At 68.1% G+C, this 52,520-nt stretch carries 60 protein-coding genes and 1 pseudogene; 20 read left to right on the top strand and 41 right to left on the bottom strand.

Going from position 1 to position 52,520, the window contains the following annotated elements; genetic code table 11:
- Positions 1-213: 213 nt before the first annotated feature.
- Positions 214-1,140, bottom strand: a complete 927-nt coding sequence (gene argF / locus ABNX41_RS15935) for an ornithine carbamoyltransferase (RefSeq protein ID WP_438670710.1) — start codon at positions 1,138-1,140, stop codon at positions 214-216.
- Between the two features lie 57 nt (positions 1,141-1,197).
- A complete protein-coding gene (locus tag ABNX41_RS15940) occupies positions 1,198-2,415 on the bottom strand; it encodes an aspartate aminotransferase family protein (protein WP_438670711.1) in 1,218 nt (405 codons plus the stop codon).
- 483 nt (positions 2,416-2,898) lie between these two features.
- Here ABNX41_RS15940 and ABNX41_RS15945 point away from each other — a divergent pair, with 483 nt between their 5' ends.
- Positions 2,899-3,549: a GcrA family cell cycle regulator gene (locus tag ABNX41_RS15945; RefSeq protein ID WP_438670712.1), complete on the top strand. Its 651-nt coding sequence runs from the start codon at positions 2,899-2,901 to the stop codon at positions 3,547-3,549.
- A 167-nt stretch (positions 3,550-3,716) separates the two neighbouring features.
- Here ABNX41_RS15945 and ABNX41_RS15950 read toward each other — a convergent pair whose 3' ends face one another.
- Positions 3,717-3,923: a cold-shock protein gene (locus ABNX41_RS15950; protein WP_438670713.1), complete on the bottom strand. Its 207-nt coding sequence runs from the start codon at positions 3,921-3,923 to the stop codon at positions 3,717-3,719.
- A gap of 417 nt (positions 3,924-4,340) precedes the next feature.
- Between ABNX41_RS15950 and ABNX41_RS15955 the strand changes: the two genes are divergently transcribed.
- Entirely contained in the window at positions 4,341-5,384 is a 1,044-nt protein-coding gene (locus ABNX41_RS15955) for a cytochrome-c peroxidase (RefSeq protein ID WP_438670714.1), read from the top strand.
- 392 nt (positions 5,385-5,776) lie between these two features.
- Here ABNX41_RS15955 and ABNX41_RS15960 read toward each other — a convergent pair whose 3' ends face one another.
- The 9 genes from ABNX41_RS15960 to ABNX41_RS16000 all read right to left on the bottom strand — a co-directional run bounded on the left by ABNX41_RS15960 (position 5,777) and on the right by ABNX41_RS16000 (position 15,334).
- Positions 5,777-7,768 carry an AsmA family protein gene (locus ABNX41_RS15960; RefSeq protein ID WP_438670715.1) on the bottom strand — a complete coding sequence of 664 codons (1,992 nt, stop codon included), beginning with the start codon at positions 7,766-7,768 and terminating at the stop codon, positions 5,777-5,779.
- A gap of 135 nt (positions 7,769-7,903) precedes the next feature.
- On the bottom strand, positions 7,904-8,251 hold the full coding sequence (locus ABNX41_RS15965) for an H-type lectin domain-containing protein (protein ID WP_438670716.1): 348 nt from the start codon (positions 8,249-8,251) through the stop codon (positions 7,904-7,906).
- Positions 8,252-8,391: 140 nt separating this feature from the next.
- Entirely contained in the window at positions 8,392-8,796 is a 405-nt protein-coding gene (locus ABNX41_RS15970) for a F0F1 ATP synthase subunit epsilon (RefSeq protein WP_438670717.1), read from the bottom strand.
- 10 nt (positions 8,797-8,806) lie between these two features.
- Entirely contained in the window at positions 8,807-10,231 is a 1,425-nt protein-coding gene (gene atpD / locus ABNX41_RS15975) for a F0F1 ATP synthase subunit beta (RefSeq protein ID WP_438670718.1), read from the bottom strand.
- Positions 10,232-10,293: 62 nt separating this feature from the next.
- Complete coding sequence (locus ABNX41_RS15980) at positions 10,294-11,124, bottom strand: hypothetical protein (RefSeq protein WP_438670719.1); 831 nt, start codon at positions 11,122-11,124, stop codon at positions 10,294-10,296.
- A gap of 13 nt (positions 11,125-11,137) precedes the next feature.
- Positions 11,138-12,007 (bottom strand): F0F1 ATP synthase subunit gamma, encoded by an 870-nt coding sequence (locus ABNX41_RS15985; protein WP_438670720.1) that lies wholly within the window; start codon positions 12,005-12,007, stop codon positions 11,138-11,140.
- Between the two features lie 22 nt (positions 12,008-12,029).
- Positions 12,030-13,568, bottom strand: a complete 1,539-nt coding sequence (gene atpA, locus ABNX41_RS15990) for a F0F1 ATP synthase subunit alpha (protein ID WP_438670721.1) — start codon at positions 13,566-13,568, stop codon at positions 12,030-12,032.
- Positions 13,568-14,128, bottom strand: coding sequence for a F0F1 ATP synthase subunit delta (locus tag ABNX41_RS15995; protein WP_438670722.1), 561 nt, complete (start codon positions 14,126-14,128; stop codon positions 13,568-13,570). The genes atpA and ABNX41_RS15995 overlap by 1 nt, the downstream gene beginning before the upstream one ends.
- A 441-nt stretch (positions 14,129-14,569) precedes the next feature.
- Positions 14,570-15,334, bottom strand: coding sequence for a methyltransferase domain-containing protein (locus ABNX41_RS16000; protein WP_438670723.1), 765 nt, complete (start codon positions 15,332-15,334; stop codon positions 14,570-14,572).
- Between the two features lie 84 nt (positions 15,335-15,418).
- Here ABNX41_RS16000 and gloB point away from each other — a divergent pair, with 84 nt between their 5' ends.
- Together gloB and clpA are read left to right on the top strand one after the other, a co-directional pair.
- Entirely contained in the window at positions 15,419-16,186 is a 768-nt protein-coding gene (gene gloB / locus ABNX41_RS16005; protein ID WP_438670724.1) for a hydroxyacylglutathione hydrolase, read from the top strand.
- 162 nt (positions 16,187-16,348) lie between these two features.
- Positions 16,349-18,667: an ATP-dependent Clp protease ATP-binding subunit ClpA gene (gene clpA, locus ABNX41_RS16010; RefSeq protein WP_438670725.1), complete on the top strand. Its 2,319-nt coding sequence runs from the start codon at positions 16,349-16,351 to the stop codon at positions 18,665-18,667.
- 803 nt (positions 18,668-19,470) lie between these two features.
- Here the strand turns inward: clpA and ABNX41_RS16015 are convergent.
- Positions 19,471-19,839, bottom strand: coding sequence for a MurR/RpiR family transcriptional regulator (locus tag ABNX41_RS16015; protein ID WP_438670726.1), 369 nt, complete (start codon positions 19,837-19,839; stop codon positions 19,471-19,473).
- A gap of 12 nt (positions 19,840-19,851) precedes the next feature.
- On the opposite strand from ABNX41_RS16015, the gene ABNX41_RS16020 reads away from it, so the two are divergent.
- The 7 genes from ABNX41_RS16020 (at position 19,852) to ABNX41_RS16050 (ending at position 23,793) form a co-directional block, all read left to right on the top strand.
- The gene (locus tag ABNX41_RS16020) at positions 19,852-19,989 is read left to right on the top strand and encodes a hypothetical protein (RefSeq protein ID WP_438670727.1); all 138 of its coding nucleotides are present in this window, start codon (positions 19,852-19,854) and stop codon (positions 19,987-19,989) included.
- A gap of 4 nt (positions 19,990-19,993) precedes the next feature.
- Positions 19,994-20,362, top strand: a complete 369-nt coding sequence (locus tag ABNX41_RS16025) for an ATP-binding cassette domain-containing protein (RefSeq protein WP_438670728.1) — start codon at positions 19,994-19,996, stop codon at positions 20,360-20,362.
- On the top strand, positions 20,245-21,243 hold the full coding sequence (locus ABNX41_RS16030; RefSeq protein ID WP_438670729.1) for an ABC transporter permease: 999 nt from the start codon (positions 20,245-20,247) through the stop codon (positions 21,241-21,243). Before ABNX41_RS16025 ends, ABNX41_RS16030 begins: the two co-directional genes overlap by 118 nt.
- Before the next feature lie 94 nt (positions 21,244-21,337).
- A complete protein-coding gene (locus ABNX41_RS16035) occupies positions 21,338-21,739 on the top strand; it encodes a hypothetical protein (protein ID WP_438670730.1) in 402 nt (133 codons plus the stop codon).
- 175 nt (positions 21,740-21,914) lie between these two features.
- Entirely contained in the window at positions 21,915-22,481 is a 567-nt protein-coding gene (locus ABNX41_RS16040; protein ID WP_438670731.1) for a copper chaperone PCu(A)C, read from the top strand.
- Positions 22,482-22,483: 2 nt separating this feature from the next.
- On the top strand, positions 22,484-23,206 hold the full coding sequence (locus ABNX41_RS16045; protein ID WP_438670732.1) for an SCO family protein: 723 nt from the start codon (positions 22,484-22,486) through the stop codon (positions 23,204-23,206).
- The gene (locus ABNX41_RS16050) at positions 23,203-23,793 is read left to right on the top strand and encodes an SCO family protein (RefSeq protein WP_438670733.1); all 591 of its coding nucleotides are present in this window, start codon (positions 23,203-23,205) and stop codon (positions 23,791-23,793) included. Before ABNX41_RS16045 ends, ABNX41_RS16050 begins: the two co-directional genes overlap by 4 nt.
- Positions 23,794-23,997: 204 nt before the next feature.
- Here ABNX41_RS16050 and ychF read toward each other — a convergent pair whose 3' ends face one another.
- Complete coding sequence (ychF, locus tag ABNX41_RS16055) at positions 23,998-25,095, bottom strand: redox-regulated ATPase YchF (protein WP_438670734.1); 1,098 nt, start codon at positions 25,093-25,095, stop codon at positions 23,998-24,000.
- A gap of 205 nt (positions 25,096-25,300) precedes the next feature.
- Between ychF and ABNX41_RS16060 the strand changes: the two genes are divergently transcribed.
- The 3 genes from ABNX41_RS16060 (at position 25,301) to trpA (ending at position 27,332) form a co-directional block, all read left to right on the top strand.
- On the top strand, positions 25,301-25,807 hold the full coding sequence (locus ABNX41_RS16060; RefSeq protein WP_438670735.1) for an acyloxyacyl hydrolase: 507 nt from the start codon (positions 25,301-25,303) through the stop codon (positions 25,805-25,807).
- 85 nt (positions 25,808-25,892) lie between these two features.
- Positions 25,893-26,453, top strand: coding sequence for a GNAT family N-acetyltransferase (locus ABNX41_RS16065; RefSeq protein WP_438670736.1), 561 nt, complete (start codon positions 25,893-25,895; stop codon positions 26,451-26,453).
- A gap of 75 nt (positions 26,454-26,528) precedes the next feature.
- A complete protein-coding gene (gene trpA / locus ABNX41_RS16070; RefSeq protein ID WP_438670737.1) occupies positions 26,529-27,332 on the top strand; it encodes a tryptophan synthase subunit alpha in 804 nt (267 codons plus the stop codon).
- 222 nt (positions 27,333-27,554) lie between these two features.
- On the opposite strand, the gene ABNX41_RS16075 is transcribed toward trpA, so the two are convergent.
- From ABNX41_RS16075 to ABNX41_RS16125, 11 genes are all read right to left on the bottom strand, one after another.
- Positions 27,555-28,955 (bottom strand): glutamine synthetase family protein, encoded by a 1,401-nt coding sequence (locus tag ABNX41_RS16075; RefSeq protein ID WP_438670738.1) that lies wholly within the window; start codon positions 28,953-28,955, stop codon positions 27,555-27,557.
- Positions 28,952-30,331, bottom strand: a complete 1,380-nt coding sequence (locus ABNX41_RS16080; protein WP_438670739.1) for an aspartate aminotransferase family protein — start codon at positions 30,329-30,331, stop codon at positions 28,952-28,954. The genes ABNX41_RS16075 and ABNX41_RS16080 overlap by 4 nt, the downstream gene beginning before the upstream one ends.
- A gap of 57 nt (positions 30,332-30,388) precedes the next feature.
- Positions 30,389-31,594: an alpha-hydroxy acid oxidase gene (locus ABNX41_RS16085; RefSeq protein WP_438670740.1), complete on the bottom strand. Its 1,206-nt coding sequence runs from the start codon at positions 31,592-31,594 to the stop codon at positions 30,389-30,391.
- 51 nt (positions 31,595-31,645) lie between these two features.
- Positions 31,646-32,365: a sirohydrochlorin chelatase gene (locus ABNX41_RS16090; RefSeq protein ID WP_438670741.1), complete on the bottom strand. Its 720-nt coding sequence runs from the start codon at positions 32,363-32,365 to the stop codon at positions 31,646-31,648.
- Entirely contained in the window at positions 32,362-33,273 is a 912-nt protein-coding gene (locus ABNX41_RS16095; protein ID WP_438670742.1) for a LysR family transcriptional regulator, read from the bottom strand. Before ABNX41_RS16095 ends, ABNX41_RS16090 begins: the two co-directional genes overlap by 4 nt.
- Positions 33,274-33,311: 38 nt before the next feature.
- Positions 33,312-33,989, bottom strand: a complete 678-nt coding sequence (locus ABNX41_RS16100; RefSeq protein WP_438670743.1) for a DUF1028 domain-containing protein — start codon at positions 33,987-33,989, stop codon at positions 33,312-33,314.
- 85 nt (positions 33,990-34,074) lie between these two features.
- Positions 34,075-34,488, bottom strand: a complete 414-nt coding sequence (locus ABNX41_RS16105; protein WP_438670744.1) for a RidA family protein — start codon at positions 34,486-34,488, stop codon at positions 34,075-34,077.
- Between the two features lie 27 nt (positions 34,489-34,515).
- Positions 34,516-35,673, bottom strand: a complete 1,158-nt coding sequence (locus ABNX41_RS16110; protein ID WP_438670745.1) for an aromatic ring-hydroxylating oxygenase subunit alpha — start codon at positions 35,671-35,673, stop codon at positions 34,516-34,518.
- A gap of 203 nt (positions 35,674-35,876) precedes the next feature.
- On the bottom strand, positions 35,877-36,497 hold the full coding sequence (gene rpsD, locus ABNX41_RS16115; protein ID WP_438670746.1) for a 30S ribosomal protein S4: 621 nt from the start codon (positions 36,495-36,497) through the stop codon (positions 35,877-35,879).
- A 215-nt stretch (positions 36,498-36,712) separates the two neighbouring features.
- Positions 36,713-37,828 (bottom strand): Hint domain-containing protein, encoded by a 1,116-nt coding sequence (locus tag ABNX41_RS16120; RefSeq protein ID WP_438670747.1) that lies wholly within the window; start codon positions 37,826-37,828, stop codon positions 36,713-36,715.
- A gap of 189 nt (positions 37,829-38,017) precedes the next feature.
- Complete coding sequence (locus ABNX41_RS16125) at positions 38,018-38,635, bottom strand: YqgE/AlgH family protein (protein WP_438670748.1); 618 nt, start codon at positions 38,633-38,635, stop codon at positions 38,018-38,020.
- 347 nt (positions 38,636-38,982) lie between these two features.
- Between ABNX41_RS16125 and ABNX41_RS16130 the strand changes: the two genes are divergently transcribed.
- Positions 38,983-39,819: a protein-disulfide reductase DsbD domain-containing protein gene (locus tag ABNX41_RS16130; protein ID WP_438670749.1), complete on the top strand. Its 837-nt coding sequence runs from the start codon at positions 38,983-38,985 to the stop codon at positions 39,817-39,819.
- A 77-nt stretch (positions 39,820-39,896) separates the two neighbouring features.
- On the opposite strand, the gene ABNX41_RS16135 is transcribed toward ABNX41_RS16130, so the two are convergent.
- Both ABNX41_RS16135 and ABNX41_RS16140 read right to left on the bottom strand, forming a co-directional pair.
- Complete coding sequence (locus ABNX41_RS16135) at positions 39,897-40,031, bottom strand: entericidin A/B family lipoprotein (protein WP_438670750.1); 135 nt, start codon at positions 40,029-40,031, stop codon at positions 39,897-39,899.
- Positions 40,032-40,429: 398 nt separating this feature from the next.
- Positions 40,430-40,600 (bottom strand): hypothetical protein, encoded by a 171-nt coding sequence (locus tag ABNX41_RS16140; RefSeq protein ID WP_438670751.1) that lies wholly within the window; start codon positions 40,598-40,600, stop codon positions 40,430-40,432.
- 137 nt (positions 40,601-40,737) lie between these two features.
- Between ABNX41_RS16140 and ABNX41_RS16145 the strand changes: the two genes are divergently transcribed.
- The 3 genes from ABNX41_RS16145 to ABNX41_RS16155 all read left to right on the top strand — a co-directional run bounded on the left by ABNX41_RS16145 (position 40,738) and on the right by ABNX41_RS16155 (position 42,220).
- Positions 40,738-41,007 (top strand): hypothetical protein, encoded by a 270-nt coding sequence (locus tag ABNX41_RS16145; protein ID WP_438670752.1) that lies wholly within the window; start codon positions 40,738-40,740, stop codon positions 41,005-41,007.
- A gap of 408 nt (positions 41,008-41,415) precedes the next feature.
- Entirely contained in the window at positions 41,416-41,805 is a 390-nt protein-coding gene (locus ABNX41_RS16150) for a hypothetical protein (protein ID WP_438670753.1), read from the top strand.
- Positions 41,806-41,839: 34 nt separating this feature from the next.
- Positions 41,840-42,220, top strand: a complete 381-nt coding sequence (locus ABNX41_RS16155) for a MucR family transcriptional regulator (protein WP_438670765.1) — start codon at positions 41,840-41,842, stop codon at positions 42,218-42,220.
- 5 nt (positions 42,221-42,225) lie between these two features.
- Here ABNX41_RS16155 and ABNX41_RS16160 read toward each other — a convergent pair whose 3' ends face one another.
- Genes ABNX41_RS16160 through ABNX41_RS16180 form a run of 5 tightly spaced genes read right to left on the bottom strand, consistent with a single transcriptional unit; the run spans position 42,226 to position 43,666 of the window.
- Positions 42,226-42,450, bottom strand: a complete 225-nt coding sequence (locus tag ABNX41_RS16160; protein WP_438670754.1) for a hypothetical protein — start codon at positions 42,448-42,450, stop codon at positions 42,226-42,228.
- Entirely contained in the window at positions 42,440-42,682 is a 243-nt protein-coding gene (locus ABNX41_RS16165) for a glutaredoxin domain-containing protein (RefSeq protein ID WP_438670755.1), read from the bottom strand. Before ABNX41_RS16165 ends, ABNX41_RS16160 begins: the two co-directional genes overlap by 11 nt.
- Positions 42,679-42,885, bottom strand: coding sequence for a DUF7940 domain-containing protein (locus ABNX41_RS16170; RefSeq protein ID WP_438670756.1), 207 nt, complete (start codon positions 42,883-42,885; stop codon positions 42,679-42,681). The genes ABNX41_RS16165 and ABNX41_RS16170 overlap by 4 nt, the downstream gene beginning before the upstream one ends.
- Positions 42,882-43,403: an N-acetylmuramoyl-L-alanine amidase gene (locus ABNX41_RS16175; RefSeq protein ID WP_438670757.1), complete on the bottom strand. Its 522-nt coding sequence runs from the start codon at positions 43,401-43,403 to the stop codon at positions 42,882-42,884. Before ABNX41_RS16175 ends, ABNX41_RS16170 begins: the two co-directional genes overlap by 4 nt.
- Positions 43,403-43,666, bottom strand: a complete 264-nt coding sequence (locus tag ABNX41_RS16180; RefSeq protein WP_438668257.1) for a spike base protein, RCAP_Rcc01079 family — start codon at positions 43,664-43,666, stop codon at positions 43,403-43,405. The genes ABNX41_RS16175 and ABNX41_RS16180 overlap by 1 nt, the downstream gene beginning before the upstream one ends.
- A gap of 145 nt (positions 43,667-43,811) precedes the next feature.
- On the opposite strand from ABNX41_RS16180, the gene ABNX41_RS16185 reads away from it, so the two are divergent.
- Both ABNX41_RS16185 and ABNX41_RS16190 read left to right on the top strand, forming a co-directional pair.
- A complete protein-coding gene (locus tag ABNX41_RS16185; RefSeq protein ID WP_438668256.1) occupies positions 43,812-43,979 on the top strand; it encodes a hypothetical protein in 168 nt (55 codons plus the stop codon).
- Positions 43,976-44,185, top strand: coding sequence for a helix-turn-helix domain-containing protein (locus tag ABNX41_RS16190; RefSeq protein ID WP_438668255.1), 210 nt, complete (start codon positions 43,976-43,978; stop codon positions 44,183-44,185). The genes ABNX41_RS16185 and ABNX41_RS16190 overlap by 4 nt, the downstream gene beginning before the upstream one ends.
- Here the strand turns inward: ABNX41_RS16190 and ABNX41_RS16195 are convergent, their stop codons facing one another.
- The 9 genes and pseudogenes from ABNX41_RS16195 to ABNX41_RS16235 all read right to left on the bottom strand — a co-directional run.
- On the bottom strand, positions 44,186-44,437 hold the full coding sequence (locus tag ABNX41_RS16195) for a hypothetical protein (RefSeq protein WP_438668254.1): 252 nt from the start codon (positions 44,435-44,437) through the stop codon (positions 44,186-44,188). It abuts the gene before it with no gap.
- Between the two features lie 33 nt (positions 44,438-44,470).
- Complete coding sequence (locus ABNX41_RS16200; protein WP_438670758.1) at positions 44,471-44,878, bottom strand: hypothetical protein; 408 nt, start codon at positions 44,876-44,878, stop codon at positions 44,471-44,473.
- Between the two features lie 94 nt (positions 44,879-44,972).
- Positions 44,973-45,539: a hypothetical protein gene (locus tag ABNX41_RS16205; RefSeq protein ID WP_438670759.1), complete on the bottom strand. Its 567-nt coding sequence runs from the start codon at positions 45,537-45,539 to the stop codon at positions 44,973-44,975.
- A gap of 25 nt (positions 45,540-45,564) precedes the next feature.
- Positions 45,565-46,041, bottom strand: coding sequence for a hypothetical protein (locus ABNX41_RS16210; RefSeq protein WP_438670760.1), 477 nt, complete (start codon positions 46,039-46,041; stop codon positions 45,565-45,567).
- Positions 46,038-46,358, bottom strand: a complete 321-nt coding sequence (locus ABNX41_RS16215; RefSeq protein ID WP_438670761.1) for a hypothetical protein — start codon at positions 46,356-46,358, stop codon at positions 46,038-46,040. Before ABNX41_RS16215 ends, ABNX41_RS16210 begins: the two co-directional genes overlap by 4 nt.
- A 12-nt stretch (positions 46,359-46,370) precedes the next feature.
- On the bottom strand, positions 46,371-47,228 hold the full coding sequence (locus ABNX41_RS16220) for a hypothetical protein (protein ID WP_438670762.1): 858 nt from the start codon (positions 47,226-47,228) through the stop codon (positions 46,371-46,373).
- A 199-nt stretch (positions 47,229-47,427) separates the two neighbouring features.
- Positions 47,428-51,723, bottom strand: coding sequence for a hypothetical protein (locus tag ABNX41_RS16225; protein ID WP_438670763.1), 4,296 nt, complete (start codon positions 51,721-51,723; stop codon positions 47,428-47,430).
- 3 nt (positions 51,724-51,726) lie between these two features.
- A complete protein-coding gene (locus tag ABNX41_RS16230) occupies positions 51,727-52,131 on the bottom strand; it encodes a DUF6950 family protein (RefSeq protein ID WP_438670764.1) in 405 nt (134 codons plus the stop codon).
- Positions 52,128-52,520: pseudogene (locus tag ABNX41_RS16235) on the bottom strand (hypothetical protein); the annotation flags it as partial. The pseudogene ABNX41_RS16235 and the gene ABNX41_RS16230, both read right to left, overlap by 4 nt.

A 52,520-nucleotide genomic window follows, 5' to 3' on the forward strand; every position in this document is an offset into this window, starting at 1 on the left:
CGCTATCGATCCGCACGCCTGGCTGACAACCACGCTCAGCCCCATCTCAACGGCCACAAACAAAGCCAGATCCAAGAACTGCTCCCCTGGAAATAAGCCGCAAACGTGTGATCGGCACACCGCTTACGGAAACCCGGCGGGGCGGTCTTCAAGATCGCGGGGCGATCCGCCGCCTGCCGGGCGCAGGGGACGGGCCTCAGACGCCCGGGCGGGTCAGACGCCCAGACACCAGCGCATCACCGCCTTTTGCGCGTGAAGACGGTTCTCGGCCTCGTCGAAGATCACCGAATGCGGACCGTCCATCACCGCCGAGGTCACCTCGTCGTTGCGATGCGCGGGCAGGCAATGCATGAACAGCGCGTCGGGCTTGGCCCGGCTCATCAACTGCTCGTTGACCTGATAGGGGCGCAACTGGTTGTGACGGCGCTCCTTGGCGGATTCCGGGTCGTGCATCGAGACCCAGGTGTCGGTCACCACCAGATCGGCGCCCTCGACGGCGGTGAACGGATCGCGCTGGATCGTGACCTTCGCGCCGCGCGCGCGGGCGAAATCCACGAATCCCGGCTCGGGGTCGAGCGTCTCGGGCCCGGTGAAGGTCAGATCGAAGCCCAACTGCCCCGCCGCATGCAGGAACGAGGCGCAGACATTGTTGCCATCCCCGGCCCAGACCACCTTCTTGCCCCGGATCGGCCCGCGATGCTCCTCATAGGTCAGGATATCGGCCATGATCTGGCAGGGATGGGTGCGGTTGGTCAGCCCGTTGATCACCGGGACGGTGGCATGTTCGGCCATCTCCAGCAGCGTGATCTCCTCGAAGGTGCGGATCATGATCAGATCGACATAGCGCGACAGCACCCGCGCGGTATCGGCGATGGTCTCGCCGTGGCCCAGTTGCATTTCCTTGCCCGACAGAACCATGGTCTCGCCGCCCATCTGGCGGACGCCGACGTCGAAGGAGACGCGGGTCCGGGTCGAGGGCTTCTCGAAGATCAGCGCCACCATCCGGCCCGCAAGCGGGCGGTCGTCGTCGGGCGTGCCACGCGGACGGCCCGCGCGGGCCTCCTTCATCTTGCGGGCCTGGTCGATCATGCCGCGCAGATCGGCGGGATCGGTGGTGTGGATGTCGAGGAAATGTTTCATATGATTTCGCTTTTTCAGGTCGTCCCGCAGCCGCCGGGGCCAGGGGGGAAGGAAGGATCAGGCCGGAACGGCGACCGCCACCGCCATCCGGTCGAGACGCGCCAGCGCCTCGGCGATATCGGCGTCGGGGATGTTCAGCGCGGGCAGCAGCCGCAGCACATTGTCGGCCGCCGCAACGGTCAGGACGCCCGCCGCATAGCCCTCGCGGGCAAGGTCGGTGTTGGGGAGCCGGCATTTCAGGCCCAGCATCAGCCCCTCGCCACGGACCTCCTCGAAAACGGCGGGGTGCGAGGCGACAAGCGCCTCCAGCCCCTGGCGCAGCAGCGCCGCCTTGCGCGAGACCTCGGCCAGGAAGGCCGGGTCCGAGACGATCTCCACCAGCCGCGCGCCGATGGCGCAACCCAAGGGATTGCCGCCATAGGTCGAACCATGGCTGCCCGCCGTCATGCCGCTTGCGGCGCGCGCCGTCGCCAGAACCGCGCCCAGGGGAAAGCCGCCGCCGATACCCTTGGCGACCATCATGATATCGGGGGTCACCCCCTTCCATTCATGGGCGAAAAGGCGGCCGGTGCGCCCCATGCCGCATTGCACCTCGTCCAGGATCAGAAGCGTGCCGGTCTTGTCGCAAAGGGCGCGGATCTCTTGCAAAAGGGCATCGGGGACCGGGCGGATGCCGCCCTCGCCCTGGATCGGCTCGACGATCACGGCGCAGGTGTCCGGGGTGATCGCGGCGCGCACCGCCCCGGCATCGTTCCAGGGCAGGGTGGTGAAGCCCGGCATCAAGGGCCCGAAGCCCTTGACCATCTTCTCGGACCCCGCCGCCGCGATCGCCCCGGTCGAGCGACCATGGAAGGCGCCCTCGAAGGACAGGATCGCGGTGCGTTCGGGCTGGCCATTCTCGTAATGGAACTTGCGCGCCATCTTGATCGCAAGCTCGGCCGTCTCGGTGCCGGAATTGGTGAAGAAGACGGTATCGGCGAAGGTCCTTTCGACCAGAAGCGCCGCCAGCCTTTCCTGTTCGGGGATGCGGTAGACATTCGAGACATGCCAGAGCCGCCGGGCCTGTTCGGTCAGCACCTCGACCAGTTCGGGCGCGCAATGGCCAAGCGCATTGACCGCGATGCCCGAGCCGAGATCGAGGAAACGGCGCCCGTCCTCGGCCTCAAGCCAGCAGCCCTCGCCGCGGACGAAGGCAAGGGGGGCGCGGTTGTAGGTCGGCAGCACGGGCGGAATCGGGGATGCGGTCTCGGGCGAGGTCATGGAGTTACCCTTCATTGGGGATCCCCGGCAGGAAAGGCCGGGGTGGTCTGGGTGTCAACTGCGGGAATGCCCGTTTGACGGCCGGGCAGCCGAACCGGATCGCCTTATCGGCGTCGTGAGGCGAAAATATGGATCGAACCCTCGGTCATGGCGGAAGCAGCTAGCGCAAAGCGGGGCGCGTGTAAAGGATCTCATGCCATGCGGCCGGTGGCGGGTTCGCCCGGGGTGAAGGGCGCGCGCCCGGCGGAGACGGGATCCATCGCCCGCGCCCGCCGTTTTTCTGTCGCCCTGTCGCCCTGTCGCCCTGTCGCCCTGTCGCCCTGTCGCCCTGCGAATGGGGTAGGCATCACCACCTATACGCAACGCCCACGCGCGCCTTCCCGCCTGCGGCAGCACCCACCTCTTCCCCAACCGACCGCCATTGCGAGAGCGCCCTTGCAGCCCCCCCGGCCAAACCGTTAGTATGCGCAGGTTCATCGCAAACAGGCGGAGCGGGATATGTCCTGGACGGACGAGCGGGTCGAACTGCTCAAGCGCATGTGGTCGGAGGGCCAGTCGGCCAGCCAGATCGCAAAGGAACTGGGCGGCGTGACCCGGAATGCCGTGATCGGCAAGGTCCACCGGCTGGGTCTTTCGAACCGCGTCGGCGGCAAGGAAGAGGAAGAGGCCGCTCCGCCCGCGTCGGCGGCGGCGCCCTCGCAGCCCGCCACTCCGCCACGCGCCGAAGCCGCCCCCGCAAGCCCGCCGCCGACCCGACCCGAGCCCGCACCGGCAGCGGCAGCGGCGCCCCAGGCGCAGCCCCGCGCGGCCGAGCGGCCCACCGCCGCGCCGCCCTCGGCCCCGTCGAACGTCACCCCCCTGCCCCTGCGCAAGGCCATCGTCCCCGCGGGCCAGCCGCTGCCGCCGCAGCCCTCGCTGAACGAGATCAGCCCCGAGGCGCTGGCCTCGGTGCGCGAGGTGGAAAAGCGCGCGCGCAAGCTCACGCTGATGGAACTGACCGAGCGCACCTGCAAATGGCCGATCGGCGATCCCGCGACCGAGGATTTCTGGTTCTGCGGCCTGCCCTCGCTGCCCGGCAAGCCCTATTGCGAGGCCCATGTCGGCGTGGCCTTCCAACCGATGAGCGCGCGGCGCGACCGCCGCCGCTGATCCCCGCAGGCCCGAAGCCATTTGCCCGAAGGGCGCCGAAAGAAACTGGCGCCCCCTTCGGGAAACAGTCCTGAAAAAAGGGCCGGTTCGAAAACCGGCCCTTCTTCTTTGTCGCGGTCCGGCAGCGGGCTTTCGAATGCCCCCTGCCAGCCTGCGCAATGCGCGGGTCAGGCCAGCGCGAGGTTGGTCGCCGATTCGCGGCCGTTGCGATCGCGCTCGACGTCGAATGTCACGCTCTGACCATCGTCGAGCCCACGGATACCCGCGCGCTCAAGCGCCGAGACGTGGACGAACACGTCCTTCGATCCGCCTTCCGGGGCGATGAAGCCGAAACCCTTGGTGGCGTTGAACCATTTCACGGTGCCATTGGCCATTGTGCCGTTCCTTCCAAACATGTGCCGCCCACATTGCGCAGCGGCCCGGCAAAGCTGAAAATCGAAAGCTGAGCCGAAAGGGACAGGTCCGAAAACAAGAGATGCCGCTTTCATATGGGGCAGGTCCGGCCGGTTTGCGAGCCACACTCGCCCCGGATCGCGGCGATAATCCGTAATATATTGATATAAAACAAAATAAAAATCATATGGCTTTCAGCTATCTGGTCCGCCGCCAGCCGGGCGGATGGATTTACCACGGCGCGTGGCTCACGCCGACGATGACAAGCCGCCCCATGCGGGCACAGCGCAAAACTGGCATCCAGGACATTAGAATTAGAATTGATCTAAATCATGGAGAGAAACGCTCCGAAATGCTTCGATCCTCCCGCGCGAACGCCAGCAGAACGGAGACAAGCCATGCGCAGATTACTTACCCTGACGCTCGCTGCCACAACCACGCTTGCCGGGGCTGCGGTGGCGGACGAGCTTCGGGACACCGCCCTCGACATCTTCAAGGCGCTGCCCTCGACCATTCCGGCCATGCCGGACAACCCCGCCACCCCCGAGAAGGTCGACCTCGGCAAGGCGCTGTTCTTTGACCCGCGCCTGTCGGCCTCGGGCGTGTTCAGTTGCTATAGCTGCCACAACCTGACCACCGGCGGCGACGACAATATGGAAACCTCGGTCGGCCATGGCTGGCAGAAAGGGCCGCGCAACTCGCCCACCGTTCTGAACGCGGTCCTGAACGAGGCGCAGTTCTGGGACGGTCGCGCCGATGACCTTGCCGCCCAGGCCAAGGGCCCGATCCAGGCCGGGGTCGAGATGGCCAACACCCCCGAGAATGTGGTGACCACGCTCAAGTCGATGCCCGCCTATGTGGACTGGTTCAGCGCCTCGTTCCCCGGTGAAACCGATCCGGTCAATTTCGACAACATGGCCAAGGCGATCGAGGTCTTCGAGGCCACGCTGCTGACGCCCGCGCCCTTCGACGCCTGGCTGAACGGCGACGACGCCGCCCTCACCGCCGAAGCCAAGGCCGGGCTGCAGTTGTTCATGGACAAGGGCTGCATCGCCTGCCATTCGGGCGTGAACGTCGGCGGCCACGGCTATTATCCCTTCGGCCTGATCGAAAAGCCCGGCGCCGAGATCCTGCCGCCCGACGACAAGGGCCGGTTCGCCGTGACCGATACGGTCGACGACGAATATGTGTTCCGGGCCGCGCCCCTGCGCAATATCGCGGTGACCGCGCCCTATTTCCACTCGGGGAAGGTCTGGGATCTGAAGGTCGCGGTCGAGATCATGGCGGAAAGCCAGCTCGGCGAATCGCTGGAGCCGGAGGAAACCGACCTGATCGTGGCCTTCCTGCACAGCCTGACCGGCACGGTTCCGACCGTCACCCTGCCGGTGCTGCCGCCCGAGACCGCGGGCACGCCGCATCCGACCATCTCCATCATGCCATAAGGCGTGGCGACACGAGTATCCCGGCCGGAGCGATCCGGCCGGAACAGTGGCTGATCTCTGAATATGTCCCCGATTTCTACCCTGGCGGCCTTCGGGCCGCCTTTTTTCCTGTTGGCCGACGGGCCTGACAGGCTGCCGCGAGCGGATTGAGAGAGGGGGCCGAACCCTCCCGGCTTTCGGCCTGAGATCCGAGGGGTTGCGTCGGATCCGGGACAGGTTTCCTGCTCCGCGCCGCCCCTGCCGCGAGGCCTTTCCCAGCGGTTTTCGAAAGTCGAAGGGCCGCCGCCCCACCAGCGGCGAAGCGCCCGCCGCCTTGCGCGGGCCCGCATTCGGTCCCGCCGATCGCCCGAAGCGAGGGCTGAACATTGCGCCCCGGCCCTGATCGGAGCCCGCTAGTTCCCGCCCAGAAGCCCCTCAAGCAGGCGGCCCGCCTCTTGGGTCAGCGCCTCCTGGGCACGGCGTTTCGCGGCTTCCTCAAGGCTTTCGCCCTCGGCCCGTTCGATGCCAAGCTCCTCTTGCAGCCGCGCCTCCAGCTCGGCCTTGGCCCGCGCCTCGGCGGCGGCGGCCTCGGCCCGCAGCCGCTCCTCCGCCGCGCGGGCCTCGGCCTCCATCCGCTCGCGCGCGACGCTTTCCATATCCAGCCGATAGGTCGGATCCGACCAGGCCCCGGTGATCCGCAACGGCACCATGACGCCGCCGGTGCCATCCTCGCCCGGGAAGGCGGTCGGCCGGATGCGGTAATCCAGGTCGCGCGTGCCGATCCCGATCCGGCCTTGGCCCGAGGCGGTCAGATAGGGCGCCAGCAGCCGCAGGTCGCTGTTGGTCAGGTTGCCGCCCTCGATGGTGAAACTGCCCGCGACGCCGTCGAAGATGGTCCGCTGGCCCTCGCCGACGTAAGAGGTATCCAGCCGCGTCAACATCCCCGCGATATCGAGGCCCAGAAGCTCGCCCCGCCCCAGCGAGAGCGTGCCCTCGCCCGACAGGCTGCGCATGATCGCATCCATCGAATTGCCGACGCCAAGAAAGGAAAACGTCAGATTGCCCTGCGCGATCAGCCGGTTCCACCCGGCCAGATCCTGCAGCAGCGCCTGCATGCCGATATTGGCGAGCGACAGCTTGCCGCCCACCGACAGCCCGCCGCGCCCGTTCACCACGAATTCGCCCGTCACCTGCCCGCCATAGGCCGCCATCTGGCGGATGTCGAACACCGCCCGCGCGCGGTCGATGGTCAGCATCAGCCGGGTCTCGCCCGACTTCAGGATGCCCAGGTCGATCCCCCCGGTCACCAGCGAGATTTCGGCATCCAGCGTGCCAAGGGCCGAGACGTCGATCGGGGCCGTGGACCAGCCCGCGCTGGAGGCCGCCGCGCCCCCGCCACCGGCGGAACCACCGGCCAGGGACAGTCGTTCCGCCCGCAGATTGGCCGCAAGCCTGGGCCGCGCCTCGCCCGGACGCAGGTCGAGATCGCCTGTCACCAGATTGCCGTCGGCCTCGATCCGCGCGCCGCGCAGATAGCTGCCGCCCGCGCCGTCCAGCGTCAGCCGACCCGAGACCGCCAGCCGCTCCGCGCCGAAGCCCTGCGGCAGGTCCGGCCGCGCCGCCCCGGCCAGCGCCGCCAGCGCGCCCAGATCGGACAGGTCCGCCGTCAGCGCGCCCTCCGCCGCCATGGGCTGCCAGCCGCCGCGCCCCTCGAACCGGGCGGTGGCGCCCCCCGCGCGGGCGTCCAGCGTCAGCGGCACCGCGCGCCCCTCGACAAAGGTCGAGAACGCCCCGCCCTCCAGCGCCAGCGAGACCGGCTGGCCCGAGAGCAGCGCCGATCCGGTCAGGCTGAACGGCCCGGAATAATCCGGCACCTTCACCGCCAGGTCCAGCTTGTCGAGCGTGATATCCGTGCCGGTGCCATGGTCGACGAAGCGAAGCGTGCCGTTCGAGATCAGGCCGTCCTCCAGCGTCAGGCTCTGGCCGGTTCCCGTTCCCGTCGCGGCGCCCGGCGCGTCCGAGCCCTCGAAGACCCAGTTGTCGCGCCCGTCGCGCCCGCGCTCCAGCAGGATGCGGGGCCGCTCGGCCCTCAGGCCCAGGACGCGCAGATCGCCCCCCAGAAGCGCCGAGGTGTTGATCTCGATCACCAGCCCCTCGGCGGCGAAAAGCGGCGCCGCATCGCCCCATTCCGCGTTCGAGACGCTGACCGGCCCGGTCGCCACCCCCAGAACCGGCCAGAACCGGGGCGTCACGCCGCCCTCGATCACCAGCTCGCGCCCGGTCATGGCCTGGAGGCGGTCCGCCGCAAGCCGCGCGATCCGCTCGGCCGGAATCATCGCGACCAGCCCGAAGGCGATCAGCGCGAAAACCGCAAGCGCCCCCAGGATTCGGAAAATCCACCGCATCGACGCCTCCTGCCCATGTTTCCGGCTGCCCATGTTTCTGATTTGGAAACGATTCTACGGCCAAAGCCGTTCCCCGGGCAAGAACCCGCCGGGGCGCGGCTCAGCCTCCGGCATCAATTGGCCGAGAGCGGGCGGCTATTCCACGTCCCAGTCATCCTCGTCCCGGACCGGGCCGATGGCGGTCCAGTCGGCACGCACCCGGGCGACGCGGGTATCGCCCCAGGTCTTGAAGACGATGTGAAAGCCCTTGCGCGTGACATGATCGGCCGAAAGATCGGCGCGCGAATTGGTGGCACTGTCCATGTCCCACATCGCCATGGCGACCATGACCACTGGCGCCTCGGCGAAAGGGTCAGTGAAATGCACCGCGAAGCGGCATTCGCGCGGGCCGTTTCCGGTCCACATCTGGCCGCCATCGGCGAAATCCGAAAACAGAACCCTGGACCCCTGAACCACACCGATCGTCGATCTGAAACGCCGCATCGCTGGAACTTCTCCGTCTTCGGGCACCTGTTCCGGCGCCCGTCCTCCGGCTGCCCCGCTAATACAGAAACCGGGCGAAAATGTTGCAGAAAAGTGAAAGGCCCCGCCGAAGCGGGGCCCCTGCATCGCAAAGCGACGGGTCAGTGGCGTGCCAGAACCGCCTCGCGCAGGGCGGCAACATCCGAGACGTTCTTCTCGGCACCGGCCTTTTCCGCCGCGGGGGCGGAACCGGCCAGCGCCCTGGCCTCGGCCAGCAGCTCATCGAAAAGCGCGCCATCGGCCTCTTCCGCCGGGACCGCGCGCTCGGCCAGAACCGTCACGCCCGAGGCGGTGATCTCGGCCAAGCCGCCGGTGACGACATAGGCCTTGACGCCCTGCCCGGTCACCGCGCGGACAAGGCCCGCGCGCAGGGTGGTGATGGTGGGCAGGTGGCCCGCCATCGCCGTCATATCGCCCGCCGCCGCCGGAAGCTGCACTTCGGTCGCGGGGACCGAGGCGAGCCGCCGTTCGGGGCTGACGAGGTCGAATTGCACTTCTCCAGCCATCTGAGCCCCCTCAGGCCGCAGCCGCGGCGAGTTTTGCGGCCTTGGCTTTCACTTCTTCAATATCGCCGACCATATAGAAGGCGGCTTCCGGCAGGTGGTCGTATTCGCCGGCCACAACCGCCTTGAACGAGGCGATGGTCTTTTCCAGCGGCACCTGAACGCCGTCCGAGCCGGTGAAGACCTTCGCCACGTCGAAGGGCTGCGACAGGAAGCGCTGGATCTTGCGGGCCCGGGCCACGGTCAGCTTGTCCTCTTCGGAAAGCTCGTCCATGCCAAGGATGGCGATGATGTCCTGAAGCGACTTGTAGCGTTGCAGGATGCCCTGGACGTCGCGCGCCACCTGGTAATGCTCTTCGCCCAGGATCGCCGGATCCATCAGGCGCGAGTTGGAATCGAGCGGGTCCACCGCCGGATAGATCCCCAGCTCCGAGATCGCCCGCGACAGCACCGTGGTGGCGTCGAGGTGGGCGAAGGTGGTGGCGGGCGCCGGGTCGGTCAAGTCGTCGGCAGGCACATAGACGGCCTGGATCGAGGTGATCGAGCCGTTCTTGGTCGAGGTGATGCGCTCCTGCATCGCGCCCATGTCGGTCGCCAGTGTCGGCTGGTAGCCCACGGCGGAGGGGATACGGCCCAGAAGCGCCGAGACTTCCGAACCGGCCTGGGTGAAGCGGAAGATGTTGTCGACGAAGAACAGAACGTCGGTGCCGGACTGGTCGCGGAACTGCTCGGCCAGGGTCAGGCCGGTCAGCGCGATGCGGGCGCGGGCGCCCGGAGGCTCGTTCATCTGGCCATAGACCAGCGCCACTTTCGATTCCGCCAGCGCCTCGGGCTTGATGACGCCGGATTCGATCATCTCGTGGTAAAGGTCGTTGCCTTCACGGGTCCGCTCGCCCACGCCGGCGAAGACGGAATAGCCCGAGTGCACCTTGGCGATGTTGTTGATCAGTTCCATGATCAGAACCGTCTTGCCCACGCCCGCGCCGCCGAAGAGGCCGATCTTGCCGCCCTTGGAATAGGGCGCCAGCAGGTCGATGACCTTGATCCCGGTGACCAGGATCGCGCTTTCGGTCGATTGCGACACGAATTCCGGGGCGGGCTGGTGGATGGCGCGGGTTTCGGCCGCACCGACCGGGCCCTTTTCGTCGACCGGCTCGCCGATCACGTTCAGGATGCGGCCCAGGGTGGCATCGCCCACCGGCACCGAGATCGGCGCGCCGGTGTCGGTCACGGGGGCGCCCCGCACCAGACCTTCGGTCGCGTCCATGGCGATGGTGCGCAGGGTGTTCTCGCCCAGATGCTGGGCCACTTCCAGAACCAGCTTCTTGCCGTTGTTCACGGTTTCCAGCGCGTTCAGGATCGCGGGAAGAGCGCCTTCGAACTGCACGTCAACGACGGCGCCGATGACCTGGGTGACTTTCCCCTTTGAGACTGCCATGTAATCAACTCCTTGGCTTTTCCTTGCAGTCGGGTCGCCCGGCAGCGCCCCCCGCTTTGTTGTCATTCCGTCCCGGCAAGTCCCGGAACGGCCAGATTCTGTTGCTGATAGCTGTGGCGGCTGGCGGCGGTCTCGCCCCAGCCCTCACGCAGGCCCGAAAGCCCGAAGCGGAATTCGGTGACCGTGGTCTGCAAATCGCGGCCGATGAAGTAGCGGCGGTATTTGCGGCGGAACCGTTCCCGCGCGGGGGCGAAACTGGCGTCGATCTTGCCGCCGCTGTGATGGCGCAGCAGAAAGGGGATGACATAGGCCCGCCCCCCCATGACCTCGGAGATCCGGCACAGGTCGCCCGCGTAGAAATGGAAACCCGACAGATCGTAGGAGTTCAGCACCGGCCGGTCGCGGCGCATGACGAAGAAGTTCTCGTCAAGCGATTCCACCAGCACCGGCGCGGCCTGCCGCTCGCCCTTGTCATGCGGGTCGGCGATATGCAGCGCCAGCAGCGGATTGCCGCGCCGGTAGCGGATGCCGCCGGCATTCCCGGCCAGGGTCCAGCCCGGATCCAGCGCGGTCAGCTCCTCCAGGCGCGCGCGCAGGGCATCGACACCATCGGCGTCGAATTCCACATCGTCATGGGTGAAGACGATCCAGCGCCCCTTGGCCTCGGGCAGGGTCCGGCGCATCGCGTCGAACCCGTCGAACCGGTTGGCGCCGCGATTGTCCAAGGCAATAAACTCGCTGTTCGACGTGTCGAACCCCTTGGCGGCGGCGCTTTCCAGCATGCGGTCGTAGCGGTCCTGGTCGGCGACCAGGGTGACGATGGTGAAAAGCACGTCATGGCCCAGGGGCCCGGAAAGATACCGGACCCCGAGCCTGTCGGCGATGCTTGCCACCCCCGATGCCATGTCAGAGCGCCTCGGCCCCGGAGATGATCTCGATCAGTTCCTTGGTGATCGCGGCCTGACGGCTCCGGTTGTACTGGATGGTCAGACGGTTGATCATGTCGCCGGCGTTGCGGGTCGCGTTGTCCATGGCGGACATCCGCGCGCCCTGCTCGGAGGCGCCATTCTCCAGAAGCGCGGTGAAGATCTGGGTGGCCACGGACCGGGGCAGAAGATCGGCGAGGATCGCCTCTTCCGACGGCTCGTAGTCATATTGGGCCGAAGCCCCTTCCGCCGCCTCGAACTGCGCCGGAATGATCTGCCGCGCGGTCGGGATCTGGCTGATGACCGACTGGAAGCGGTTGTAGAAGATCGTCACCACATCCGCCTCGCCGCCCTCGAAGGCGGCCGAGACCTTGCGCGCGATGTCCAGCGCATTGGCATAGCCAAGGCGCTTCACCTCGCTCAGGTCGACATGGCCGGTGAAGGCCTGCGCCCAGTCCCGCTTGAGCTGCTCGCGCCCCTTCTTGCCGACGGTGAGGATCTTCACCACCTTGCCCTGGGCCACCAGTTCGGCGGCCTTCTGGCGCGCAAGCTTGACGATCGACGAGTTGAACCCGCCGCAAAGCCCGCGCTCCGAGGTCATCACCACCAGAAGGTGGATCTGGTCGCGGCCGTTCCCGGCCAGCAGCTTCGGCGCGTCAGACGAGGCCCCCACCCCGGCCGCCAGCGAGGCGACCACGGTGTTGAGCTGCTCGGCATAGGGGCGCGCGGCCTCCGCCGCCTCTTGCGCGCGGCGCAGTTTGGCGGCGGCGACCATCTGCATCGCCTTGGTGATCTTCCGCGTGTTCTTGACGCTTCCGATCCGGTTCTTGAGGTCCTTAAGGCTGGGCATCTGCCTTCTCCTTCAGGGCCGGTTACGCGAAGTCTTTGGCGAATTCGGCGATGGCTTCTTTCAGCTTCGCCTCATCGGCGCCCTTGATCTTCGGATCGGCGGTGGTCAGCCAGTCCAGCACGTCCTTCTTCGGGCCGCGCAGGAAGGCCAGGAGCCCGGCTTCGAACCGGCCGACATCCTTCACCGCCACCTTGTCGAGGAAGCCCGCAGTGCCCGCATAGATCACGGCGACGATCTCGGCATTGGTCAGCGGCGAATATTGCGGCTGCTTCATCAGCTCGGTCAGCCGCGCGCCGCGGTTCAGAAGCTGCTGGGTCGAGGCGTCGAGGTCCGAGCCGAACTGCGCGAAGGCCGCCATCTCGCGGTATTGCGCCAGGCTCAGCTTCACCGGGCCCGCGACCGTCTTCATCGAATTGGTCTGGGCCGAGGAGCCGACGCGCGACACCGAAAGGCCGGTGTTCACGGCCGGGCGGATGCCCTGGTAGAACAGCTCGGTCTCAAGGAAGATCTGGCCGTCGGTGATCGAGATCACGTTGGTCGGGATATAGGCCGAGACGTCGCCCGCCTGGGTCTCGATGATCGGCAGCGCCGTCAGCGAGCCCGCGCCGAAATCCTCGTTCAGCTTGGCCGAACGCTCCAGCAGGCGCGAGTGCAGATAGAACACGTCGCCCGGATAGGCTTCGCGGCCCGGCGGGCGGCGCAGCAGCAAGGACATCTGGCGATAGGCCACGGCCTGTTTCGACAGATCATCGTAGATGATCAGCGCGTGACGGCCGTTGTCGCGGAAATATTCCGCGATGGCGGTCGCCGAATAGGGGGCGAGATATTGCAGCGGCGCCGGGTCGGAGGCGGTCGCGGCCACGACGATCGTATAGGCCAGCGCGCCGGATTCCTCGAGCTTCTTCACAAGCTGCGCCACGGTCGAGCGCTTTTGCCCGATGGCGACGTAGATGCAGTAAAGCTTCTTCGATTCGTCGTCGCCCGCGGCGTCGTTGTAGGACTTCTGGTTCAGGATCGTGTCCAGCGCCACGGCGGTCTTGCCCGTCTGGCGGTCGCCGATGATCAGCTCGCGCTGGCCGCGGCCGACCGGGATCATGGCGTCGATGGCCTTGAGGCCGGTCGCCATCGGCTCATGCACCGATTTGCGCGGGATGATGCCGGGGGCCTTCACGTCGGCGATGCGGCGCTCGGCGAAGACGACCGGGCCCTTGCCGTCGATCGGATTGCCAAGGCCGTCCACGACGCGGCCCAGAAGCCCGTCACCGGCGGGCACGTCCACGATGGACTTGGTGCGCTTGACGATGTCGCCTTCCTTGATGTCCTGGTCCGAGCCGAAGATCACGATGCCCACGTTGTCGACTTCCAGGTTCAGCGCCATGCCCCGGATGCCGCCGGGGAATTCGACCATCTCGCCGGCCTGGATATTGTCCAGCCCGTGCACACGGGCGATGCCGTCGCCGACCGACAGGACGCGGCCGACCTCGGCCACTTCGGCGTCCGTGCCGAAATTCTTGATCTGCTCCTTAAGGATCGCAGAAATCTCAGCGGCCTGAATTCCCATCACCCAACCTCTTTCATGGCATTCTGCAAGGAAGCGAGCTTCGCGCGGACCGAAGTGTCGATCATGGTCGAGCCCAGCTTGACGACAAGACCGCCGATGAGGCTTTCATCGACGGTGGTGTTCAGTTTCACGGTCTTTCCGACGCGCGCGGCCAGCGTCTCGGCCAGCTTCTGCGATTGTTCGGCGGAAAGCGCGGTGGCGGCGGTCACCTCGGCGGTCACCTCGCCCTTTTCCTCGGCGACAAGCGCCGAAAGCTTGGCCAGAACCTGCGGCAGCGCGAAAAGGCGGCGCCTTTCGGCCATCAGCCTCAGCGTGTTCGCGGTCAGCCCGGCAAGGCCCGCCTTGTCGGCGATCGCCGCGACCACCGCGCCCTGTTCGGCGCGGGCGACGACCGGAGAGGCCAGCACCTCGCGCAGTTCGGGCGAGACGTCGAGCGCGGCCTCCAGCGTGGCGATATCTGCTTCGAGCGCGGGCAAGGCACCCGCCTCTTTCGCCAGGTCGAAAAGTGCGGTCGCATAGCGTGCGGCGATGCCCTGAGAGATCGAAGCTGGTTCGGCCACGGCCTTCCTTCCCCTTCATTCGGGTCTTACCTCTCCTGGCCGTCGGCCCTCTCGCGCGGCGAGGACCAGCGGGCACGAGGCGCCCCTTCTATTCGATATCGGGGCGTCCTTAGCAGAGGCGCAGCGCTGCGACAACCGCATAGCTGACCAATTCGTGAGCCTGCGCCCCGCCTTTTCGGGCTGTTAGCGCCGCCATGGTGCAACTGCGGCACGATTGACCCGGAATCGCGGGAAAATCCCCGTGCGGCGGGCTCCGATCATGGGGTTTCGGGTGAGAAGAACAGGGCGCGCGGACGGCGCTGCGAATGCAGCATGCGGCGGCGCGCGACAGGTTCGACGGGATGAGGGGATACCGCGGCGCCCCAGGCCGGGGGATTCGCCGCTTGCCGACGGCCCGCGCCCCGTCCTGGCCCTCAGCCCCGGCCCTCAGACCCGGCGCCCTCAGACCCGGCCCTCGCGCGGCAGGGCGGGCCCCGGCGCGGGAACGCCCACGCCCTCCAGCACCCTCAGGGGCCGCCGCACCGCCGCGCGCAGCCCGCCGCGCGTCGGCGCATAGACCTGTTTCGAGGCCTCGACCATCAGCACCCCGCCCGAAAGCCAAGGCAGCCGCCGCCCCAACCTTTCCCAGAAATCGGCGGTGCGCAGCCAGAAGGGCGCGTGGCTCGGCGGGGCGTGCAGCACGGTCAGGCTGCGCTCGGGCGTGAAGCCGTGGCGGCGCAATTGCGCCTCGAGCTGACCCGAGGAATAGGGCCGCCCGTGCCCGAAGGGCGTGGCATCGCGCCGCGCCCAGAGGCCCGCGCGATTGGGCACCACGAAGACCGCCCGCCCGCCGGGGCCAAGGGTGCGATGCGCCTCCTCCAGCACGGCGGCAGGATTGTCCGAGGTCTCAAGCCCGTGCAGCAGCATCAGTCGGTCAAGGATCCCGGTCGGAAGCGGCCAGGCGGTGTCCTCGCACAGGACCGAGACATTCTCCATCCCCTGCGGCCAGGGCATCACCCCCTGCGGCCCCGGCATCAGCGCGATCACGCGGCGCGCCTCGGCCAGCCAGGGCCTGAGCAGCGGCGATGCAAAGCCGAAGCCCGCCACGCTTTGGCCCGGCGCGGGCGGCGACAGCCGCAGGATCTGGTCGCGGATGGCGCGCTGCGCCACCCGGCCAAGCGCGGTGCGGTAATAGAAATCACGCAGATCCTGGACGTCGAGATGCATTGCGGTTGCTGGCTTGCTCTGCTGAACTGGCCGGGAAACCTGCCCGGAAGAGGGGCCATCTTAACGGCATGAAAAGGAAAAGCTATGGCTCTTGAACTGGTCACCGTGCCCTGCCTGACCGACAATTTCGCCTTCCTGCTGCATGAAAAGAGGAACAACCGAACCCTTCTCATAGATGCGCCGGAAGCCGCGCCGGTGCTCGAGGCACTGGAAAGACGGGGCTGGCCACTCGATCTGATCGTATTGACCCATCATCACGACGACCACGTCCAGGCAGTCCCCGAGCTGTGCCGTGCGACGGGGGCCGACGTCTGGGGAGCGAAAGCGGATGCCCACCGCCTGCCACCGCTGACCAGGCAACTGCACCCGGGCAGCGCGGGTTCCTTCATGACAGAGGCGGGCTTAGTAATCGACGTCCCCGGCCATACCGTGGGACATATCGCCATCCATTTCCCGGATTCGGGATTTGTCTTCACAGGCGACAGCCTGATGGCGGCGGGCTGTGGACGCCTTTTCGAAGGCAGCCCCGAGCAGATGTGGCAAAGCCTCTCGAAACTTGCCGCGCTGCCGCCGGAAACGCTGGTCTGTTCGGGCCACGACTACCTGAACGGCAACCTTGCCTTCGCCGCGCATCTTGAACCCGGGAATGCAGCCATTACATCCCGTGCCGGAAAAGTGGCGCGGCTGCATCGCGAAGGTCTGCCCGCCATGCCTTGGACCCTTGCCGAGGAACTGGCCACCAATCCCTTCCTGCGCGCCGGACTGCCCGAAATGAAGGCAGCCCTTGGCATGGAGGACGCATCGGATCTGGCCGTTTTCACCGAGATCCGGGCCCGCAAGGACAAGTTCTAGGCCATGCTGCCCGATTTCGGGCAACGCCCGTTCACAAAAACGGCGGCCCGGAAGATTGCCCTTGAAGTGCGGTGAATAAAACCGATCTTTAACCTTATGAGGCCACGGTCGAGACCGGGCGTCCGCGCCCGGATCCGGCCCCGAGGAACAGGAGCAGGCCAAGTGCCGTCATTCTCGTCCACGCTTGAACAAGCCATCCACGGCGCCCTGGCCCTGGCCAATGCCCGCCGCCACGAACTCGCCACGCTGGAGCATCTTCTGCTGGCCCTGATCGACGAACCGGATGCCGCGCGGGTGATGAAGGCCTGCTCGGTCGATCTGGACGAATTGCGCAAGACCCTGAACGATTTCATCGACGACGACCTCTCGACGCTGGTGACCTCGGTCGAAGGGTCCGAGGCGGTGCCGACCGCCGCCTTCCAGCGCGTGATCCAGCGCGCGGCGATCCATGTCCAGTCCTCGGGCCGGACCGAGGTCACCGGCGCGAATGTGCTGGTCGCGATCTTCGCCGAACGCGAATCGAATGCCGCATATTTCCTGCAAGAGCAGGACATGACCCGCTATGACGCGGTGAATTTCATCGCCCATGGCGTGGCCAAGAACCCCGCCTTCGGCGAGGCGCGCCCGGTCCAGGGCTCGGAAGAGCCGCAGGAGACCCCCAAGGCCGAGGCCGGAGAGGCCAAGGAATCGGCGCTGTCGAAATATTGCGTCGATCTCAACACCAAGGCCCGCAAGGGCGAGGTCGATCCCCTGATCGGGCGCGAGGCCGAGGTGGAGCGCGCGATCCAGGTCCTGTGCCGTCGGCGCAAGAACAACCCGCTTCTGGTGGGCGATCCCGGCGTGGGCAAGACCGCCATCGCCGAGGGCCTGGCGTGGAAGATCGTCAAGGGCGAGGTGCCCGAGGTGCTTTCCGGCGCCACGATCTATTCGCTCGACATGGGCGCGCTGCTGGCGGGCACCCGCTATCGCGGCGATTTCGAGGAACGGCTGAAGGCCGTGGTCAAGGAGATGGAGGATCACCCCGACGCCATCCTCTTCATCGACGAGATCCATACCGTGATCGGCGCCGGCGCCACCTCGGGCGGCGCGATGGATGCCTCGAACCTGCTCAAGCCCGCGCTGCAAGGCGGCAAGCTGCGCACCATGGGCTCCACCACCTACAAGGAGTTCCGCCAGCATTTCGAAAAGGACCGGGCGCTCTCGCGCCGGTTCCAGAAGATCGACGTGAACGAGCCCGCCGTGCCGGATGCGATCAAGATCCTGATGGGCCTGAAGCCGCATTTCGAGGAACACCACGACCTGCGCTACACCAATGACGCGATCAAGACCGCCGTCGAACTGGCCAGCCGCTACATCAACGACCGCAAGCTGCCCGACAGCGCCATCGACGTCATCGACGAGGCCGGGGCGGCGCAGCATCTGGTGCCAGAATCCAAGCGCCGCAAGCAGATCGGCACCAAGGAGATCGAGGCCGTCGTGGCCAAGATCGCCCGCATCCCGCCGAAGAACGTCTCGAAGGACGATGCCGAGGTGCTGCGCGACCTGGAAAAGACCCTCAAGCGGCTGGTCTTCGGGCAGGACAAGGCGATCGAGGCGCTTTCCGCGTCGATCAAACTGGCGCGCGCCGGGCTGCGCGAGCCCGAGAAGCCCATCGGCAACTATCTCTTCACCGGCCCGACCGGGGTGGGCAAGACCGAGGTGGCGAAACAGCTCGCCAATACCCTCGGCGTGGAACTACTGCGCTTCGACATGTCGGAATATATGGAGAAACACGCGGTCTCACGCCTGATCGGGGCGCCCCCGGGCTATGTCGGCTTCGACCAGGGCGGCATGCTGACCGATGGCGTCGACCAGCATCCGCATTGCGTGCTGCTGCTCGACGAGATCGAAAAGGCGCATCCGGACGTGTTCAACATCCTGCTTCAGGTGATGGACCACGGCAAGCTGACCGACCACAACGGTCGCGCGGTGGATTTCCGCAACGTGATCCTGATCATGACCTCGAACGCGGGCGCGGCCGACATGCAGCGCGCCGCCATCGGCTTCGGGCGCGAGAAGCGCACCGGCGAGGATACGGCGGCGGTCGAGCGCACCTTCACGCCCGAGTTCCGCAACCGGCTGGATGCGGTCGTCGCCTTCGCGCCGCTGCCCAAGGAGGTGATCTTCCAGGTGGTCGAGAAATTCGTCCTCCAGCTTGAAGCGCAACTGATCGACCGGAACGTCCATATCGACCTGACGCCCGAGGCGACGGCCTGGCTCGGCGAGAAGGGCTATGACGACCGGATGGGCGCCCGTCCGCTGGCCCGGGTGATCCAGGAGAGCATCAAGAAGCCGCTGGCCGAGGAGCTTCTGTTCGGCAAGCTGCAAAAAGGCGGCGTGGTGAAAGTCCTGGTCAAGGACGACGCCATCGAGCTTGAGGTGCAGGAGCCCGCCAAGCCCCGCATCACCGGCCAGAAGCCGCCGCTCCTGACCGCCGAGTAAGCCCTGTCGGCCTGACCTGGCCCGGACAGAGTGAAACCGGATGCGAAGACCCGCGACACCGCGGGTCTTCGTCGCTTTATCCCCCCCCCCCCGCGCCCCGCCCCCTGCCGCGGTGGAGTGCGCGAGATGGTCTGCCGCAACGAACCACCCGAGGTCTGCCATCAACGGCGCCCCGCCAACCCGAAACAAGGGCGGCCCGAAGCAAGGGCGGCTGGACGCGGGAACGGCGGGGATCCTCCCCGCGAGCGGGGAAAGCTCCGCCATCTCATGCGCCGCCGTCTCGCCCAGGCGGGATCTCCCGGCGAGCGGGTAAAGCTCGCCGAGGCCGTTTGGAAACCCGGATTTCGGGCTTCACCCTGGATCCGAAGCCTTGCCGAAACACCCGTTTGGCGGAGCGGGCAGCGCCCATCTCGGCGCGGACGATCTCCCGCGCGCGGCTTGCCGAAACACCCGATTGGCAAGCCGCGCAGCATCGGGCCGCAACGGTCTGCACGGCCAAACTGCCCCGGTCCACCCCGGCAGGGCCCGCGGCCCGGCAGCACGCCGGGCGCTCCGGCAGGCCTCCGGAACTTGCGAGGGCGCCACGGCCGAAGGCAAGAACCGGCGCTTGCACACCGATGGCGCGACCCGGTTTCGCCCGCCCGGCCGCCGCCCCTGCCCCGATCCCGGTCCCGTGCCCGTGGATTGCGCGCCATCGCCCCGGGGACCCAACCTTCACCTCCCGGGCCATCCCCTCGCGGAGGCGCCAAAACGCCCCCCAGGCAGAAAAGCGGCAGCGCCCGGCCCCTCCGTGCAGCCCGGGCTCAGTCGAACAGGTCGATTTCCTCGTTGATCTCGTCGATCAGCGCCATGCGCTGGCGCGCGGGCTCGCCTGCCCGCCCGATATAGGCGATGGCCAGCAGCCGCACGAGGCTGGTCAGCGTGGCATGGCTCGTCACCCCGCCATAGGCCGCGACATGGCAGCCGATCACCAGCCGCGAGAACCTTTGCGCCAAAGCGTAATGGCGATGGTCGGTCAGGGTGATCACGTTCATCCGCGTCGTGCGCGCATATGAGGTCAGCGCGGCCTGGAACTTCGGCCTGGGCTCAAGCGTCATAAGCAAGGCCACGTCGCGCGGGCCGGTCACGCATTTCGCCGGGACTGGCCGTTCGGTGGAGAACGAACTGTTCATCAACGCGGCGCAATGCCCCTGATCGAAAGCCCCGCCGGGATCTTCGCCATGACAGAAGAGGGCATCGCCGCCAATCTTGAGGCGCTGGCCAAGATCGGCATCAGCGGCACGCGCGAGATGTTCGACACCACCCTGCTGGACGAGATCTGATCCGATGCCCCCCCCCGCAGGGATCGCGACCACGGGCCTGTCGCGCAGCTTCCGGTCACGCGGAAGGCGGGTCGAGGCCCTGCGGGAGGTCTCTCTCGACCTTCCCCCCGGCAGTTTCACCGCCCTGATCGGCCCTTCGGGCTGCGGCAAGTCCACCCTTCTGCGCTGCGCCCTGGGGCTGGAGCCTGCGGATGCGGGCCAGATGCTGATCGCGGGCCTGCCGCCCGCGCAGGCCACGCGGCAAGGCGTGACCGGGTGGCCTTTCAGGATGCGGCTCTGCTGCCCTGGCGAACGGTCGCGCAAAATATCGCGCTGCCGCTGGAGATTCTGGGCCGCCCCACCGCGCCCGAAGCCGGGCGGATCCGGGACCTGATCGCGGGGCTGTCCTACGCACTTTTCGCCCTTGTCTCGGCGCGGCTGCTGGCGCGCGGGGGGGGGGCGGTCACGCTCAACCCCGCCGCGCCGCCCCGGGCGACGGAGGCGCATGGCGGCTGGAGCGCACTGGCCGCGCTGGTCCTGCCCTTCGCGGTCTGGTGGGGGCTTCTCTGGGCGCTGCGGGTGCCCGAGATGATCGGCAAGACGCCCTGGGGGGTCTTCGATTATCTTTTCCTCGGCCCCGGGGCTGCGGCGGCGCAGGCAAGGCTTCTGGCCGCGCTGGCCCAGACCCTGCCCGTCACGCTGATCGGCATGGCGGCGGGGATGGGCTTCGCCTTCGCCCTGGCGGTGTCCTCGCGGCTGATGCCGGGCTTCACCCGCGCCTTCCTGCCGGTGGCGCTGGTGACGCAGACCATGCCGCTGGTCGCGCTGACACCCTTGCTGGTGCTGATCCTTGGCCGGGGCTGGGCGGTCACGCTGGCGATCACCGTCTCGGTCACCTTCTTTCCCGCCTATGTGATGATCGCCCAGGGGCTAGCGCAGGTGCCGCGCGCGGCGCTGGAGCTTCCCCGCGCCTATGGCGCCGGGGCCTGGCGCGAATTGCGGCTGGTGGCGATTCCGGCCTCGGTCCCCTGGCTGTTCGCCGCGATCCGGCTGACCGCGCCGCGCGCGCTTCTGGGCGTGATGATCGCCGAATGGCTGGCCACCGGGCGCGGCCTTGGCAATCTTCTGAACCAGTCGCGCGGCCATCTGGATTTCGGCATGATCTGGACGGTCGCCCTGGTCTCGGTCCTGATCTCGGTCGCCGCCTACGGCCTTGCCCTGGCGGTCGAGCAGCGGGTGCTGGCGCGGATGGGCGCAAGCGGCGGCGCGGGCTGACCGGCGTTCCGCCTTCTGGTGATTGCCTCGCCGGGGCCGAAGCCCTAGGATGCCGCCCGAGAGAGAAACCGGGACACCGGGACGAAGGGAAGGCATGGCGCGTCAACCGCAGACCACGATCAGCCGCGAGACCGGCATGGCCCTGGCCATGCTGGCGATGTGGCTTTTCGCGCTGCTGGCGCCGCTGCACCAGACCTCGGGCCTCATGCGCGAGATGGCGCGGATCGGCCAGGGGCCGGTGGTCGGCTGGACCTTCTGCCTGACCGGGCCAGAGGCGGCGGAAAGCGACCATGCCCTGCCGCTTTGCCCGGCGCAGGGAATCGGCAAATCCGAACTGATCACGCCGCCCGCGCCGCAGGGCGCGCTGGCGCTGGACCTGCGGGACGCCGGGCGCGTCCTGCCGCCGACATTCGCGGGGCTCGCCCCGGGCCTGGCCACGCGCGGGCCCCAGCAGCCCCGGGCGCCCCCGGCCCCGAGTGCCGCCCTGCACGTCTGAGGCCGCGCCCCCCGGGCTGCCCAAAGGTGGCAACGGCCTTTTACCCGTCTTCGGCTCGGCCCGGCCTCGCCCGTCGAGGTTCGCTGTCGGGCCACGCTTTGTCCTCTGCCCGCGATGCCCCCGCCCCGATCCGGGCGCTTCGGCCTCGTGTGGCGCGCAATCGACCGGAACGATCATGATCAGGAAAAATCCCCTCTTGCCGCTGGTTCTGGGCACAGTCCTTCTTGCCCCAGCCCTCTTCCTTGCCCCGCCCGCCTTCGCGCATTGCGAACATGACCATGGCGCGGCGCATGACGCCGCCGCCCCGACCGTCGTCGCGGGCGACCTGGAAATCTCGGGCGCCTTCAGCCGCGCCACCCTGCCCAATGCGCCGGTCGGCGGCGGCTATTTCACCGTCGCGAACCACGGCGCCACGCCCGACCGCCTGACCGCCATTACCGCGCCGGTCGGGCGCGAGGTCCAGATCCACGAGATGGCCCATGTCGACGGCACCATGACGATGCGGCAGCTTGAGGGCGGACTCGAAATCCCGGCGGGCGGCAGCGTCAGCCTCGCGCCCGGCGGCTATCACCTGATGATCATGGGCCTGACCACGCCCCTGGTCGAGGGCGAGCGGCTGGAGATGCTCCTGCATTTCGAAGCTGCAGGCGCCGTCACCGTGCCCTTCGAGATCCGCGCCCTGAACGCGCGCGGCGGCGAGCATGGCGACCATGGCGCCGCCACCGGCTGCCCGGAGCATTGAGGATGGGCCGGAGACCGGAACGCCCTCAGCCAGACCGCGCCCGACCCGGGCATACAGGACCCGGGCGCGCAGGATCCGGCCCCCGGTCTCCGGGCCGCCTGCGCGGCCTGCGCCTCCTGCTCTGGGGCGGCCTGGCGACGATCGGTCTCGGCGCGACCTGGATCTTTCTCGGCGCGGCCGGAGGCGGCCCCCCCACCCTTCCCGCCGCGCCGCTTTCCCAGACCCAGGCCAACGCCACGCTCGGCCGCGGCGACTACAGGCTCCAGACCACCGATGGCGAGAGCTTCACCCAGGACAGCCTGCGCGGCCGCCCCTCGCTGGTGTTCTTCGGCTTCACCCATTGCCCCGACGTCTGCCCCACCACCATGGGCGAGATCGCGCTGTGGCAGGAGGCGCTCGGCCCCGAGGCGTCGGATCTGCGGATCTTCTTCATCACCGTCGATCCCGGGCGCGACACCCTTGCGGTCCTTCAGGGCTACACCTCGTGGCTGCCGGGGGCGACCGGCGTGACGGGAAGCCCGGCCGAGATCGACAAGGCACTGAAATCCTTCCGCATCCTTGCCCGCAAGGTCCCGCTGGGGGGCGAGGATTACACCATGGACCACAATGCCTATGTGATGCTCTTCGACCGCGAGGGGCGCTACAGCCAGATCTTCTCCTATCAGGAGGATCCCGATCGCGTGGTCGCCAAACTGAGACGTTTCTTCAAGGAGGAAGGCGCATGAACCTGCGCATGGTGCAACTGATCCTGTGGGCGGCGGTGGCGGCGCTGTTGCTGCCGCTGATCTATTTCCTGTGGATCGCGCCAAGGCTGGCGTCGCTGGCCCCCGCCGATATCGGCCAGGGCGACTACCGCCTGCTGGCGCATGACGGGCGGGCCTTCACCGAGGACAGCCTGCGCGGCCAGCCCTCGCTGGTGTTCTTCGGCTTCACCCATTGCCCCGACGTCTGCCCCACCACCCTGGGGGATATCGCGCTCTGGCAGGACGAATTGGGCGATCTGGCGCGGGACCTGCGAGTGGTGGTGATCACCGTCGACCCCGAACGCGACACGCCCGAGGTGCTTGCGGGCTATGTCGGCTGGCTCGACGGCGCCATCGGCGTGACCGGTGCGCCCGATGAGGTCGCGAAGGCCCTGCGCGCCTTCCGCGCCTTTGCCGCGCGGGTGCCGCTTGAGGGCGGGGATTACACCATGGACCACAGCTCCCAGATCCTGCTGTTCGACCGGGGCGGGCGCTTCGCCGGGACGATCAGCTATCAAAGCCCGCTGCCGGAGGCCCTTGGCAAACTGCGCGAGCTGCTCGCAGGTTAGTGGCCTGAAAGCCCTTGGCGGCGCATCTCATGCGCCCGCCATGCCATGAAAGACGCCACCGACCGCAACCCTGCCGGAGCGCCCCGAAGGTCCATACTCGGGATGGCGCCCTGCCGTCCTCGGTCTGCGCGTGCCTCCCCTGGTCGGGGCGGCCCGGTTCCTCAGGCCCGACAGTTCGGGCGCATCGTTTCAGGCCCTCTCTGTTCAAGCGTTGAACAGGAAATGCAGGACGTCGCCGTCCTTGACCTCATAGGTCTTGCCCTCGACGCGGAACTTGCCCGCCTCCTTGGCCCCGGCCTCGCCCTTGCCCGCGACATAATCGTCATAGCCCACGGTTTCGGCGCGGATGAAGCCCTTTTCGAAATCACCATGGATCACGCCCGCCGCCTGCGGCGCCAGCGTGCCCTTGAGGATGGTCCAGGCGCGGGCCTCTTTCGGGCCGACGGTGAAATAGGTCTGGAGCCCCAGAAGCTGGTATCCGGCGCGGATCAGTCGGTCGAGCCCGGCCTCCTCCAGCCCCATCTCGGCCAGGAACACCGCCGCATCCTCTTCGGGAAGCTGGCTGATCTCTTCCTCGATCCGGGCCGAGATCACCACCGTCCCCGCGCCCTGCCGCGCCGCCATCTCGGCCACGCGCGCGGACTGGCCGTTGCCCTGCGCCGCCGAGCCCTCCTCGACATTGCAGACGTAAAGCACCGGCTTGGCGGTCAGAAGCTGCAAGAGCCGCCAGGCCCGCAGATCGTCCTCGGCCACCTTGACGCTGCGCGCGGGCTCGCCCGCCTCAAGCGCCTTCTGCGCCAGCGCCAGAAGCCGGTCCTGATCGGCGGATTCCTTGTCGCCGCCCTTGAGCTTGCGCGCCAGATTGGCCCGCCGCCGCTCGATCGATTCCAGATCGGCCAGCATCAGTTCGGTCTCGATGGTCTCGGCATCGGCGACCGGGTCGATCCGGCCCTCGACATGGGTGACGTCGCCATCCTCGAAACAGCGCAGCACATGGGCAATGGCATCGCATTCGCGGATATTGGCCAGGAACTGGTTGCCTAAGCCCTCGCCCTTCGAGGCGCCGCGCACCAGACCCGCGATATCGACGAAGGTCATCCGCGTCGGGATGATCTGCTTCGACCCGGCGATCGCGGCCAGGGTGTCGAGACGCGGATCCGGCACCGCCACCTCGCCGACATTGGGCTCGATGGTGCAGAACGGGAAATTCGCCGCCTGCGCCGCCGCCGTCTTCGTCAGCGCGTTGAACAGCGTGGATTTGCCGACATTCGGCAGGCCCACGATTCCCATCTTGAAGCCCATCCCGGCCCTCCATCGCTTTGACGGCCCTCATAGGCGGGGGCGCACGCGGGATCAAGAAGAGTCCGCCAGCGCCGCCGCACCGGCGGGGCCGCGGTGATCGCAGGGATGATCCGTCGCCCGAACATCCGCCTATGGCGGATCTGGACAGATGCGGATTTAAAAGATACTGAACCGACCAGTTTACGCTAAATCCTCTCGCCCGATCATGAACCGCGCCCCTCTCCGCACTGTCCTCCTTCTTCTGGCCACCCTTGCCGCATCGACGCCCGCCCCGGTGGCGGCGCAGGAACTGATCCTCGGCGCCGGTCATTCCGACTTCAACGCCGTAAGGGCAGAGAACGGCGCGGTGATCTCGGCCGAATACCGCGGCCGGGGCTTTGCCCGGATCCTCGGCGCCGAGGCGGCCTTCTCCGCCGCCCTCGACCTGCATGAAACCGGCGACGCCTATCTGGGCGCAGGCCTTGCCCTGCGCTGGCGCGAAACGGAACGCTGGTTCATCGAGGCCGGGGTGATGCCCGGGCTCTTCGCCCGTTCCTCCTCGCGCAACGATCTGGGCGGCGCGCTGCATTTTCGCAGCTTCCTGGGCGTCGGCTGGCGGATCGACGAGAACAGCGCGATCTCTCTGGCGGCCATCCACAAGTCGAACGCACATCTGGAATCCTACAATCCCGGCCTGAACACCTTGCTGCTGCGCTGGCATCGCCGGTTCTAGGCCCGTCCACGCCGCAAAGCCGCTTGCCAAAGCCGCAGCCCTGCCGCAGGAACGGCCCGACCGCGACAGGCAAGGCCCCGACCAGATGACCAGTTCCCCCCTGACCCTCGTGGCCCTGACCCCCGACAGCACACCCGGGCCGGTGCTGGAAACGGTGCTGGCGCTGAACGCGGTGGTCGAGGAAAAGACCTCGCCCCTCACCCCGGCACGGCTGCGCCAGTTGCTCGGATGGAGCGCGCATGGCACGGCGGCGATGCGGGACGGCCGTGTCCTGGGCTTCCTGATCGGCTTCGCGGCGGGCTCGGATTACGACAGCCCGAACTACCGCTGGTTCGCCACCCGCTTGCCCCGTTTCGCCTATATCGACCGGGTGGTCGTCGCGCCCGAGGCGCGCGGTCGCGGCATCGCACGCGCGCTTTATGCCGATTTCGCCGCGGTGGCGGCGCGGCACGATCTCGGCCCACTGGTCTGCGAGGTGAACAGCCGCCCCCCCAACCCCGGCTCGGACGCCTTCCACGCCGCGCTCGGCTTTGCCGAGATCGGACGGGCCCGAAGCGGAACGGAAAGCGACGGCACCGCCAAGGAGGTGCGCTATCTGCGCCGCGCCGCCACCGCCGGGGAAGGATTTTCCCCGCCGGGCGATTGACATTCGCGCCACGCCGAAGCACCCCGCTCCCAAGTCCTCGCCGCAAGGCAAGGCCCCTGCGATCAGGAGAACGCCATGACCCCAAGGCCCAGCCGTATCGACCAGACCTTCGCCCGCCTGAAGGCCCAGGGCCGCAAGGCCTTCGTCTCCTATATCATGGGCGGCGACCCGGATGCGGAAACCTCGCTTGCGGTGATGAAGGGCCTGCCCGGCGCGGGCGTCGACATCATCGAGCTGGGGATGCCCTTCACCGATCCGATGGCGGACGGGCCGACCATCCAGGCGGCGGGCCAGCGCGCGCTGGAAGGCGGGATGACGATGGACCGGGTGCTGGATCTGGTCCGGGCCTTCCGCACCGACGATACGACGACTCCCATCGTGTTGATGGGCTATTACAACCCGATCTATTCGCGCGGCGTCCCCCGTTTCCTCGAAGACGCGGTCGCGGCCGGGATCGACGGTCTGATCGTCGTCGACCTGCCGCCCGAAGAGGACGAGGAACTCTGCCTGCCTGCCCAGGCGGCGGGGCTGAACTTCATCCGCCTCGCCACGCCCACCACCGACGACGCCCGGCTGCCCACGGTGCTCAGAAACACCTCGGGCTTCGTCTATTACGTCTCGATCACCGGCATCACCGGCGCCGCCAGCGCCCAGGCGACCGATGTCGGACCCGAGGTGGCGCGGATCAAGGCCGCCACCGACCTGCCGGTGATCGTGGGCTTCGGCATCACCACGCCCGAGGCCGCGCGCAGCATCGCCGCCGTCGCCGACGGCTGCGTGGTCGGCTCGGCCATCGTCAAGGACATCGGCGCGGCCAAGCCGGTGGCCGAGGTGCTGGCCAATGTGGAAAAACTCGCCGCCGGGGCGCATTCCGCCTGAGGTTCGAAGCCGCACCGCCCGATCCGCGACGATCCGCCCCCCCTCGGCAACAGCCCGGGCCACAGACACCAGGCGCCAACCCGGGCCCCCGCCGGAAATCGCACCACCCGCCACCCGCGACCTTGCCACCCGCCCCTTTCTTCTTTGCAAAAATATCCCGGGGGTGAGGCGCCAAAGGCGCCGAGGGGGCAGCGCCCCCTCCCTTCCCCCGCACCCCGCCCCTCAGACCGTGTGCAGGTACAGGTCGAAATCCACCTCCGACACCGTCCGCATCACCCGAGCATATTCCGCCGCCTTGATCGCGGTGAAGGTGCGATGCAGATCCGCCCCAAGCGCCTCCTTCAGGAAATCCGACGCCTTCGCCGCATCGATCGCGGATTTCCAGTCGGTGGGGATGCCCTCCGCGCCCGCCTCATAGCCATTGCCGGTGGTCTCGGGACCCGGGTCGATCTCCTGCGCCAGCCCCGCACGGATCCCGGCCAGCACCACCGCCGCCACCAGATAGGGATTGGCATCCACCCCCGAGGGCCGGTGCTCGATCCGTCGCGCGAGAATGTCCCCGGCCGGGATCCGCAGCGCGACCGAGCGGTTGTTCACCCCCCAGCTCGGCGAGACCGGCGCATAGCTCTGGCTCGCGAAACGGCGCCAGGAATTGGCATGCGGCGCGAAGACCAGCATCGATTCCCCCATGGTCCGGCGCAACCCGCCAAGCGCATGCAGGATGCGCGGATTCCATTCGCCCTCGCGCGCCTCCATGAAGATGTTCGCCCCCGCCCCGTCCTGCATCGAGACATGGAAATGCATGCCCGATCCGGCATAATCCTCATTGGGCTTGGCCATGAAGCAGGCCGTCACCCCATGCGCCCGCGCCTGCGCCCGCACGATGCGCTTCAGCCGGATCACGTCGTCGGCGGCCTGCATGACGTTCTGGCGGTAATGCAAGGTCAGTTCATACTGGCCCGGGGCATATTCGCTGATCAGCGTCTCGGCGGTGATCCCCGCCGCCTTGGCCCCGGCATAGATGTCGGAAAACAGCGGCAGCATCCCATGCAGGTGGTCGACCGAATAGACCTCGGTCCGGCGCGACTTGCGCCCGTCCAGCACGTCGCGGGCGGGCTGCACCCTGCCGTCCGGCCCGCGCGCATTGTCGAGAAGGAAGAATTCCAGCTCGAAGGCCCCGGCCGGATGCAGCCCCCCAACCACCAGCCCGTCGGCCGCCAGCGCCTCGACCTGGCGCGCCAGCACGTGGCGCGGGTCCGAGGTCATCGGCGCGCCATCGAGCGTATACATCGACATGAACACCTCGCCGCGCGGCGGGCTGGTGCCGTGAAGCGCCACCAGCGTCCCGGGGATCGGCCAGGCCCGAAGATCGCCGTCGCCCTGGTCCCAGATCAGCCCGGTCTCATGCACATCCTCGCCGCAGATATCCAGGCCCAGGATCGAGATCGGCAGATGCCGACCCGAGCGGTAGAAGGACAAAAGCTCGTGCCGCCGGATGATCTTGCCGCGCCCGATGCCATTGGCGTCGTGCAGCACGATGTCGAAGGCCTCGATTTCGGGATGGGCGGCCAGAAAGGCCTCGGCCTCGGCGGGGGAAGCGCCCGAGGGGCTGGTTTCGGTCATGGGACACTCCGGGAAAACAGCTCGGAAAGGATGGCGCCGAAATGCCGGATCAGCCGGTCGACGGCGCCCTTGCGGGTGGCGGGGCTGACCAGCATCATGTTGTGGAAGGGCGCGATCAGGCTGCCCCGGTTCAAAAGGCCCAGATGCAGCGCGGCCTCGACCTGCGGCTGATGCGCCAGGGCGGCCTCGGCGCCGTTTCGCAGCGGGCCGGGGGCGCAGATGAACTCCACCCGCGCGCCGACCCGCACCACATGCCAGGGCGCGCCGTGGCGCGCGATGGCCGCGGCCAGGCCCCGCTCCAGCCGCGCGGCGCCCTTCTCCATATGGTCATAGGCCGCTTCGGTCATCACCTCGGACAGGTTGGCGACAAGGCAGGCGAGTTGCATCGGATTGGCCGAAAGCGTGGTGCCCATGCCGGAATGGCCCGGCGGGCGGGCCCGGTCGGCGCGGCCATAGGCCTCGGCCACCGCCCCGGTCATGCCCCAGGCGGCGGCGGGCATGCCGCCCGCCACGCATTTGCCGACCACGAACAGGTCGGGCCGCAGCCCGTGGACCCGGCTGTAACCGCCAGGCCCGGACGAAATCGTATGGGTCTCGTCCATGATCAACAGCGCACCATATCGGCTGGCCAGCGCGCGCAGCCCGTCGTGAAAGCCGGGCGCGGGCAGGACCATGCAGGAATTGGTCATCACCGGCTCGGTCAGGATGGCGGCGATATCGCCCGCCTCCAGCGCCGCCTCGACGGCGGAAAGATCGTTGAACTCGACCGCCACCGCGCCTTCGGACAGGTCCCGCATCTGGCCCAGAAGGCCCGCGCGGCCGCGGGTCGCGCCATCGACCAGTTCGACCATCGCCTCATCCACCGTGCCGTGATAGCAGCCGTTGAAGACAAGGATGCGCGGCCGCCCCGTCACCGCCCGCGCCACCCGCAGGGCAAAGCGGTTGGCATCGGTGGCGGTGGTGGCGATCTGCCACAGATAGGGGCCGAAACGCTCGGCCAGCAGCCGCCCGGCGGCCAGCGCCGCCTCGGAGGGCAGCATGTAGGTCAGGCCGCGCCGCGCCTGGCGGTGGATCGCGCGGGCCACCGGCGCGGGCGAATGCCCGAACATCGAGCCAGTGTCGCCAAGGCAGAAATCGTCCAGCTCATGCCCGTCGATATCGGTGATCCGCGCGCCCTCGGCCCGCGCGATCACCGGCAGATGCGGCATCGGCCAGTCGCGCATCCAGTGCATCGGCACGCCATTCAGCCAATGGCCCGCCCCCTCGGCCATGCGGGCGGCCGAGCCCGGGCGGGCGCGGATGAACGCCGCCGCCTCGCGGGCCTGGAAGGCTTCCAGCCGGTCGCGGCGAAGCCCGGCGATGGTTTCGGCTGACATGAGGCCCCCTTCTGATCGCGGCACTGCGCCGGTTATCGCGCGCAATTTGATCAAAAATCAAGAGCGCGCCGCGGCCCGGGTCGGGACTGAGGTCGGGACTGAGGCCCAACGGCCCTCGAAATCCTCGGGCACCAGCACGTTGTCGCGCCCGAAATCCCCGATGTCGCGCAGCCCGCAAAGGGCAAGGGTGATGTCCATCTCGGCGCGGATGATCTCCAGCGCGCGGGTCACCCCGGCCTCGCCCAGGGCGCCCAGCCCGTATTGGAAGGCCCGCCCGATCATCACCGCATCGGCGCCAAGCGCGCGCGCCTTCAGCACGTCCTGGCCCGAGCGGATCCCGCTGTCGAGCCAGATCTCCACCTCTCCGCCCACGGCGCGGTGGATCGCGGGCAGCGCGCGGATGGTCGAGAGCGCGCCGTCCAACTGCCGCCCGCCGTGGTTCGAGACCACGATGGCATCGGCCCCCAGATCGACCGCCCTGCGCGCATCCTCGGGCTCAAGGATCCCCTTGAGCACCAGCTTGCCGCCCCACAGGTCGCGCAGCCGGGCGACCTTGGCCCAGTCCAGCGTCAGGTCGAACTGCTCGTTCACCCAGGCATTCAGATCGGCGAGGTTGTTCACCCCCTTCGCATGGCCGATGATATTGCCGAAGCTGCGCCGCTTCGTGCCCAGCATGCCGGTGCTCCAGCGCGGCTTCGCCATCATGTTCAGGATATTGGGCAGGGTCAGGCGCGGCGGCGCCGAAAGCCCGTTCTTCAGATCCTTGTGGCGCTGCCCCAGCACCTGAAGATCCAGCGTCACCACCAGCGCCGAACAGCCCGCCGCCCGCGCGCGCTCGATCAGCGCCTCGACGAAATCCCCGTCGTTCATGACGTAAAGCTGGAACCAGAACGGATCGGGGCTTGCGGCATGGACATCCTCGATCGAGGCGATGGACATGGTCGAAAGCGTGAAGGGCACGCCGAACCGCGCCGCCGCCCGGGCGGCCTTGATCTCGCCATCGGCCACCTGCATCCCGGTCGAGCCGACAGGCGAAAGCGCAAGAGGGATCGTCACCTCGCCCCCCAGCATCCGGCCCGACAGCCTGCGGTCCGACAGGTCGCGCGCGACGCGCTGGCGCAGCCGGATCAACGCGAAATCGGCCGAATTGTCGCGAAAGGTCTGCTCGGTATAGCTGCCGCTTTCGACATAGTCGCGAAACATGCGCGGCACCCGCCGGTGGTGCAATTGCTTGAGATCCTGGATGCAGGTGATGACGGGCATGGCGGATTTCCTGAAAGGACGGGCCTCGCGCCGCTGGAGCGCGCTTTCGGGTTAGACCTGTCGCGCGCGGCCCGCAATCGCGCCCTGCCGGATCAGATCGGCGATCAGCGCGGGCACCCGGCGATCCAGCCCGATGGCCGGAAGCACGCGGCCGGGGAACGCGGCCTCGGCCAGGGCGGAGGGCAGGTCCTGGGTCACATGGCCACCGGACATGGCGAAGAACGGCAGGCAGACCGCGCCCGGGCCGAAGCCGCGCATCTGCGCCAGGGTCGGTTCCTGTTCGATGAAGGCGGCCCGGGCGGGCAGGCCCGTCTCCTCGGCGATCCGGGCGGCCACGCCCTGCGCCACCTCGGCCGGGGCGGCCGAGCGGAACGAGCCATGCGCGGCCAGAAGCACCTCCTCCGCCCCCGACTCGCGGATCTGCGCCAGGGCGAGGTCGTGCAGCGCCCGCGCGGTGCCGAAAGGCGGCAGCACCCGCCAGTCGCCCGTTCCGGCCCCCTCCCCCGGATCCGCGCCCACGGCGGCAAGCCGGGCCGGAACCGCCTCGCGCGTGAACCAGCCCCCGGCCATGAACAGGGGAAAGACCAGCCCCCCGCGCCCGCCCGCCACCGCCCCGGCCAGTGCGCCCGGCTCGGCCAGGGTGGCGGCGCGCAGATCGTGCTCGGGCAGATGCGCGGCGATCCGGCGGGTCAGCGCCACCAGTTCCGCCGCCGCGGGCCCGGGGTCCGAGGGCTGGCCATGCGCCAGGATCACCACCCGCTCCGCCGTCATGACCCGCCCCCTCCCGCAAGGGCGGCGCGGCAATGGTCGATGAAGGCGCGGATCGTCAGCGCGCCGCGCCCGCCCTCGGCCAGCAAGAGCCCCAGATATAGCGGCGGCACCCCCTCCAGCGGCACGATGCGCAGGGCGCGGCCATCCGGCGCATGCCCGGGCGCGGGCCGGATATTGGCGATGGAATAGCCGAAACCATTCGCCACCATCGCCCGCATGACGCCGATGTCGCGGGTGCGCTCGACGATCCGGGGCCGCAGGTTCAGCGGCCGGAAGGCTTCGAGGAAGTAATCCGACGACAGCGGCAGGTCCAGCAGCACCATCGGCAGCGGCGCCAGATCCGCCGGGGTCACCCGCGCCCGCCCCGCCAGCGGATGGTCTTCAGGGAAAAGCGCATAGGGCGGCAGCGCCAGCAGCGGCTCGAACTCCAGATCCGAGGGGATGCCCAGATCGTAGGTCAGCGCGACGTCGAACCGCGCCTGGCGCAGGCCCTCGAAAATCTCGGCCTGGTGGCGTTCGAACTGGCGGAACTCCACCTCGGGAAAGCCCTCGGTGAAGCTGCGCCGCAGGGCGGGCAGCACCACCTGGGCAAAGGTCTGAAGGCAGGCCACCGCAAGCGGGCCGCGCACCTTGCCGGTGATCTCGTTGGCCAGATCGCTCAGCCGCCCCGCCGCAGCCAGCACCGCCCGCGCCTCGGCCACGAACTGCCGCCCGCCCTGGGTCAGCGACAGGCCCTGCGCATGGCGGCGGACGAAAAGCGGCAGGCCGAATTCCTGCTCAAGCTGGCCGATGGCGACCGAGATCGAGGGCGACGAGACATTGACCCGGTCCGCCGCCGCCGCGATCGAGCCGGTCTCGCCCACGGCGACGAGATATTCGAGTTGCCTGAGCGTGAACCGCAGCGCCATTCCCGCAGCCTAGCGCGCGCGGGCGGATCGCGAAAGGGTCAGGCGTCGCCCGGCACGCCATATGAGGGCGCCGCGCCCGGATCGCGGGCGCGCTGGACGTAATCGGCCATCTGCGGCGCATAGACCTGCCAGGCGCGGGAAAGCGCCGCGATCGGGCGGGCGCCATCGTCCCAGTCGCAGCGCAGGCTCGCCACCGGCCAGCTTTCGCGATCGACGATCAGAAGCCCCGCCGAATGGACCGGCCCGGCCTCGCCCCCCGCCGCGGCGCCCGCCTGCAACCCCGCCAGCAGCCGGTCGCCGAAGGTGCCCCCCGCCGCCAGAAAACCCGCGACCATGGCCCCCGGCACGCCCTCGGTTGCCAGAAGATTGCCGCCCGCGACGACACCTGGCCCCTCGGCCACGCCCCACAGGCCAAGGATCCGCGCGCCCGAGTGATGCGCCACCCGGCCCGCCGCATCGACGGCCAGAAGCTGGCGCCAGGGCGCGAAGGGCGTTCCGGCCACGACCTGCGCCACCGCCTGCGCCGCCGGGGCGCCCGCCGCCATCCGGTCGAGCAGCGCGGGCCCGAGCGCGGGGTCGGTGACATTCTGGCTGGCCACCACGCCGACGCCCGCCCGGGCATGGGCGCAGCGCGCCGCGACCGCGGGCGAGGAGGACGAGATCGCCATGCCAAAACATTGCGTGTCCGGGCAGCGGGCAAGCAGCGAAAAGGTCATGATGTTTCCTTTCTGACATTCCCCGGGCCGATCGCCCCCACGACCACGCGCAAACCTTCGAAAATCGAAAGCCCCGGGCCCGTGCTTAGTCCGGTATGACGGCGGTCGCGTCGATCTCGACCAGCCATTCTGGGCGGGCGAGCGCGACCACCACCAGCCCGGTGCAGACCGGATGCACGCCACGGATATATTCGCCCATGGTGCGATAGACCGCCTCGCGGTGGCGCACATCGGTCAGATAGACCACCAGCTTGGTGACATGTTCCATCCGCCCGCCGCATTCCTCGACCAATTGGCGGATGTTTCGCATCACCTTGTGGGTCTGCTCTGCCGGGTCGTGGCTGTCGATGTTGCGCGCGGTGTCGAGATCCTGCGGGCATTGGCCGCGCAGGAAGATCGTGGTCCCGCGCGCCACCACCGCCTGGGCGAGGTCGTTGTCAAGCGCCTGTTCGGGATAGGTGTCGCGCGTGTTGAACTTGCGGTGACGGTGATGGGCCATGATCGGGCTTTCGGTCAGAGAGGGGGGTCAGGCCCCAAGACCTTGGGGCGCGGGCGGGATGCGGGCGGCGATCCATTGCGCGAATTCGAAATTCGGCCGCTCCAGATGCGACAGCGCGCCGGGCGCGGAAAGGTCGGACTTCAGGCCCCGGAACACCCGCTCAACACAATGCTTGTCCTCGGCATTCACCTCGTCGAGCAACTGCCGCAGCGCGCCCAGATGGCGCGCCGCATCCGGGTCGGCGCACCATTCCGGGCTCATCCCGCCGCCGTAAAGCACCTTGACGTGATCGGCGCCGTCGGGCGTCAGGCTAAGATACCAGAAATAGCCCGGCGTCAGCGTGATCATCAACGAGGGATAGATCGACAGCAGCCATGTCACCCGCCGCTGGTCGCCGCTCAGAACCCGGTTCGACGGATGCGCGAGCGCAAGCGGCAGGGAATCGTTCTTCACGATCCAGTGGTAGTTGAAGGCGGGAAAGCCCTCGGGGCAGGTCATTTCCAGCAGGTTCACCGTGCCGCCGATCGTGTCGGAATGACAGACCGGCAGGTGGTAGCTTTCCATGAAATTCTCGGCCAGCACCTTCCAGTTGGTGTTCCAGCGGAATTCCTGGCGGAAATGCTCCTGATAGCGTTCCATACCCAGATAGCCGACCAGATCCTCGACATCGCGCAGCGCCTCATGCGGGTCGGGCGCCTCGGGGTTCAGGGTCACCATGATCCAGCCCAGCCAGTCCACCACCCGCAATTCCGGCAGGCGCACATCCGAGCGGCAGAAGGAGGCGTTCAGCGCCATCGCGGGGGCGCCGCGCAGAGAGCCGTCGAGGTTGTAGGTCCAGGCGTGATAGGGGCAGACGATGGCGCGGGTGCGGCCGCGCCCTTCAAGCAGCGTGCTCATCCGGTGGCGGCAGACGTTCGACAGCGCGCGCAACCCGCCCTCGCGGTCGCGCAGGATGATCACCGGCTCGCCCGCGATCTCCATCGTCATGTAGTCGCCCGGTTCGGTCAGGGCATCGGCCCGCCCGGCGCAGAGCCATTCGCGGGCGAAGATGTGGCGCTCTTCCTCGCGGGCGAAAGCCTCCGAGACATAGACCGATTTCGGCATGGCGCGGGCGCGTTCGAAAGGCGCGGCCACATTGGCGCGGAGTTCTTCGAGGGGCGAGAGATCGGGCGCGTGGCGGGTCATGGCGGGGTCCGTGACGGCTGGGGAACCAGCGGACAGATTGCCCGTCGCAGGCTTTGGGAAAAAGAAAGGACTGGCGCAGCAAGGATTAGGCCACGCCTAACAAGGACCCGAACCGCCGGAAACGAAAAGGCCGCACCCCGGGGGGATGCGGCCTGGCCTGTCGATCTGCGCGCTGCGGGGCGCATGCCCCGCAGGCGAAAGGATCAGTTCTTGGCGTAATATTCGACGACGAGATTCGGCTCCATCACCACCGGATAGGGCACGTCCGACAGCGAAGGCGTGCGCACGAAGCGCGCGGTCAGCTTCTGGGTGTCGACCTCGACGTAATCGGGCACGTCACGCTCGGCCAGGGCGATCGCCTCGGCGATGATGGCAAGCTGGCGCGACTTTTCGCGCACCGAGACCACGTCGCCCTCGCGCAGGCGGTAGGAGGCGATGTTGACCGGCTTGCCGTTCACCAGCACATGGCCGTGGTTCACGAATTGACGGGCGGCGAAGATGGTGGGGACGAATTTGGCGCGATAGACCAGCGCGTCCAGGCGGCGCTCAAGCAGGCCCACCAGATTTTCACCGGTGTCGCCGGTGACGCGGGCGGCCTCGGCATAGATGCGCTTGAACTGCTTTTCGGTCAGGTCGCCGTAATAGCCCTTGAGCTTTTGCTTGGCGCGAAGCTGGGTGCCGAAGTCCGACAGCTTGCCCTTGCGGCGCTGGCCGTGCTGGCCGGGACCATATTCACGCTTGTTCAGGGGCGATTTGGCACGCCCCCAGATGTTTTCGCCCATGCGGCGGTCGATCTTGTATTTGGCAGCGGTGCGCTTGGTCACGGCTGATCTCCTTGGCTTGCCCCGGGGGGCGGATGCAAAGGGCGTTGTCCTCTCCCCCTTTCGGGGGCGACAGGCGATTCCTTGCGGAAGCCACCAACACCAATGAAAAGCCCCGGGCTTTGGGCCCGGGACCGTGGCGGGCTTATAGCGCGCCGATCCGCAGTGTCAACAGGCCGGGCCCTGCGCGCCGCCGGGGGGGATGCGCGCCCCCGGTCTCAGGCCGCAAGATCATGCGACAGGATCGCCGCCTCGGTCGCGCTCAGGTTACGCCGCGCGAAGGCGCCGTAAAGCATCGGATCACGCGCCAGATCCGGCATCAGCGCCAGCAGCCGGTCGCGGTCGCCTGGGTCGAGCACATCGAGCGCGGTGGCGCCGGGATGGAAGCTTTCGGTCTCTAGCCCGTTGGCGAAGACGATCTCGTGGCGTTCAAGCAGCAGGTGGCGATAGCTGACCTCGCGCAGCCCCGCATCCACGGCGATCGAGCCGCCATTGACCAGGTCTCCGGCGGCGACCAGCACCTCCTCGCAGTTGAAAAGCGCCCGCGCCGGGGCGCCGCGCACCAGCATCCGGTGCCCGGGCGAGACCAGCAGATCACCCTCCGGCCGCCCGGATCCCAGCGCGCCCGACCTCAGCCGCACCGGCCGCAGATGCGGCATGGCGTAAAGCCGCGCCCCGGACATCCGGCGGCTGCCGGTCCAGAGGACCTCTTGCGCGCCATTGTCCTTGGTCTGGATCAGGTCGCCCGGGCGCAGGCTTTCGATTGGCGCCGCGCCAGCGGGAGTGCGCAGAAGCGTGCCGGGGGCAAAACAAATCACGCCCGCACCCGCGCCCGGTGAGGCGGCCGCCTCTCCGGGCAATGCGACGGCCGCGCAGGAGACTGAGGCCCGCACGATCCACAGGTCGCGCCCCTCGGGCGGGGGTTCGCCCAGAAACATCAAAAGCCGCGCGCCGCTGTCCGGGACCGGCAGCACCGTCACGACATGCGAGCGCAGGCCGTCGGTCACGACGAAACTCTGGTCGCCCGCCGCATCCTCACCCTCGCCCCTCTGGCGCGAGATCGCCGCCGGGGGCCGACCGTCGCGCTGGCGCATGTCGCCCAGGGCGACGCCGACCAGCCGCTGCACCATCCGCGCCGCGTGGCGACGGATCTCCGCCTGCCCCTCGGCCCCTTCCAGAAGCAGCACATCGCCCGGCGCGTCGATCCTGACCGCCTTGCCGGTCCAGCGCCATGACGCCCCGACCACGATCTGGTCCGGCGCCGCGCCGCGAAACCCGTCCACTTCCGTCTGAGACCAGGAGATGACGAACGTTGCCCGAAAGCCCGTTCCCATTGCCTGTCTGCCTGCTCGTTCGTTTTTGTTTATACGAAACAGCTTAGCAGGCCGCGCCGGGTGATTCTACCGATCTTTGGCGACAATCCGGCGCCAAGGGCATGATTTTCCGCCAGATCCGCACAATCACAGGGCGAATGCCGCCCCCTTTGCCGTCGGGAAAGCCGATCTGCGCCGCAGGCTGTCGGCTCAGGCCCGCCCGGCCGAGGCCGAAAGCGTGATCGGGTCGATCCCCAGCACCGCCAGCGCGCGGGTCCATTTCTCGGCATCCGGCGCCAGGAAGATCAGTTCGGGCGGCACGTCCGAGATCAGCCAGTCGTTGCGCAGGATCTCGCTTTCGACCTGGCCCGGGCCCCAGCCCGCATAGCCAAGTGCCAGCAGCGCGCGCGTCGGCCCCTCGCCCGAGGCCAGCGCCTCAAGCACGTCGAGCGTGCCGGTCAGGCGGAACCCTCCGGGCACCTCCATCGTCGCCTCGCCGCCGCGCCAGTCGGCGGAATGCAGGACGAAGCCGCGCCCGCGCTCCACCGGGCCGCCGAAGTGAACGCGGATCTCGCGGGCGCCGGAGGCGACGGGTCCGGGGCCTGTCGCGTCGGCGGCGCGTTCGCCCGCCGTCTCCCCCCGCGCAGGAGGAGGCTCAAGGCCAAGATGGCCCAGGATGGAGGCGAAGGTCAGATCCGGCCGGGGCTTGTTCACGATCAGGCCCATGGCGCTTTCCGGGGAATGGGCGCAGACCAGCACGACGCTGCGGGCGAAGCGCGGATCCTCCATACCCGGCATTGCGATCAGGACCTTTCCGGCAAGCTGCATCCATATCCTTTCGCTTCGGCGCGCCCCGCCGCCGGGTCAAGCCCGGAGCGGCCTTGACGCCTGGCCCGGCGGGTGATTCGAGGGACCGGGGCACCTGCCGCATTCCCTCAAGATGGGGCCGGGGGCGGGCGCGCTCAACCCTTTCCTCGGTGCAAGGGCCGCTATTCTGGCGCCCAAGCGGCGGGCAGGCGTCCCGATTGCCCCGAAAAGACGGACGCATGTCCGGTTCCTTCACGCATTTCCGCCTTCCGCGCGCGACCGCGCCGATTGCGGCACCGGCGCCACAGCTCCCGCGCCGTCGCCGGGTTGTGATTTCCGTTGGCCGCCCACGCCGGTATCCTTGCGCCATGACCAGCCGCTTTCGAATCCGGGCCCTGCCCCTTTGCCTCGCCGCCCTGCTCGCAGGCCTGCATATCGGCCTGCCGATGCCCGTCCACGCCTTCGGCACCGGGAAAAAGCAGGTCGTCGACGCCTCGGTCCTGACCGGATGGCAAAGCGGGACCGGCCATGTCGCGGGGCTGCGGCTGGATCTGGCCCCGGGGTGGAAGACCTATTGGCGCAGCCCCGGTTCGGCCGGGATCCCGCCGGTCTTCGACTGGTCCGCCTCGGAGAATCTCGCCTCGATCCGGGTGCTGTGGCCCTCGCCCTCAATCTTCGACACCAATGGCACGCGCACCATCGGCTATCGCGGCCATGTGGTCTTCCCGGTCGAGGTGGTGGCCAGGGACCCCTCGCGCCCGGTGACGCTGCGCGCCAATGTCAGCCTCGGCGTCTGCGACCGGATCTGCCTGCCCGCCACGGTCGAGGCCTCGGGCATGCTGATCGCCCCCGGCGCCCCCGATCCCGCGATCCGGGCCGCGATCGAGGCGCAGCCGGTGCCGGGTGCCATCGCGGGCCTGGGCGCGGTGTCCTGCACGGTCGAGCCGATCCGCGACGGGCTGCGGATCACCGCGAGGCTGTCGCTTCCGGCCCAGGGCGGGCGCGAGGCGGTGGTGATCGAGAATGCCGATCCGCAGATCTGGGTCTCGGAATCGGTCGAGACCCGCAAGGGCGGCACACTGACGGCCATGGCCGATATGGTCCCGCCCTCGGGCCAGCCCTTCGCGCTCGACCGATCAGGCATCACGGTGACGGTGATCTCGGAGCGGGGGGCGGTCGAGGTGAAGGGCTGCCCGGCGCCCTGAACTCGGCACCCTGACGCGCCCGGCCCGGCGGCATCATCCCCGACACGCCCCGGACAACGCGCGCCCGGCCTGTGCCGTCACAGGTCGGACTGGACCCGCTGCGCCTCTTCGCTGACGGCCTGGCCTGCGGATTGCATGTCGCGTCCAGCACCCTCGATGGTCTGGCAAGCGGCAAGGCCGGTGAAGCCGAGGACGATAAGCAGCCTTTTCATTTCTTCCCTCCTTAGGACGTGTCGGTCGGGGGGCAAACGCGCGACCGCCGCGATTGTTCCCGCGGGCCCTGGAGGATCCCGGCCCGCGTCGAGGATCGGGCAGGGGGGGGGCGGGTTGAGCGGCGTCGTCCCAGAGGCGTAAAGCCGTAAAACGACTTGACGGGAGGCCGCAGATTTCCAACCCGCCCGGCCAGGCTTCCGTTTCTGGACCATGATGTTGATTACGAAAGATATATTTCTGGAAATGGCGATCCCGGGAGGATTGAAATAACCATTTATTTTCAATATATTGTGCAGTAAATAACCGATTATGCCGTCATATAGGAATCAATGGGTTACAGGCTTCCGTGTAAACGGAACGACGCCGCAAATAGTAGCCCTTTAGCGCCCGCCCTGCCCTACCTGCACGCCCCGGTCATAGCCGCATCTGTCACCGCCACCCATCGCCCCAGATCACCCTCGGGCACCGGGCGCGGCATGGATACCCGCTGCGCCCCATAGACCACGCATCCGGCGTCGGTCGTGGTCACACAGCCCGCCAGCGCGAGGGCGAGGATTGTCCAACGCATATCCGCCTCCTGTTTTGTTAAAAATCTCGATCCGCATTGCATTCTCATGTTGCGTTGCGCCTATTTTGCGCCTATATGTGAGTTATCGGGAAAGGCCAGCGGGGCCGCCCGCAGATAGGCCAAGGAGGGCCACTGAGATGGACAAGATCACCGTTGAATTTTCCGCCAATCGCGTCGGTGTCGAAGCTCGCACGGTCTCGACGCACAATCTGACGGATCGTGGCGCGGCCAACGCCCTGCGCCGGGCGCGCGCCGCCCTCGATGACGGCATTCTCGCCTACGGCAATAGGTCTGGTGCGGTTGTCACGATCAGCGCCAACGGGACCACCTATAGCCTGGGCCAGAATGGTATGCGCGATGACCGGGGCGATCTCTGGCCGATCGAACTCAGCGCACGGGACTTCTGATGGCCCGCAGTTTATCCAACAGGCTCTGGGGCTATCTGTCCCGGAGCCAGATCGTTCTGGCGGTCTCCGAACTCCGCCTGGCAATGCCTCATGCTGACCCCGACCTGGTTTTGATCTGGACCCACGTTGTTGCCGCGACCCCACACAATGGCGACAGAGACATGCGCTGGATGGCCCATCAGTTCCGTAGAGGGGGGGGGCGGTCGCCTGCCCGTGCACTTGAAACCGTGATCAATCTGTCTAGGGCTATCGAGGTGGAGGACTGGTATAGAGCCGCCCGCCACGTTGGTTCGATCCGCCACTATGCGCCAGCCACGAGCCGCGTGACGCTGGTCGGGCTGTTGGGCGCTATTGATCGGAATAGAAACGGAAATCTCCCCACTCCCGGCTGGATGATGGACCGATTGTATGACCTCACCGCATGAAATGACCCATGCCGAATTCCTCGCAGCCATCGAGACGCTCTGGCCGGGGCATGGCGGGAAGGCCGCCGCCGCGCGCGAACTGGGCATCGGTTACCGCCGGGTGCAGGAGTTCCTGACCGAGCCAGGGAAACCCAGTCACCGGAAAATCCCTCCCGGCATCGCTGACGAAATCCGCGATCTGCTGGAGCGTTTTCCGAACGGGGTCAGGATGGCTGACCCCCGCCAGGTAATCGGCGCCCTGCATGAGCAGATGATCCGCAACGGCTGGCGCCCGGACGAGGCAGCCGCGGGCATTCTGGGGGCGGCATTCTCCAACGCCTGCCGTCATTTGGGCGACGAGACAGCGCGAAACCTACTCGATGACCCTCAGTGATGACCTGATCCAGTGCCTGGAATGTGGGCGATGGATGCCCACTGTCGGGTCGCACATTGTGCGCATGCACGGAATGACCGCGCGGGAGTACAGGATCAAACACGGCCTACCGGCCAGCCATAGCCTCGCCTCTGAATCGTATCGCGCCCGCCAGCGCGAAAATACCCTGCGCAGGCTGGCCGAGGGGAGCCTGCGCCCAGACCCAATTGCTGCGTCCGAGGCGGCCCGCCACGCCGGACGCGGACAGAGAACCGCGGAGGATCTGGCGCGCCAGGCCGAGATAGCTCGGAGCATCCTGCGCCAGATGATACCAGACGGCGGGAAACGAGCCGACGGACGAGACGCAGTTCGGGCGCGAGAGGCGCAGCGCAGGCGACGCGCGAAACAGCGCGACAACGAGGCCAGAGAACTCTAGCGCCCTCACCACCTCCCATCATTATCGCGGATGATCTGCTCGGGTGTCCGCGGATCGGCCGCAGCCTCCTGTGCCGCCGCGCGCCCGGCCTCTGTTCGCTCCAGCGTCTGCCGGTCGGTGCGCGACTGAGCATCGCGCCTGCCCGCCGCCCGGCCACGCAGCCATGCGACCAGTGCCGCGATGATGGCCGCACCGATCCCGCTCAGGATCATTCTCAGGTCATTCAGCATCCTGCATCCCCGGTGTGATTTCCCTGATCAGGTCTGGCCGGAACCCGCACCAGTGGCGATCGGGCCCAACCTCGACAATCGGCGCCTGCCGGTAGCCGAATTCCGCGACCCGGGCCTGAGCCTCACGGTCGGTGGTCAGGTCGAGGTAGCGATAGCGGATGCCTCGCTGATCCATAGCGCGCTTGGTTGCATCGCACTGGACGCAGGAGGGCTTGCCATAGACGGTGATCATGCCTGCGTCCCCTGATCGACCAGCCGACCGATCGTCCCGGCGACAAGCAGGGCGATGGTGGCGACAGCCACCCAATTGGCAGGCACCGAGGCGCGCATGTCATCAGGCAGGAGAACCCAGGTCGCCTGCACCGCCCCAGCTGCAGCCATGGCTCGCATCGAGAACCAGCGCCAGGCGTGGCGCGCATTGCGGACTAGTTTCATTTCGACCTCCTGAACATGGCGATGAGGGATTGGATGAACCGGCTCAGCCAGTCGGTCGGTGGAGGGGCCACGGCGGGCGGCCGTGGCGCCTCGGCCAGCCATTTCGGCACCGAGAAGCCCGGGCAGGCCTTGTTGGCATATTGGTTGTGCCCGGTCACCGGCACGGCGCCGAACCGCCCCTGCAGATCGGCGATCAGCTTGCGCAGCGCCCGGTCCTGCTCCGGCGTGAAATGGTCCGCAAACGCATCGCTCGCGGCCGAGCCATGACCGCCGAAGAGGCTGATCCCGATGGTGCCGGTATTGTGCCCCGCCACATGGGCGCCGGTCTGTTCCAGCGGGCGCCCCGGGACCACGGTGCCGTCGCGGTCGATCAGATAGTGATAGCCGATGTCGCGCCAGCCGTTGCCGGTGACATGCCAGCGCCGGACCTCGGCGACCTTGGCCGCGCTCGTGCGCCCCGCCCACCAGTCGGGCCGGGTCGCGGTGCAATGGACGATAACCCCCGTGATCGCGCGCATCACCACCACCCCACCAGCGAGGCCGTGCTGGCCGCCAGCACCCGGCGGGGCGAGATCGGCAGGATCTGCCCGGCCTCGACGGGGTAGCTCACCACCACCCCCGCCGCGTCTTGCAGCACGGCGGTCCCGGCGGTGGCGCAGTAGATCACGCGCGGGATCACCGGCAGATCCTCACTGTCCGAGGGCGTGATGGCGGCATGCCCGGTCGCGGGGCTGTCGAGGCCTCGGGCATGGTGGCGGAAATAGTTGACGGGTTCAGGCATGGCTTTCTCCATGTGAAAAAGCCCGCGCGAGGCGGGCAGGTTTTGTCCAGAAACTGCGAAGAGAGTGGTTGACGAATAGCGCCAATGGCGCTATTTATTGTCTTGTCGAAGGGCAATGAAGCCCGCGAAACCCGGAGAAACCGACATGACCCACGCCGAACAAAGCCTTGCCGACGACAAGATGCGCGCCGAAATCGCCAAGCTGCTGGCCGAGACCAAGCAGGTGACGGTGATGACCTTCGTCACGCCCTTTGCCACGGCGGCGGGCCTGATCGCGGCGACCGCCACCCTGGTCAAGATCTTCTTTCCGTGACCCCCGCAGAATTCAAAGAGGCCCGGCGAAAGCTGGGCCTCTCCCAATCCCAATTGGGGCAGATCCTCGACACCACCCCGCAGACGATCCGAAAATGGGAGATGGCCGAAGACCGCAGCACGGCGCGCAGCGTCAATCCTGTCGCGGCGCGGGTGATGGGCTGGCTGCTGTCGGGCTGGCGCCCGCCGGAATGGCCGCGGGGCTGATCAGTCGCGGCGGGCGAGCAGCGTCTTGATATCGCGGCGCACCTCGTCGAGCATGGCGTTGGTGGTGTCCCTCGCCTCCTTATGCGCGCGCAGGTCCTCGTCGCGCTGACGCCACAGGCGCCGGATCTCGGCGGCATTGGCCTTGGTCGCGGCCTCGCCCCGCACCAGCCAGACGATCAGAGCCACGAGGGCCGAGACCTGCACCCAGACCGATTGCAGGATGGCCAGCAGGCCGTGAGGGGTGTCTGGCATATCATCTCCATGCGCTACAGAGCGGCGCGATTGTCAGGCCGCGAGTTGCGCCCAGTATTTGCGGATCGCCGCCTCTTCGGCCGCGTTGAAGGCCCCGGCGCGAAGGATCACCCCGGCCTGGCGGGTTGTCAGCAGCGCATTGGCGGGGGCTGACACTGCGTCCACCGTCACCGCGCCGAGGTGATCGACCCAGGCGCGGCCGTAGGTGCCAGCGGGCAGCGACACCGGCAGGCTGTCGCCGCCGTCATCCCAAAGATGCCAGACGTCTGGCACCCCGGGCTCAGTCACGTCATGGGGCCCGAGATTGTGTTGCAGCGGCGTTGCCACCGCGCCCGCCTCAAATTGCAAGCCTTTGAGCCGGTAGGTCACATCGACGGCCGCGCCGCTAGCAAAGCCCAGTGTCACCACCGTTTGCGCGCTGGCCGCCGTGGCAGCGGTCAAGGTGCGTGTCAGTGCGACGGATGTATCCTCACCCGAGGTCGCGCCCACAGACGAGCCTCCGCCCGCGACCCAGACCCCCGAGGCATTGCGCTCCTCAATGTTGATCCTGATCCCGGGGATGGCGACCCCACCCGGGACAGATCCGGCGATGACGCGGGCCGTCACCCGCGCCGTAAAAACGTCGCCCTGCGCCGCCGGGGGTCGCGGAATTGGAAATGACATAGGCCCCGGCATGCTGCGTGCCCGTCGTCGTGCCGTGGTAGCGGATATCAACATAAGGCACCCCGGCCTCGACACCGCTGCCGATCCGCGCGGCAGTAACGCCGCCGCCTGTGACCGCCTCGGGCCAATAGGCCGCATCGTCCACGGCCTGTGCCCCATTGGCGAGGTTGCGCCGCCCGCCCCTCGGCCAGCGGGCCAGCGTCGGACGTGACAGGGCCACGGGCTGCGGCGCATCCACCGTGCCCGCAGCGCGCCGCGCGAGGCCCACGGGCTGGCCCGGGCCGGTCAACGGGACGCTGCCCGCCGCATCCTGGGCCAGCAGGTCGAGGCGGGAGGGATCGATCCAGATGCCGGGGGCCTCCGGCGGAAAGAGCCTGGCAGGGCTCCAGGGGCGGCGGGTGGTCGCGATGTTGGTGAGGGAGAGGCCGAGGCCGATCATATTGTCATCCTCATCATGGCCTGCATCATTGGGGTGCAGGCCATCCGCCAGCCATGTTTCTCCCGCCATTTCGAGGTTGAAGGTCGGGCTGCGCACTCATCCATTCCAGCGCCCGCTCGATCTCGGCGGCTGTCGCGGCCGCGCCGATGGCGGCCTCGGTCCCGAGGCGCGCGGCCTCCAGATCTGCGGCGGTGGTGCGCCAGAGAGCGGCCATGTTGAGCCAGAGCTGCGCCAGTTGGCCGGGGTCGGGCGCGGTAAGCCCCGCCTCGGCGGCCAGCAGCGGATAATCCGCAATGTCGGGATCCGTGGCAGCGATCCAGGCGCGCGCCTCGGCCTCCTTGGCCAGGTAGATCATATCCTGGCCGGGCAATCTGGTGATCAGGGCCTCACGCGCAGCGGTCACATGGGCGATCAGCCGGGCGCGCGCATGTGACCGGGCCGCCGCCAGAGCCGTGGCGGCCTTGGCCTCGGCGGTGATCATGGTCTCCCACTGGATGGTCATGGGGCGGTCTCCTCGGGCTGGTCGATATTGTGGGGCGGCAGGGGCACGGGGCCCGAGGCGATGGTCAGCACCCCGGGCCAAAGCGTCTCGGGGGGCGCATCGGCCCCGTGGGGCAGGATCAGCGTGAGGCGGATATGGCCGCCCTCGCGTGTCACGTCCGAGGCCAGCCAGGCGCAATCGACCGCCGCGGGCGGGAGCGTAGCGCCCTCGGGCAGAGGCGTGAAATCATAAGCCTTTCCATTGAGTGTGAGGATATCGCCCGCCAGGCTGGCGGTCAGGGTCTGGGCCATTCGGACCGGGGTCAAGGTGATGATCATGCGGGGGTCTCCTTAAAACCAGCGGCCAATGGCGGTCAGCGAAATCCTGAATCTGTTGGCGGCATCGCCTTCATTTCTCCACCCGACAATGGAGCTTGTGGGAAAACCGGATTGTGCGGCGCATCGCAGGTATCTCGCCGCTGTGATCATGTTGCCCGTCGTCGCAAGCGATGCGACGACGGGCGTCACCACAACCGATCCGGACGTAAAATCAGCTGGAAACGTCCAGGTTTGCGATCCCTGCTCGCCCGCAAACACATCCGCATCCATAAAATTTACCAATGAGCAGATCTGGGTCCCATCGGCGTACCTGACGTATCCTCCATTGGCATTGGACGCCCGCTCGATCACCGCGCCGGTGGGGGCGCCTCCGGCCTGCGATACGGCGCCGAGAACATTGCCACGCCGGTACGCCTGGGCGGGGCCGGATGTCGCACCGATGGTGGCCCAGAGGGCCGAGGCCGAGGTGTCATCCAGCAGCGACCGCGCGAAAGGCGTCAGGTCGGTCAGCGCCGCCCCTGCCGCCCCGGTGAAATACGGCAGTTTATTCGCCGCCGGGGCCAGCCCGGCCAGCAGCGGCAGGGTGGTGCCCGTCAGTTGCTGCAGCAACTGGTTTGCGGCGGTCAGGGCGCGGGCCGCATCGTCGACCAACAGGATGTTGTAATTCGCCCCGGCCAGCGCGCCGCCCGGCCAGGCGCGAGCCAGAGTGAGGCCGGTTGCGCTGTTGACGCTGGCGATCGGCACCACGGCGGTGCCCGCGATCAGCAGATCGCCCGCGCGGATGCCTGCCGTGGCCCAGGCGGTTCCGGTGCCGGTGACGGCGATCGAATTGGCGCCGACTGTGATCGTGCCGGTGGAATAGGTGGTCATGAGCGCGGCCCCCTTTGAGCCTCGACAAAGACGGCGCCCCGCGATCCGTCTGGATTGGTCCAGTGGTAGGGCCCCGGGGTCCGGTCGGGCTGGCGGATGGGGCTTTGGTGGTCACCGCCGGGGCGACTGTCAGCCAAATCGCTATGCGGGCCGCAGGCGGCGAGAAACAGAACGAGGGGCAGTAGGCGCATGAGGGGCCTCATTTCTTGGTGTCGGTGAATTTGAGGGATTTGAGCGTGATACTGACCGTCACCCCGGGGCTCAGGCTCACGGCGCGGGCCTGGAGCCCGTATCGGTAGGGGGTGCCGACATAGAGCGCGCCGGAGTATTGCAGGCGCAGCCCGCCCGACAGGGTATAGGCCGTCTCGACCACCTGGATCAGGCAGTCGTCGCGGGACCCGATAGACGGGTTGGAGCCGATCCGCAGGCCGAAAACTTGCGGTACGCCCGGGGCGCTGCCGGAAGTGTCGATGTCGACCACGGCGACAAAGCTGGCCAGTCCGACAGGCATATATGGCGCTAGCACCCCGGCCGGGCCCGTAACCCAAGCGGTATCGGTGCTGCCGATATCCAGCGGCGCATCCCAGCCGACGAATTCGATGGCATGGGTCACTGCGTTCGGCGCGATCATGCTGCCTGTCACAGTAAAGCTGCCGTCGACCGTCACATCACCGCTCAGACGGATCAGCCCTGCGTTAAGCCGGATCACCCCGGCCTCGACCACGAAGAGCGGGATCGAGCTGGCGCCGATCATCACGTAAAACGCATCGCCCTGCACGACAACCCGGCTCTTGTCGCCCGCCACAGCCTCCAGAAACAGCGCTGCGGCGCGGGCATCCGCCTCGGACCCCGAGGCCACGGCCTTGAGGCCGATCCGCGCCAGCGCACCTTCCGGCGTGGCCTCGGCCGTCATCCTGAAAAGGGTCTCGGCTGTGCTGGCCCCGACCGTGGCGCCCAACTTTGACAAAGCATCGACGATGGCGGAGATCCTGCCGCCCTGCTGCGTGACCGTGGCCGTGGTGGCCTCCAGCGCGGTGGCGTCCGCCTTGGTGCCGACGACCCCTGACAGGTCTGTCAGCGAGGCCGCCAGCGAGGTCAGATCGGTCGCGGCCGAGGTGATGTCCAGACCATGCTGCGTGACGATTGTTTCCAGCGCCGCCAATGCGTCGGCGGTGGCCAGCCCCGGGATCGCCGATTGCAGGGCGGTGACCGCCTGCGCCACCAGCGCTACCTGATCATCGGTCATGTCGATCCGGGTGGTCAGGGTCTGCGTGGCGCTGGCGATCAGGTCGCGGTTGCGCCAATCGTCCAGCACACCCCGGGCGGTGGCCTCCAGCGCCTCGTCCGCCATCGCGCGATAGCTGCTGCGCAGGCTGCGGACCGCCTCGGCCACGATGGAGGTGCCCGCCTCACCGGCGGCCACCCCGGCCTCGATCAGATCGATGGCCCCGGCCAGCGCCGCCAGCCCGGTGGCCGGATCGGCGATCTGGGTCTCGATCCCGGTCAGCCTGGTGCCTGCGGCTGCAAGCCCGCTCTCGGTCGCCCCGGTGCGCGTCTCCAGCACCTCGACTGCGCTGGTCGTCGCGGCCTGCGTCGTCTCGGCAGCGGTCTGCCGCGCCTCCAGCGCCAGCACGTCCGATGCGACGGCCGCATCGCCGCTGATCCGGGCCTGCCGCTCGGCCGCAAGATCGGCCGAGGAGGCCCCCGGGGCGGGCCGCCCGACAGCGATCCAGTCCAGCGCCATGTCATTGCCGCCGGTGGACAGGTCAAGGCGGATGCGGTCCACCTGCCCGGTCCAGCCGGGGCCGATGGTGACGATGGCCTCGTCGCCATCCCAGGCAGGCTCGGCGATGGTCACGCGGCGACCGGGATCCCAGGACTGACCCGCGGCTGCCCACCAGAGCTGTCCGGTCCAGACCGGGGTGCCGGTCCGGCGCAGCCGGGCGCGCACCTGCATATAGGCGTCCCCGTCCACGCCCAGCCCGGCGGGGCTGACGATGTGATCCGAGGCGGCCGGGATCAGCCAGCCGCCCGAGGCCGTGGGGGCCGAGGATCCGCCCGTCCAGCCATCGATGCCCGCGTCGAAATACCAGATCGCGGCGTGGTCAAACATCACCGCCGAGCCGACCGACATCGTGGCGATCATCAGCGCCAGCGCCTCGTCGCCATCGACGCGGGCCTGCTCCGCCGTCAGGATCGCGGATGACAGATCGCCGGTATCGGCCTCCAAAGTCGTCACCCGCTGCGCGACGGCGGTGGAGGCATCGGCCAGGACCGTGATCAGATCGGTATATTCGGCGCGGGCGCCTTCGATTCTGACGGTGATCTGCTGGCGCAACTCTTCGCGGGCGGTGAAATCGGCGCTGGCCAGATCCAGCACCTCGGCGGCCAGCGCATGGATGCGGTCGCCATAATCGCGCCAGCGCGCGGCGGCCATCTGCGCCTCGGCCGCCATCTGATCGGCAAGCGCCGAGACGGCGGCCACGCGGGCGTCGATCTCGGCGCTGATCGATCCGGCCAGCATTGACAGATCGTCCGGCAGATCACTGACCCCGCCGCTGATCCAGCCGTCCAGCGTGGCCAGGATCGCCCCCAGATCCTCGGCCAGATCCGCATCCGTGATCCTGACATCCGGCGTGGTGACGGCGGTCCATGCGGTCCAGTCCGTGGCCCGGTCCACCACCAGCCGCCCCCGCATCTCATAGGCCGTGGCAGGCAGGGCCGGGTCGAGCAGCGCCTCGCCCGCGCGCAGGTCGTAGATCCCAAGCTCGCGCCCCTCGCCCGCCTCGCCCGCCAGCCGCACCGCCACCCGGACCCCGCGCGCATCCACCGCGCCAGCCGCGTCCCAGACCGCCCGCGCCGCCGGGCGACGGGCGTTGCTCTCGGCGTCCACGATGATCGTGGGCATGGCGTCCCAGCCCGGCACGGCCTGGGCGGCGGGGCGCACCACCTCCAGCGACGGCGGCGACGGCAGCACCAGGCCCTCGGGCGGGTCGTAATCCTCGGGATCCACCTCGCGCAGGCTGACGCGGGTGCGCCAGGTCCGGGGATCGCGCACGACCTCCGAGACCTCGAACAATTTGGCCGCGTAGCCATTGGCCGCCGAGGTCCATGCGATCACGTCGCCCAGCTCCAGCACCCCGGCCTCGGGCGGCAGGGTCAGCATATGCCGCAACAACCGGCGGTGATCCTTGATCAGGGCGGCGATGATCCTCTGCACCTGGAGGGGATACGGGGCAGCATCAAATGCCAGATCCACCGGCAGGCGGCGGTTGCCGTCCTCCTCCTCCCAATCCTCATTGGTCAGCAGCGGGGTCTCGCTGGTCTCCCACAGTCGTGAGGGGTCGGGATAGGTGGCCGAGATCGCGTTGTAGATCTCATCCGGCGCCGGGAATGGATCAAGCTCCTGCGGCGCGTCGATCAGGATATCGTCATCCGTGATGAAGCGCACGGGCAGGCCCGGCCCGCCGACGCGCAGGCGCCAGATGCCGCCGTGCTCGGTCAACTGGCCGTTGCAGGCGCGCAGCAGCTTTTCGATCACCGCGAATGGCTCATCCTCGGTGAAAATCTCGAACCCGGCGCGGTACCGGGGCTCCATGCCCCCGGCGCCATCGTCCACCATCTCGGCGCAGGCATCCATTGCCGCGGCCCAGTCATCAAAGGGCAGATCCTCGGCTGTCGCCTCTCCGCCCCAGACCTGACCGCCCGCCATGCGGATCCCGCGCAGGATATTGTGGAGCATGATCGCCGGATTGCGTGTCGGCAGATAGGTGGACTCCTGGCCCCACCGCATCGGGCCCAAACCGCCTGCCGTGCTGTCCGAGCGAGGGTCATAAAGCGGCAGGCCACGCAGGATGAAGCGCGCCTTCGGCCAGCCGGTCCAGACCTCCCGGTCATAGAGGAATGTGACAATGGCGTAGCAGATGCCGTGCCCGACCATATCCGGGGTCCAGGGCCGCACATGACCGATCGGATAGCGCGAGACCAGATAGGGGTCCGCCGCCGTCTGCGTCCCGTCGTAATAGCGCACCCATGCTTTTCCCAGAAAGCGGCCGCCGATGCGATTGCCATGATCGGGGTGGATATGGTCGGGCAGGATCTCGGCCACTTCCCCGTCGATGATCATCCCGTCGAGGCCGTGCCTCGGGCTGCCCGCCAGTTCGATGACGTAATGCAGGATCGCCATGGGGGTATTGCCGCCCGAGGCATCGCAGGACATCGGTGGACCGACAAAGGCGCCATCCGTGGCATAGGGGCCGATGCAGAAGGCATCCGGGTTGACCCCGCCCGACAGCGTGGTGCTGGTGCGCAGCCCCGCCACCTCCTGCTTCGGCGTTTCCATCAGCGAGCGGGACAGCGCCGACAGCGCGACCGAGGTCAACAGCTTGACCGCGATCCCGCCCCAGGTGGTCGCGGCGAATGCTGCACCCGCCGCAAAGATCCCGGCGCTGCCGAAGCCGAGCGCGCCGCCGATAAAGCCTGCTACAACGGCCATGCGTCAGACCCCCAGGAACCGGATGGCCAGCCCGACCGGCGCCAGCGAGAGACCCGCCGGGCCGGTGACATAGATCTGATCGCCCTGCACAACGCCGAGCGCCGGGCCGTCGTCGGTCGGCACAACGGCCAGATCGCCGGGCTGCGGCGGGCCGTCGCGATCCGGCAGGTGGTGGCCGAAGAAAGCGATGTGATCGGCAAAGCCGTCGCGGCGCATGATGCGCAGCCCGCCCCGCAGGGTAGTGTATCTGCCGCGATAAGGCGCCGCGAGATCCGTGCCCGTCATCGCCTCGACCGCGCCCGCCGCGAACAGCGCGCAATCCTGCGATCCAAAGGCAAAGGGCGACCGGGCCACCGTGCCCAGATAAACGGCGAGGCGGCGCTGCCAGCCGGGGGTGCGCTTGATCATAGGCCCAGAAACTCCGTGACGCCCGAGGCGATCGCGCGCGGCCCGGACTGCTGCTGCGGCTGCACCACGGCCAGCCGTTCACCCCAGGCGGTCTCGACCGCGCCCGAAATGTCGCCGTATTGCCGAAACGTATCCCCCGGCGCCCGGCGCTCCAGCGCCGCCTGGCTGCGCTTGAGCGTGAGCCCGCGCGTCAGCGTCCAGGCCGCCGAAACCATGGTGATCGTGCAGGTGGCCGCCCCGCCATCCTCAGGCGTGGAGATCAGCGCCTTGATGATATGGCCCCGCAGGTCGATCACCGGATCGGCCAGCGGCAGCATCGTGTCGGGGTCGATAAACCATTCGTGCAGCTCGACCGGGGCAAGGCGCGGATCGTAAAGCCGGATCGCCGT

Source organism: Pseudogemmobacter sonorensis (assembly GCF_042762395.1).
GTDB classification, from domain to species: Bacteria; Pseudomonadota; Alphaproteobacteria; order Rhodobacterales; family Rhodobacteraceae; genus Pseudogemmobacter; species Pseudogemmobacter sonorensis.

Coding starts and splice junctions, on each gene's coding strand:
- ABNX41_RS15940 (WP_438670711.1), bottom strand. CDS start 2,415: ATGAAGGGTAACTCCATGACCTCGCCCGAGACCGCATCCCCGATTCCG.
- ABNX41_RS16140 (WP_438670751.1), bottom strand. CDS start 40,600: ATGCGTTGGACAATCCTCGCCCTCGCGCTGGCGGGCTGTGTGACCACG.
- ABNX41_RS16100 (WP_438670743.1), bottom strand. CDS start 33,989: ATGACCTTTTCGCTGCTTGCCCGCTGCCCGGACACGCAATGTTTTGGC.
- ABNX41_RS16150 (WP_438670753.1), top strand. CDS start 41,416: ATGACCTCACCGCATGAAATGACCCATGCCGAATTCCTCGCAGCCATC.
- ABNX41_RS16095 (WP_438670742.1), bottom strand. CDS start 33,273: ATGGCGCTGCGGTTCACGCTCAGGCAACTCGAATATCTCGTCGCCGTG.
- trpA (WP_438670737.1), top strand. CDS start 26,529: ATGACCCCAAGGCCCAGCCGTATCGACCAGACCTTCGCCCGCCTGAAG.
- ABNX41_RS16085 (WP_438670740.1), bottom strand. CDS start 31,594: ATGCCCGTCATCACCTGCATCCAGGATCTCAAGCAATTGCACCACCGG.
- ABNX41_RS16050 (WP_438670733.1), top strand. CDS start 23,203: ATGAACCTGCGCATGGTGCAACTGATCCTGTGGGCGGCGGTGGCGGCG.
- ABNX41_RS16015 (WP_438670726.1), bottom strand. CDS start 19,839: ATGAACAGTTCGTTCTCCACCGAACGGCCAGTCCCGGCGAAATGCGTG.
- ABNX41_RS16230 (WP_438670764.1), bottom strand. CDS start 52,131: ATGATCAAGCGCACCCCCGGCTGGCAGCGCCGCCTCGCCGTTTATCTG.
- ABNX41_RS16125 (WP_438670748.1), bottom strand. CDS start 38,635: ATGCAGCTTGCCGGAAAGGTCCTGATCGCAATGCCGGGTATGGAGGAT.
- ychF (WP_438670734.1), bottom strand. CDS start 25,095: ATGGGCTTCAAGATGGGAATCGTGGGCCTGCCGAATGTCGGCAAATCC.
- ABNX41_RS15960 (WP_438670715.1), bottom strand. CDS start 7,768: ATGCGGTGGATTTTCCGAATCCTGGGGGCGCTTGCGGTTTTCGCGCTG.
- ABNX41_RS16025 (WP_438670728.1), top strand. CDS start 19,994: ATGCCCCCCCCCGCAGGGATCGCGACCACGGGCCTGTCGCGCAGCTTC.
- ABNX41_RS16170 (WP_438670756.1), bottom strand. CDS start 42,885: ATGAAACTAGTCCGCAATGCGCGCCACGCCTGGCGCTGGTTCTCGATG.
- ABNX41_RS16000 (WP_438670723.1), bottom strand. CDS start 15,334: ATGCATCTCGACGTCCAGGATCTGCGTGATTTCTATTACCGCACCGCG.
- ABNX41_RS16160 (WP_438670754.1), bottom strand. CDS start 42,450: ATGCTGAATGACCTGAGAATGATCCTGAGCGGGATCGGTGCGGCCATC.
- ABNX41_RS16175 (WP_438670757.1), bottom strand. CDS start 43,403: ATGCGCGCGATCACGGGGGTTATCGTCCATTGCACCGCGACCCGGCCC.
- ABNX41_RS16120 (WP_438670747.1), bottom strand. CDS start 37,828: ATGGGAACGGGCTTTCGGGCAACGTTCGTCATCTCCTGGTCTCAGACG.
- ABNX41_RS16035 (WP_438670730.1), top strand. CDS start 21,338: ATGGCGCGTCAACCGCAGACCACGATCAGCCGCGAGACCGGCATGGCC.
- ABNX41_RS15970 (WP_438670717.1), bottom strand. CDS start 8,796: ATGGCTGGAGAAGTGCAATTCGACCTCGTCAGCCCCGAACGGCGGCTC.
- ABNX41_RS16165 (WP_438670755.1), bottom strand. CDS start 42,682: ATGATCACCGTCTATGGCAAGCCCTCCTGCGTCCAGTGCGATGCAACC.
- ABNX41_RS16105 (WP_438670744.1), bottom strand. CDS start 34,488: ATGGCCCATCACCGTCACCGCAAGTTCAACACGCGCGACACCTATCCC.
- ABNX41_RS16080 (WP_438670739.1), bottom strand. CDS start 30,331: ATGTCAGCCGAAACCATCGCCGGGCTTCGCCGCGACCGGCTGGAAGCC.
- ABNX41_RS16210 (WP_438670760.1), bottom strand. CDS start 46,041: ATGACCATCCAGTGGGAGACCATGATCACCGCCGAGGCCAAGGCCGCC.
- gloB (WP_438670724.1), top strand. CDS start 15,419: ATGGCTCTTGAACTGGTCACCGTGCCCTGCCTGACCGACAATTTCGCC.
- ABNX41_RS16110 (WP_438670745.1), bottom strand. CDS start 35,673: ATGACCCGCCACGCGCCCGATCTCTCGCCCCTCGAAGAACTCCGCGCC.
- ABNX41_RS15950 (WP_438670713.1), bottom strand. CDS start 3,923: ATGGCCAATGGCACCGTGAAATGGTTCAACGCCACCAAGGGTTTCGGC.
- ABNX41_RS16060 (WP_438670735.1), top strand. CDS start 25,301: ATGAACCGCGCCCCTCTCCGCACTGTCCTCCTTCTTCTGGCCACCCTT.
- ABNX41_RS16130 (WP_438670749.1), top strand. CDS start 38,983: ATGACCAGCCGCTTTCGAATCCGGGCCCTGCCCCTTTGCCTCGCCGCC.
- ABNX41_RS16185 (WP_438668256.1), top strand. CDS start 43,812: ATGACCCACGCCGAACAAAGCCTTGCCGACGACAAGATGCGCGCCGAA.
- ABNX41_RS16205 (WP_438670759.1), bottom strand. CDS start 45,539: ATGATCGGCCTCGGCCTCTCCCTCACCAACATCGCGACCACCCGCCGC.
- ABNX41_RS15955 (WP_438670714.1), top strand. CDS start 4,341: ATGCGCAGATTACTTACCCTGACGCTCGCTGCCACAACCACGCTTGCC.
- atpA (WP_438670721.1), bottom strand. CDS start 13,568: ATGGGAATTCAGGCCGCTGAGATTTCTGCGATCCTTAAGGAGCAGATC.
- ABNX41_RS16135 (WP_438670750.1), bottom strand. CDS start 40,031: ATGAAAAGGCTGCTTATCGTCCTCGGCTTCACCGGCCTTGCCGCTTGC.
- ABNX41_RS16075 (WP_438670738.1), bottom strand. CDS start 28,955: ATGACCGAAACCAGCCCCTCGGGCGCTTCCCCCGCCGAGGCCGAGGCC.
- ABNX41_RS15945 (WP_438670712.1), top strand. CDS start 2,899: ATGTCCTGGACGGACGAGCGGGTCGAACTGCTCAAGCGCATGTGGTCG.
- ABNX41_RS16195 (WP_438668254.1), bottom strand. CDS start 44,437: ATGCCAGACACCCCTCACGGCCTGCTGGCCATCCTGCAATCGGTCTGG.
- ABNX41_RS16215 (WP_438670761.1), bottom strand. CDS start 46,358: ATGATCATCACCTTGACCCCGGTCCGAATGGCCCAGACCCTGACCGCC.
- ABNX41_RS15965 (WP_438670716.1), bottom strand. CDS start 8,251: ATGCGGCGTTTCAGATCGACGATCGGTGTGGTTCAGGGGTCCAGGGTT.
- ABNX41_RS16045 (WP_438670732.1), top strand. CDS start 22,484: ATGGGCCGGAGACCGGAACGCCCTCAGCCAGACCGCGCCCGACCCGGG.
- ABNX41_RS16225 (WP_438670763.1), bottom strand. CDS start 51,723: ATGGCCGTTGTAGCAGGCTTTATCGGCGGCGCGCTCGGCTTCGGCAGC.
- ABNX41_RS16065 (WP_438670736.1), top strand. CDS start 25,893: ATGACCAGTTCCCCCCTGACCCTCGTGGCCCTGACCCCCGACAGCACA.
- ABNX41_RS16020 (WP_438670727.1), top strand. CDS start 19,852: ATGCCCCTGATCGAAAGCCCCGCCGGGATCTTCGCCATGACAGAAGAG.
- ABNX41_RS16180 (WP_438668257.1), bottom strand. CDS start 43,666: ATGCCTGAACCCGTCAACTATTTCCGCCACCATGCCCGAGGCCTCGAC.
- argF (WP_438670710.1), bottom strand. CDS start 1,140: ATGAAACATTTCCTCGACATCCACACCACCGATCCCGCCGATCTGCGC.
- ABNX41_RS15985 (WP_438670720.1), bottom strand. CDS start 12,007: ATGCCCAGCCTTAAGGACCTCAAGAACCGGATCGGAAGCGTCAAGAAC.
- ABNX41_RS16220 (WP_438670762.1), bottom strand. CDS start 47,228: ATGACCACCTATTCCACCGGCACGATCACAGTCGGCGCCAATTCGATC.
- ABNX41_RS16090 (WP_438670741.1), bottom strand. CDS start 32,365: ATGACGGCGGAGCGGGTGGTGATCCTGGCGCATGGCCAGCCCTCGGAC.
- ABNX41_RS16040 (WP_438670731.1), top strand. CDS start 21,915: ATGATCAGGAAAAATCCCCTCTTGCCGCTGGTTCTGGGCACAGTCCTT.
- atpD (WP_438670718.1), bottom strand. CDS start 10,231: ATGGCAGTCTCAAAGGGGAAAGTCACCCAGGTCATCGGCGCCGTCGTT.
- ABNX41_RS16155 (WP_438670765.1), top strand. CDS start 41,840: ATGCCCACTGTCGGGTCGCACATTGTGCGCATGCACGGAATGACCGCG.
- ABNX41_RS16145 (WP_438670752.1), top strand. CDS start 40,738: ATGGACAAGATCACCGTTGAATTTTCCGCCAATCGCGTCGGTGTCGAA.